At 70.3% G+C, this 57,671-nt stretch carries 48 protein-coding genes, 5 pseudogenes and 1 riboswitch (1 of these 54 running past the window's edge); of the genes and pseudogenes, 34 read left to right on the top strand and 19 right to left on the bottom strand.

Annotation, left to right across the window (positions count from 1 at the left end; translation table 11 throughout):
- Positions 1 to 472, bottom strand: partial view of an IclR family transcriptional regulator gene (locus ACF1CT_RS35635; RefSeq protein WP_391788172.1) — the 5' portion only. The gene continues 317 nt to the left of window position 1, outside the view; the window shows 472 of its 789 coding nt (coding positions 1-472); its start codon is at positions 470 to 472; its stop codon lies beyond the left edge, outside the window.
- Between the two features lie 334 nt (positions 473 to 806).
- Here ACF1CT_RS35635 and ACF1CT_RS35630 point away from each other — a divergent pair, with 334 nt between their 5' ends.
- From ACF1CT_RS35630 to ACF1CT_RS35595, 8 genes and pseudogenes are all read left to right on the top strand, one after another.
- Positions 807 to 1,967 carry an endonuclease/exonuclease/phosphatase family protein gene (locus tag ACF1CT_RS35630; protein ID WP_391788171.1) on the top strand — a complete coding sequence of 387 codons (1,161 nt, stop codon included), beginning with the start codon at positions 807 to 809 and terminating at the stop codon, positions 1,965 to 1,967.
- 81 nt (positions 1,968 to 2,048) lie between these two features.
- Positions 2,049 to 2,738 (top strand): two-component system response regulator CseB, encoded by a 690-nt coding sequence (cseB, locus tag ACF1CT_RS35625; RefSeq protein ID WP_391788170.1) that lies wholly within the window; start codon positions 2,049 to 2,051, stop codon positions 2,736 to 2,738.
- Positions 2,739 to 2,764: 26 nt separating this feature from the next.
- Positions 2,765 to 4,078 (top strand): sensor histidine kinase, encoded by a 1,314-nt coding sequence (locus ACF1CT_RS35620; RefSeq protein WP_391788169.1) that lies wholly within the window; start codon positions 2,765 to 2,767, stop codon positions 4,076 to 4,078.
- Positions 4,079 to 4,143: 65 nt separating this feature from the next.
- Positions 4,144 to 4,392, top strand: coding sequence for a hypothetical protein (locus ACF1CT_RS35615; RefSeq protein ID WP_391788168.1), 249 nt, complete (start codon positions 4,144 to 4,146; stop codon positions 4,390 to 4,392).
- A 339-nt stretch (positions 4,393 to 4,731) separates the two neighbouring features.
- A complete protein-coding gene (locus ACF1CT_RS35610) occupies positions 4,732 to 5,175 on the top strand; it encodes a cupin domain-containing protein (protein ID WP_391788167.1) in 444 nt (147 codons plus the stop codon).
- A gap of 283 nt (positions 5,176 to 5,458) precedes the next feature.
- Positions 5,459 to 10,237 carry a hypothetical protein gene (locus ACF1CT_RS35605; protein WP_391788166.1) on the top strand — a complete coding sequence of 1,593 codons (4,779 nt, stop codon included), beginning with the start codon at positions 5,459 to 5,461 and terminating at the stop codon, positions 10,235 to 10,237.
- Positions 10,215 to 10,874, top strand: a complete 660-nt coding sequence (locus ACF1CT_RS35600) for a hypothetical protein (protein ID WP_391788165.1) — start codon at positions 10,215 to 10,217, stop codon at positions 10,872 to 10,874. Before ACF1CT_RS35605 ends, ACF1CT_RS35600 begins: the two co-directional genes overlap by 23 nt.
- A gap of 90 nt (positions 10,875 to 10,964) precedes the next feature.
- A pseudogene (locus tag ACF1CT_RS35595) lies at positions 10,965 to 11,331 on the top strand (DUF4440 domain-containing protein).
- A gap of 95 nt (positions 11,332 to 11,426) precedes the next feature.
- On the opposite strand, the gene ACF1CT_RS35590 reads toward ACF1CT_RS35595, so the two are convergent.
- Positions 11,427 to 12,449: an LD-carboxypeptidase gene (locus tag ACF1CT_RS35590; RefSeq protein ID WP_391788164.1), complete on the bottom strand. Its 1,023-nt coding sequence runs from the start codon at positions 12,447 to 12,449 to the stop codon at positions 11,427 to 11,429.
- 226 nt (positions 12,450 to 12,675) lie between these two features.
- On the opposite strand from ACF1CT_RS35590, the gene ACF1CT_RS35585 reads away from it, so the two are divergent.
- From ACF1CT_RS35585 to ACF1CT_RS35565, 5 genes are all read left to right on the top strand, one after another.
- Positions 12,676 to 13,101 carry a hypothetical protein gene (locus ACF1CT_RS35585; protein ID WP_391788163.1) on the top strand — a complete coding sequence of 142 codons (426 nt, stop codon included), beginning with the start codon at positions 12,676 to 12,678 and terminating at the stop codon, positions 13,099 to 13,101.
- Positions 13,102 to 13,242: 141 nt separating this feature from the next.
- Positions 13,243 to 14,409, top strand: coding sequence for a PLP-dependent cysteine synthase family protein (locus ACF1CT_RS35580; RefSeq protein WP_391788162.1), 1,167 nt, complete (start codon positions 13,243 to 13,245; stop codon positions 14,407 to 14,409).
- A complete protein-coding gene (locus ACF1CT_RS35575) occupies positions 14,406 to 15,668 on the top strand; it encodes an MFS transporter (protein WP_391788161.1) in 1,263 nt (420 codons plus the stop codon). Before ACF1CT_RS35580 ends, ACF1CT_RS35575 begins: the two co-directional genes overlap by 4 nt.
- Positions 15,669 to 16,029: 361 nt before the next feature.
- Positions 16,030 to 16,476 (top strand): SRPBCC family protein, encoded by a 447-nt coding sequence (locus ACF1CT_RS35570; protein WP_391788160.1) that lies wholly within the window; start codon positions 16,030 to 16,032, stop codon positions 16,474 to 16,476.
- A 795-nt stretch (positions 16,477 to 17,271) separates the two neighbouring features.
- A complete protein-coding gene (locus tag ACF1CT_RS35565) occupies positions 17,272 to 17,613 on the top strand; it encodes a hypothetical protein (protein ID WP_391788159.1) in 342 nt (113 codons plus the stop codon).
- A gap of 87 nt (positions 17,614 to 17,700) precedes the next feature.
- Here ACF1CT_RS35565 and ACF1CT_RS35560 read toward each other — a convergent pair whose 3' ends face one another.
- The 3 genes from ACF1CT_RS35560 to ACF1CT_RS35550 form a co-directional block, all read right to left on the bottom strand.
- A complete protein-coding gene (locus ACF1CT_RS35560) occupies positions 17,701 to 19,002 on the bottom strand; it encodes a hypothetical protein (protein WP_391788158.1) in 1,302 nt (433 codons plus the stop codon).
- Entirely contained in the window at positions 18,999 to 21,056 is a 2,058-nt protein-coding gene (locus ACF1CT_RS35555; protein ID WP_391788157.1) for a transglycosylase domain-containing protein, read from the bottom strand. Before ACF1CT_RS35555 ends, ACF1CT_RS35560 begins: the two co-directional genes overlap by 4 nt.
- A 350-nt stretch (positions 21,057 to 21,406) precedes the next feature.
- A complete protein-coding gene (locus ACF1CT_RS35550; protein ID WP_391788156.1) occupies positions 21,407 to 22,138 on the bottom strand; it encodes a hypothetical protein in 732 nt (243 codons plus the stop codon).
- Positions 22,131 to 22,194: riboswitch (Fluoride riboswitch) on the top strand. (Overlaps the previous gene by 8 nt.)
- Before the next feature lie 67 nt (positions 22,195 to 22,261).
- On the opposite strand from ACF1CT_RS35550, the gene ACF1CT_RS35545 reads away from it, so the two are divergent.
- Positions 22,262 to 22,750: an NUDIX hydrolase gene (locus tag ACF1CT_RS35545; protein WP_391788155.1), complete on the top strand. Its 489-nt coding sequence runs from the start codon at positions 22,262 to 22,264 to the stop codon at positions 22,748 to 22,750.
- A gap of 72 nt (positions 22,751 to 22,822) precedes the next feature.
- Here ACF1CT_RS35545 and ACF1CT_RS35540 read toward each other — a convergent pair whose 3' ends face one another.
- Positions 22,823 to 23,431, bottom strand: coding sequence for a TetR/AcrR family transcriptional regulator (locus ACF1CT_RS35540; RefSeq protein WP_391788154.1), 609 nt, complete (start codon positions 23,429 to 23,431; stop codon positions 22,823 to 22,825).
- Between the two features lie 46 nt (positions 23,432 to 23,477).
- On the opposite strand from ACF1CT_RS35540, the gene ACF1CT_RS35535 reads away from it, so the two are divergent.
- Complete coding sequence (locus ACF1CT_RS35535; RefSeq protein ID WP_391788153.1) at positions 23,478 to 23,942, top strand: SRPBCC family protein; 465 nt, start codon at positions 23,478 to 23,480, stop codon at positions 23,940 to 23,942.
- A 477-nt stretch (positions 23,943 to 24,419) separates the two neighbouring features.
- Positions 24,420 to 25,982, top strand: a complete 1,563-nt coding sequence (locus ACF1CT_RS35530) for an FAD-dependent monooxygenase (RefSeq protein WP_391788152.1) — start codon at positions 24,420 to 24,422, stop codon at positions 25,980 to 25,982.
- A gap of 121 nt (positions 25,983 to 26,103) precedes the next feature.
- On the opposite strand, the gene ACF1CT_RS35525 is transcribed toward ACF1CT_RS35530, so the two are convergent.
- On the bottom strand, positions 26,104 to 27,033 hold the full coding sequence (locus ACF1CT_RS35525) for a class I SAM-dependent methyltransferase (protein WP_391788151.1): 930 nt from the start codon (positions 27,031 to 27,033) through the stop codon (positions 26,104 to 26,106).
- A 415-nt stretch (positions 27,034 to 27,448) separates the two neighbouring features.
- A complete protein-coding gene (locus ACF1CT_RS35520; protein WP_391788150.1) occupies positions 27,449 to 28,732 on the bottom strand; it encodes a chloride channel protein in 1,284 nt (427 codons plus the stop codon).
- 384 nt (positions 28,733 to 29,116) lie between these two features.
- Here ACF1CT_RS35520 and ACF1CT_RS35515 point away from each other — a divergent pair, with 384 nt between their 5' ends.
- Both ACF1CT_RS35515 and ACF1CT_RS35510 read left to right on the top strand, forming a co-directional pair.
- Positions 29,117 to 30,595: an alpha/beta fold hydrolase gene (locus ACF1CT_RS35515; RefSeq protein ID WP_391788149.1), complete on the top strand. Its 1,479-nt coding sequence runs from the start codon at positions 29,117 to 29,119 to the stop codon at positions 30,593 to 30,595.
- Between the two features lie 11 nt (positions 30,596 to 30,606).
- Positions 30,607 to 31,731: an RES family NAD+ phosphorylase gene (locus tag ACF1CT_RS35510; RefSeq protein WP_391788148.1), complete on the top strand. Its 1,125-nt coding sequence runs from the start codon at positions 30,607 to 30,609 to the stop codon at positions 31,729 to 31,731.
- Between the two features lie 230 nt (positions 31,732 to 31,961).
- Here ACF1CT_RS35510 and ACF1CT_RS35505 read toward each other — a convergent pair whose 3' ends face one another.
- Complete coding sequence (locus ACF1CT_RS35505; RefSeq protein ID WP_391788147.1) at positions 31,962 to 32,906, bottom strand: DMT family transporter; 945 nt, start codon at positions 32,904 to 32,906, stop codon at positions 31,962 to 31,964.
- Positions 32,907 to 32,944: 38 nt separating this feature from the next.
- Here ACF1CT_RS35505 and ACF1CT_RS35500 point away from each other — a divergent pair, with 38 nt between their 5' ends.
- Positions 32,945 to 33,466: a MarR family winged helix-turn-helix transcriptional regulator gene (locus ACF1CT_RS35500; RefSeq protein ID WP_391788146.1), complete on the top strand. Its 522-nt coding sequence runs from the start codon at positions 32,945 to 32,947 to the stop codon at positions 33,464 to 33,466.
- A gap of 154 nt (positions 33,467 to 33,620) precedes the next feature.
- Here the strand turns inward: ACF1CT_RS35500 and ACF1CT_RS35495 are convergent.
- Positions 33,621 to 33,900: pseudogene (locus ACF1CT_RS35495) on the bottom strand (carboxylesterase family protein); the annotation flags it as partial.
- Positions 33,897 to 34,835: an MBL fold metallo-hydrolase gene (locus ACF1CT_RS35490; protein ID WP_391788145.1), complete on the bottom strand. Its 939-nt coding sequence runs from the start codon at positions 34,833 to 34,835 to the stop codon at positions 33,897 to 33,899. The pseudogene ACF1CT_RS35495 and the gene ACF1CT_RS35490, both read right to left, overlap by 4 nt.
- A 449-nt stretch (positions 34,836 to 35,284) precedes the next feature.
- On the opposite strand from ACF1CT_RS35490, the gene ACF1CT_RS35485 reads away from it, so the two are divergent.
- A complete protein-coding gene (locus tag ACF1CT_RS35485; protein ID WP_391788144.1) occupies positions 35,285 to 35,410 on the top strand; it encodes a hypothetical protein in 126 nt (41 codons plus the stop codon).
- A 172-nt stretch (positions 35,411 to 35,582) separates the two neighbouring features.
- The gene (locus ACF1CT_RS35480; RefSeq protein WP_391788143.1) at positions 35,583 to 36,404 is read left to right on the top strand and encodes a hypothetical protein; all 822 of its coding nucleotides are present in this window, start codon (positions 35,583 to 35,585) and stop codon (positions 36,402 to 36,404) included.
- A gap of 456 nt (positions 36,405 to 36,860) precedes the next feature.
- On the opposite strand, the gene ACF1CT_RS35475 is transcribed toward ACF1CT_RS35480, so the two are convergent.
- Positions 36,861 to 39,869, bottom strand: coding sequence for a S8 family serine peptidase (locus ACF1CT_RS35475; RefSeq protein ID WP_391788142.1), 3,009 nt, complete (start codon positions 39,867 to 39,869; stop codon positions 36,861 to 36,863).
- Between the two features lie 298 nt (positions 39,870 to 40,167).
- On the opposite strand from ACF1CT_RS35475, the gene ACF1CT_RS35470 reads away from it, so the two are divergent.
- The 7 genes and pseudogenes from ACF1CT_RS35470 to ACF1CT_RS35440 all read left to right on the top strand — a co-directional run.
- Complete coding sequence (locus tag ACF1CT_RS35470; RefSeq protein WP_391788141.1) at positions 40,168 to 41,130, top strand: transcriptional regulator; 963 nt, start codon at positions 40,168 to 40,170, stop codon at positions 41,128 to 41,130.
- 455 nt (positions 41,131 to 41,585) lie between these two features.
- Positions 41,586 to 41,789 carry a hypothetical protein gene (locus ACF1CT_RS35465; protein WP_391788140.1) on the top strand — a complete coding sequence of 68 codons (204 nt, stop codon included), beginning with the start codon at positions 41,586 to 41,588 and terminating at the stop codon, positions 41,787 to 41,789.
- 47 nt (positions 41,790 to 41,836) lie between these two features.
- Positions 41,837 to 43,114, top strand: a complete 1,278-nt coding sequence (locus ACF1CT_RS35460) for a sensor histidine kinase (protein ID WP_391788139.1) — start codon at positions 41,837 to 41,839, stop codon at positions 43,112 to 43,114.
- Positions 43,111 to 43,785, top strand: a complete 675-nt coding sequence (locus ACF1CT_RS35455; protein WP_391788138.1) for a response regulator — start codon at positions 43,111 to 43,113, stop codon at positions 43,783 to 43,785. The genes ACF1CT_RS35460 and ACF1CT_RS35455 overlap by 4 nt, the downstream gene beginning before the upstream one ends.
- Before the next feature lie 241 nt (positions 43,786 to 44,026).
- Positions 44,027 to 45,226 (top strand): alpha/beta hydrolase, encoded by a 1,200-nt coding sequence (locus tag ACF1CT_RS35450; protein WP_391788137.1) that lies wholly within the window; start codon positions 44,027 to 44,029, stop codon positions 45,224 to 45,226.
- A 46-nt stretch (positions 45,227 to 45,272) separates the two neighbouring features.
- Entirely contained in the window at positions 45,273 to 45,557 is a 285-nt protein-coding gene (locus tag ACF1CT_RS35445; RefSeq protein ID WP_391788136.1) for a transposase, read from the top strand.
- Positions 45,517 to 45,684, top strand: a pseudogene (locus tag ACF1CT_RS35440) (hypothetical protein); the annotation flags it as partial. The gene ACF1CT_RS35445 and the pseudogene ACF1CT_RS35440, both read left to right, overlap by 41 nt.
- A 204-nt stretch (positions 45,685 to 45,888) precedes the next feature.
- Here the strand turns inward: ACF1CT_RS35440 and ACF1CT_RS35435 are convergent.
- Positions 45,889 to 46,563 (bottom strand): hypothetical protein, encoded by a 675-nt coding sequence (locus tag ACF1CT_RS35435; RefSeq protein ID WP_391788135.1) that lies wholly within the window; start codon positions 46,561 to 46,563, stop codon positions 45,889 to 45,891.
- Positions 46,564 to 46,941: 378 nt separating this feature from the next.
- Here ACF1CT_RS35435 and ACF1CT_RS35430 point away from each other — a divergent pair, with 378 nt between their 5' ends.
- From ACF1CT_RS35430 to ACF1CT_RS35420, 3 genes are all read left to right on the top strand, one after another.
- Complete coding sequence (locus ACF1CT_RS35430; protein ID WP_391788134.1) at positions 46,942 to 47,217, top strand: hypothetical protein; 276 nt, start codon at positions 46,942 to 46,944, stop codon at positions 47,215 to 47,217.
- A 211-nt stretch (positions 47,218 to 47,428) separates the two neighbouring features.
- Positions 47,429 to 48,289 (top strand): poly-gamma-glutamate hydrolase family protein, encoded by an 861-nt coding sequence (locus ACF1CT_RS35425; protein ID WP_391788133.1) that lies wholly within the window; start codon positions 47,429 to 47,431, stop codon positions 48,287 to 48,289.
- A 405-nt stretch (positions 48,290 to 48,694) separates the two neighbouring features.
- Positions 48,695 to 49,267: a GNAT family N-acetyltransferase gene (locus ACF1CT_RS35420; protein WP_391788132.1), complete on the top strand. Its 573-nt coding sequence runs from the start codon at positions 48,695 to 48,697 to the stop codon at positions 49,265 to 49,267.
- 935 nt (positions 49,268 to 50,202) lie between these two features.
- On the opposite strand, the gene ACF1CT_RS35415 is transcribed toward ACF1CT_RS35420, so the two are convergent.
- Entirely contained in the window at positions 50,203 to 52,287 is a 2,085-nt protein-coding gene (locus tag ACF1CT_RS35415; RefSeq protein WP_391788131.1) for a WD40 repeat domain-containing serine/threonine protein kinase, read from the bottom strand.
- Between the two features lie 827 nt (positions 52,288 to 53,114).
- Entirely contained in the window at positions 53,115 to 53,474 is a 360-nt protein-coding gene (locus ACF1CT_RS35410) for a hypothetical protein (RefSeq protein ID WP_391788130.1), read from the bottom strand.
- Between the two features lie 150 nt (positions 53,475 to 53,624).
- On the opposite strand from ACF1CT_RS35410, the gene ACF1CT_RS35405 reads away from it, so the two are divergent.
- Entirely contained in the window at positions 53,625 to 53,771 is a 147-nt protein-coding gene (locus tag ACF1CT_RS35405) for a hypothetical protein (RefSeq protein ID WP_391788129.1), read from the top strand.
- A gap of 208 nt (positions 53,772 to 53,979) precedes the next feature.
- On the opposite strand, the gene ACF1CT_RS35400 is transcribed toward ACF1CT_RS35405, so the two are convergent.
- Positions 53,980 to 55,131, bottom strand: a complete 1,152-nt coding sequence (locus tag ACF1CT_RS35400) for a serine/threonine-protein kinase (RefSeq protein WP_391788128.1) — start codon at positions 55,129 to 55,131, stop codon at positions 53,980 to 53,982.
- A gap of 34 nt (positions 55,132 to 55,165) precedes the next feature.
- The gene (locus ACF1CT_RS35395) at positions 55,166 to 55,630 is read right to left on the bottom strand and encodes a hypothetical protein (RefSeq protein WP_391788127.1); all 465 of its coding nucleotides are present in this window, start codon (positions 55,628 to 55,630) and stop codon (positions 55,166 to 55,168) included.
- 103 nt (positions 55,631 to 55,733) lie between these two features.
- Between ACF1CT_RS35395 and ACF1CT_RS35390 the strand changes: the two genes are divergently transcribed.
- Positions 55,734 to 56,336 (top strand): DNA-binding protein, encoded by a 603-nt coding sequence (locus ACF1CT_RS35390; RefSeq protein ID WP_391788177.1) that lies wholly within the window; start codon positions 55,734 to 55,736, stop codon positions 56,334 to 56,336.
- Here the strand turns inward: ACF1CT_RS35390 and ACF1CT_RS35385 are convergent.
- A pseudogene (locus ACF1CT_RS35385) lies at positions 56,333 to 56,929 on the bottom strand (transposase); the annotation flags it as partial. The gene ACF1CT_RS35390 and the pseudogene ACF1CT_RS35385 sit on opposite strands and share 4 nt — an antisense overlap.
- A gap of 100 nt (positions 56,930 to 57,029) precedes the next feature.
- Between ACF1CT_RS35385 and ACF1CT_RS35380 the strand changes: the two are divergent.
- A complete protein-coding gene (locus tag ACF1CT_RS35380) occupies positions 57,030 to 57,443 on the top strand; it encodes a hypothetical protein (protein ID WP_391788126.1) in 414 nt (137 codons plus the stop codon).
- A gap of 96 nt (positions 57,444 to 57,539) precedes the next feature.
- Here the strand turns inward: ACF1CT_RS35380 and ACF1CT_RS35375 are convergent.
- A pseudogene (locus tag ACF1CT_RS35375) lies at positions 57,540 to 57,671 on the bottom strand (IS5/IS1182 family transposase); the annotation flags it as partial.

Below are 57,671 nucleotides of genomic sequence, written 5' to 3'. Positions count from 1 at the left end.
CCTTGGGCGTGAGGCCGGTGAGCAGACACTTGCCGATGCCGGTGGCGTGCAGCGGGGCGGTGTGACCTGCCTGCGTGTGGGACTTGGGGGCACGGGTCCCCTCGAAATTGCACAGGAACATCAGCTCGGTGCCGCGACGGACGGCGACGTTGGCCCCGAGCCCGGTGCGGGTGGCGAGGTCCTGGAGGACCATGCGGGCGGCGCGGTGGACCGGGTGGCGATTGGCGGCTGTGGCGGCGAGCGGGAGGATGCCGAGGCTGAGGCGGTAGAGGCTGCTGACGGGGTCGCGTTCGACCATGTCGAGGCGTTCGAGGGTGGACAGGAGGCGGGAGGTGGTGGAGGAGCCCAGTCCGGTGAGTTCGGCGACATCGGAGACGCGTAGTTCGGCGCGGCCGGAGTCGAGTGCGCGCAGCACCGAGACCGCCCGTTCGACACTCTGGTTCGTCCCCACGTCGGTCGCCCGCGTAGCCATGGCCCTCCCCATTCTGCAAACCGTTTGCACAATCTGCATCAGCATATCGCGTCGGGCCGAGGAGCGTTCATGAAATTCCACTGCTCAGGACAGCTGTCCCAGAGGTTCGCACGGCCCCGATGCGATCCGCCGACGGACCGGCCGGAACGACCGTTCCACCCGCCCGCACACCGTCCTCGCCCCGCGCGGTCCGCGCAAGAGCGCGCCGGTACAGGACCGACACAATTCCGCGCGCCGCCCGACGCACGGCCACAACGGCCCGGATGCGCGCCCCGCCGAAGGTGAGGAGGAGTGCGCGGCCCATCGCGCACATGTCCTGGAGAGGTGGTCGCGGGTGGATGCACGGGCGATACGCGGTGCCGGACCGGACGGGGCGCGCCGCCGGAGCGGTCCCCGGTCCGGCACCGCGCACGGGACGGACCCCCGGGCCGCCCCCGACCGGAGCGGCGCGCCGACCGGGGCCGCACGCCCGGCCCCGCCCCCGGCGCCCGGCCGGCGGGAGACCGACGCGGGCACGACCGCGAACCCCACACGCAAGGCCGACACCACCGGGCACGGGGACGGCGCACGCGGCGGGACCGCGACGCGGCGCGGACGCAGGACCGCGGCGGTTGCCGCGGCGACCGCGACCGTCATGCTCGTCGCCGCCGTGTCGCCGTCCGGGCCCGGCAACCTCTTCGGCCTGCTCCAGACCTTCCTGCCCTGGCTCGGTCTCGGCGTGCCCGCCCTGCTGGCCCTGGCCGCCATCAGGCGTGCACCGCTCGCCGCCGTCGCCGTTCTGCTCCCCGCCGCCGCGTGGTGCCTCCTGTTCGGTGGTCTGCTCACCGACAAACACGCCGACGACGGCGACGTGACCGTGGTCAGCCACAACGTCCACGACGGCAACCCCGACCCGCGCGGGACCGCCCACGACCTCGCCGCGTCCGGCGCCGGTCTGCTGGCACTGCAGGAACTGACCTCGCGGACCACCCCCGCGTACGAGAAGGCACTGGCCGGCGACTACCCGTACCACGTGGTGCGCGGCACGGTCGGAGTGTGGAGCACCTATCCGCTGCGGGACCCGGAGCCCGTCGAGATCATGCCGTGGACCCGCGCGCTGCGGGTCACCGCCGACACCCCGAAAGGACCGCTCGCCGTGTACGTCGCCCACCTCGCGTCCGTACGCGTGAGCCTGGGGGGTGGCTTCGCCACACAGCGCCGCGACGAGGCCGCAGCCAAGCTCGCCGAGGCGGTACGGGCCGAACCACTGCCCCGCGTCGTCGTCGCCGGCGACCTCAACGGCACACCGGACGACACCTCGCTGCGCCCCCTCACCGGGCACCTGCGTTCCGCTCAGCGGACGGCGGGACAGGGGTTCGGCTTCACCTGGCCGGCCGCCTTCCCGGTGGCCCGGATCGACCAGATCCTCGTCAGGGGCGTCACGCCCACGGCGTCCTCGACCCTGCCGCGCACCAGCAGCGACCACCTCCCCGTCACCGCCTCGCTGCGTCTGTGAGCACGGGACGGACGGTGGCTACGATCGCCCCACGACAGCGGCCCGGCGAGACGGCCGGGCCGACAGGAAGGCAACCCCGCAGTGAGCGTGCACATCCTCCTCGTCGAGGACGACGAAACCATTCGCAGATCCGTCGGACTGGCCCTGGAGCGGTACGGCTACCGGACCTCGGCCGCCGCCGACGGACTGACCGGCCTGGAGATGTTCCGCGAAGGAACGTACGACCTGCTCCTGCTGGACGTCATGCTCCCGCACCTCGACGGGATCGGCCTGTGCCACCGGGTCCGCGAGACCAGCCAGACCCCCATCCTGATGATGTCGGCACGGGGCGACGCACTCGACGTGATCGGCGGCCTCGAAGCGGGAGCCGACGACTACGTCGTCAAGCCCGTCGACACCGCCGAACTGGTGGCCCGGATCCGCACCCTGCTGCGCCGCGCCAACCTCCCCGCCCGCGGCGACAGCGGCACCCCCGGTCCGGACACCGGCCTGCTCACCTTCCGGAACCTGACCGTCGACACACGCGGCCTGGAAGTCCGCAGGGACGACGAACCCGTCGGGCTCACCCCCACGGAACTCCGGCTGCTCCTGGAGTTCGTGGCCGCCCCCGGCATCGCCCTGCAACGCCAGACCCTGCTGCGCAAGGTCTGGGACTACGGATGGGACGGCGACAGCCGGGTCGTCGACCTCGCGGTGCAGCGGCTGCGCAAGAAGATCGGAGCCGATCACATCGACACCGTGCGCGGCTTCGGCTACCGGTTCCGTCGCTGACGACCAGGACCAGGACCAGGACCACCATGACCCCCACTCTCACCGCCGACGGCCCGGCCCGCCATGCCCTGCGCCGCCTCGCCGATCCGCGATCCCTTCGCTGGAGGATCACCGCCGCGGTCGCCGTCGCCGCCTGTGCGATGGCCCTGGGCATCGGCGTCCTGGTGCACCGCTCCACCGAGGCCCGCTCCCTGAGCCTCGGCCGCGCCTCCGCCGAGCGCGACCTCGGCAGGGCGGAGACCGAGTTCCGCGACGACACGGCGCCCGGGCACACCCCGCGGCAGCCGTCCGGCTACGTGACCGGCGACGCGGTGCCGGACGAGCTCCTGAACCGGCTCGGCTCCGGGCCGGGCCCCGCCACGTGGTACGACACCACCAAACCGGCACACGGCGCCGCCATGTGGGCGGCGACCCGGATCGACGGCACCGTGGTCGCCGTCCGCACGTCCATGCTCACCGACCAGCTGAGCCGTCAGGCCCTCGACCGGCACATGCGCTACGCTGCCGGCGCCACGCTCGCCGTCGTCGTGCCCCTCACCCTGCTCGCCGCCGGACTTCCGCTGCGGCGCCTGCGCCGCGTCACGGACACCGCCCGCCGCATCCGCCACGGCGATCTGGACGCGCGCACCGGCGACCACGCCCACGACGAGATCGGCGAGATCTCCTCGGCCGTCGACCACATGGCGGACGCGCTCCGGGACCGACTGCACAGCGAGCAGCGCTTCACCGGCGACGTCGCCCACGAACTGCGCACCCCCATCGCCGGGTTGGTCACCTCCGCCGACCTGCTGCCGGAGAGCGAACCCACCGACCTCGTCCGCGACCGCGTGCGGGTCCTGCGCGGCCTCGTCGACGACCTCCTGGAGATCTCCCGCCTCGACACGGGCACGGAACGCGCCGACATCCAACCGGTGCCGCTGGACGAACTCGCCGAGGAGTCCGTACGGCGCACAGGGCTGGACGCACGGCTCACCGTGACCGGTCGGCGGCCGGTCGCCGAGACGGACCCCCGCAGACTCGACCGCGTCATCACCAACCTGATCGTCAACGCCCACCGCCACGGGAGAGCCCCCGTCGAGATCTCGATCGAGGGCACGACGATCGTCGTCCGTGACCACGGACCCGGGTTCCCCCAGGACCTGCTCGACCGGGGACCGCGGCGCTTTCGCACCGGATCGGCCGAACGCGGCCACGGCCACGGACTGGGACTGACCATCGCCATGGGCCAGGCACAGGTGATCGGCGCACGGCTCACCCTCACGAACGCCACCCCGCACGGTGCCGTCGCGACACTCGACCTGGAGCGTGCCGCGCCGTGCCCCGGCCCCGATCACCCCTGACGACAGCCCGGCCGCAGGGGCTGATCCACCGGGGACCACGGCACGGCCCCGGTAGGCCGCCGGCCATGAATCCGGCCACGACCACCGACACGGCCATCGAGCCCACCGTCCTCGACGCCGCCGAGCTGACCTCGGCCCCCGAACGGGGAGCCCGGTCCGCCGGGTCGGCTCACCGGTTTCTGGCGGACCCGGTCGGTGGGGGTGCCGCGTTGGGGTGGGTCGACGAGTACGGGCGTCTGCCCGACTTCGTCGCCGTCGGTGAACGCCGCTACGACAGGGTTTTCTGCACGCTGGACTTCCGCCGACAGGGCTGACTCACCCGATCGGGTGTATCCGGAAGCCGTGAGACGGCCGCCGTGCCGGGAGCGACGGCGAGCGCCCGGGGGGAACGGGCGGATCGCATGCCGCGGCCCCGGCAGGGTCGTGAGGGGGAGAGCCGGTCCCCGACGCGGTTGCTCCGCGCCCCGGGAACAGCTGAACTGGTACATGGCGCGTGCGGCCTCGGTTCACGTTCTGACGCCGCGACGGCGTCCACGGCTCGATGCGAACACGTGTCCTTTGCCGTTACGGCAACAGCAGTTGTCGCTTCGGACGCAGCGGTCACAGCCTGGTGTCCGACCGAAGGTCGTCGACAACAACCAGGAGGCCACACGATGACCACCCACGAAGGTGTTGGATCCGCGCTGAGCACCGGTGACAGCAGGCCGGCGGGCAACCGGGTGCACCACGTACGAGTCGGCGAGCTGGACGGGTACGCCGCTCTCAGCGGCGGCACCGTCGGCTCGAAGAAGCTCTGGATGGGGCTTGTCGAGAACCCGCCGTTGAGCGCGACGGACAACCATCACCACGGCGATTCGGAATCGGGGATCTACGTGGTCAGCGGACACCCCGTGTTCGTCTACCACGACGGCGAGCAGGAAGTGCGGATCTCCGCCGGTCCCGGCGACTTCCTGCTCGTCCCCCCGTTCGTCCCGCACCGTGAGGAGAATCCGGACCCGGACGAGCCCGTGGTCGTCGTGATCGCGCGGACCACGCAGGAGCCGATCAAGGTTCCGGTGTCCGGTCTGTACCGGTTCGAGGAGCCGGACGCGCCGTAGGGAGCGGGCGTGGGCCGCGCCCGGATGTGAGGCATCCGCTTGATCGTTCCCCTCGCACGTAGTTCGGCAGTGGCTTTTGGGGCACCTTCCTTGCCCCCGTTCCTGCACCCCCGTTCCCTGCGTGTCCGGGGCTCCGCGGGCACCCTGAGGCGGTGGCGGGGCTCCATGCCCGTCGGGTGTCGGCTGTCCGGGGAGTGGTGGGCCGGGAGGTTGGATGAAGGCGGTTCCGGAGAACGGTCCCGGTGCTGCCCGCCGGACCGGGACCGCTCACTCGGGTACGCCGGTGTCGCGTACGACGGCCCCCGCTCCGGTTCCGCAGCGCCCGCAGGGGGACCGTCCGGCCGCCTCCCCCACCACCGCGAGTGCCGCGAGCGCCGTGTCCACGGGGGTCGGCGGGGCCGCCGCATCGGCCGCGACCTTGCGGGGTCTGCAACGTCTCCAGGGCGCGGCCGGGAACGCGGCGGTGTCCCGTCTGGTCGCCCAGCGCTACACCGCTCCCGTCAGACCCTCTCCCGACCGGGCCCCCGGGTTCCGCAGGGTGAAGGCCGATGTCGCGGCGAAGAAGACCCGCGTGGCCGTCCACGCCCCCGCCTCCACCGAGTCGAAGTCCGCCCAGGACGCCGCCGTCGCGCCCCCCGACGACAAGGAGGCCCAGGGCAAGGCCGCCAACGCCGAGAAGATGAACGCGGCCAGGCCCGGCGAGTTCGACAGACAGGCCTTCATCGACGCGGTGGACAAGGCCATCGACGCCCAGGCCCCCAAGAACCTCAACGATGCCGACACGTTCTCCAAGTCGGGCAAGGCCGACAGGATCAAGGGCGAGGTCGACGGCCAGGTCACCGACGGCAGGGAGAAGTCCGCCAAGGACATCGACACCGCCACCAAGGCCCCACCGGACACCTCCGCGGCCAAGGACAGACGCGTCACCCCGATGGTCCCCGACCAGCCACCGCCCAACCCCGGCGCCCCCCTGGCCGCCGACGCCGTCCCCGACAGGCAGCCCGCCCAGGTCACCGACTTCTCCCAGGGCCCCGCCGCCAACAACCAGGCCCTCGCCGACGCCGACGTCACCGAGGAACAACTCGCCAAGGGCAACGAACCCGCCTTCGACCAGGCCCTGTCCGCGAAGAAGACCGCCGAGGCGGACTCCGCGAAGGCCCCCGGCAGGGGCAGGACCGCCGAGAACGCGCAACTGGACACCGCGAAAGCCGGCGCCGCCGCAGCCGGCACCCAGGCCCTGAACACCCTGACCGCCACCCGTGCCGCGGCCGGGAAGCACGTCGACAGCGGCAAGGGCGAGACGAAGACACGCGACGAGAAGAAGCGCGCCGAGGTCACCGCGAAGCTCCAGAAGGTCTACGACGCCACGAAGAAGGACGTCGAGAACACCCTGACCGGCCTGGACGGAAAGGTCGACGCCGCGTTCACCACCGGGGAGAAAGCCGCCCGGGACGCGTTCACCGCCGACCACCGACGCCGCATGAAGGCCTACAAGGACAAACGCTACTCAGGCCTGACGGGAAAGGCCCGCTGGGTCAAGGACAAGTTCGCCGGCCTGCCCGACGAGGCCAACAACCTCTACCAGCAGGCCCGCACGCTCTACGTCTCCCGCATGCGGACGGTCATCTCCACCGTCGCCGACATCATCGGCACCGAACTCGGCCGCGCGAAGGCCCGCATCGCCAAGGGACGCACCGAGCTGAAGGCCGAGACCGACAGACTCCCCGCCGACCTCCGCCGGTTCGGCCAGGACGCCGCCAAGGACTTCGCGGGCAGATTCGACGACCTCGAATCCACCGTCGACGAGAAGTCCGACCAGCTCGTCCAGGACCTCGCGACGAAATACACCGCCGCCCTCAACAAGATCGACGAGGAGATCAAGAAACTTCAGGAAGCCAACAAGGGCCTGATCGACAAGGCGAAGGACGCGGTCGTCGGCGTCATCAAGACGATCAACGAACTCAAGAACCTCCTCCTGGGCATCCTCGCCAAGGCCGCCTCCGCGATCATGAAGATCATCAAGGACCCCACCGGGTTCCTCGGAAACCTCGTGCGTGCCGTCGGCGCCGGACTCAGTCTCTTCATCACCAACGTCGCCGACCACCTCAGGACCGGCGTCGTCTCCTGGCTCCTGGGCACCGCCGTCAAAGCCGGACTCGAACTCCCGCAGAAGTTCGACCTCAAGGGCATCATCCAGCTCATCGGCGCCCTCCTCGGCCTGAGCTGGGCCAACATCCGTACCCGCATCACCCGCAAGGGCGTCCCCGACCAGGCCCTCACCGCCGTCGAACAGTCCGTCCCCGTCGCGAAGAAACTCGCCGCCGAGGGCCCCGCGGGCGCCGTCAAGGAAATCGGGGCCGAAACCGGCGACCTCAAATCAACCATCCTGCAAAAACTCACCGGCTACCTGATCCCCACCGTCATCATCGCCGGAATCACCTGGATCATCTCCCTCCTCAACCCCGCCTCCGCCTTCGTCCGCGCGGTCAAGGGAATCATCGACATCGTCATGTTCATCGTGAACCAGGGCGCCCAGATCATCGAATTCGTCAACGCCGTCCTCGACGCCGTCATCGCCATCGCCAACGGCGGCACCGCCGGCGTCCCCCAACTCATCGAAACCGCCCTCGCCGCCAGCGTCCCCCTCCTCATCGGCTTCCTCGCCTCCCTCCTCGGCATCAGCGGACTCGCCAACAAAGTCAAATCCGTCTTCCACGCCGTATCCCGCCCCGTCAACCGCGCCATCGACAAAATCGTGAACCTCATCGCCAGAAAGGCAAAATCTCTCCTGAGGAAACTCAAGGAAAAAGGAAAGGGGAAGGGCAAGAGGGACGGAAAGGGAAAAGGAAATCACTCCGGGGACGGTCGTACGAGCGGTTCGCGCGATACCACGGACGTGCGGAGCGCGGCGCGCAAGGCGGCTCAGCAGGGGTGGCGAGTCGTCAGCGGACGCGCCGAGACCCAGGTCGTTCCTCGTGCGGAGGCGGAGGGCGCGCTCGGTGCACTGAAGCCCGCCCCTCCCGGCGTACGGGTCACGTTGTCGATCGCCGAATCGGGAACGAGCTGGCGGGTCATGGCTCGCGCGTCGGCCGGGGGCAGATCGGCGACCGCGCGGCGGGGGAGCGGCTGGATCGCCAAGGGGGACGGCGGAGAGAGCTGGTTCGGCGCCCAGAACCACAGTTCCTTCAACAAGTCCCTCATCGACGAGGTGTTCGGTGAACTGAGGGGCAGTGGCAACGGCGCCGAGGGCGAAGGGGACCTGAGGGCCGGCTATCAGCACAAGGTCCGGCTCGGGGCGTCGCTCGAACGGCAGCAGCAGGAGAGGTTGAACGGCAAGGTGCACGGGTTGAGGTTCAGGGTGTCGACCGAGTCCTACTCCGGTGTGGAGAAGGACAGGAAAATGCGCACGGTCGTCAGTGTCACCCCCAACAAGCAGCAGAAGCGTGAGGAGGTGGAGGTCTCCGGCGATCCCTTTCCCTACAAGATCGGGGACGCGACGGCCGACACTCCGATCGTCAGGGTCGGTCAGGTCCGCGACCACCTGCGCAAGGTCCGGCTTCCCATGCGGGGAGAGGACCGGTTCAACGGCTACGTGATCAATATGGCCGCGCGCCCGCAGGAGGTCGGGAGCGACATGGCCGCCCGCTATCTCGGCCAGGCATGGGACGGATCGGCCCGACAGCACGTCGCGGCGGCCTCCACCGCCGTCGTCATCGGTGTCAACGAGTTCGTCCGGCTGGACCCGCGAGCGGCCGACGGTGATTACCGCGACGACATCCGGCAGGCCGTGCAGAGCATCGCCCACCCCTCCCAGCTGAGAATGGCCGCCTTCGGATTCGCCTGGACACCCCACTGGAAGCGGGCGACGGGAGGCAAGCGTGTCTCCATCGTCGATGTCCGCAAGGCGTATCACCGGCTGTCTCCCGAGGAGAAGGAGATCGCCCGCCGGCAGGAGAGCAATTGGCGTGACGGGAACAAGATCCCCTACGGCCTGTTCCGTGAGCAGGTCATGGGGTCGCCGTACACCGAAAAGGCGGTGTCCATCCTCTCGGAGATCCACGATCGCGTGCACATCGCCGGTCAGGACGCGGACGGCGGGATCACCGCGAGGAACGGTATGGGCGTGCTCGCGGCATACGACACGATTCTTCGCGCGATGACACAGGAACCCATGCTCACCATCGGCGGCTACACCTTCGAAGGGTTCGACTGGGGCGAATTGGCGGGTTCGAGGACCCAGCAACTCACCTCACTCGCCAATACCCTGGACAGAGCGGCTCGTTCGGCGATCGCCGAACTGTTTCCGCAGATGCTCTACCCGCCGGAGCCCAACACCCTCATCAAGGCGTTCGACAGTTCGTTGAAGGACGGCGTCTTCCAGAACGCGAAACTCCTCGCGGGCCTCGCACGCCGACAGGGCTCGCTGTACGGCGTCGGCAAGGGCGAGGGCCGCAAGGCCCGCGACAACATCGGCAAGTACCGCGAGGGGGCCGGGCCGCTGCCGGTGGCCTACGAGCCCGATGCCGCCATCGTCACGAGCCCCGTCCCGGACAGCCCCGACCGAGGGCTGACCGTCCGTCCCGAGGACGTACGCGCGCACGCACGCGGGGAGGTCTTCGAGGACACGACCGACGACGACCGGCGGCGCCATCCGATGTACGCGCTCATCGTCCAGTCCCAGACCATGACCAGTTCGCTCAATCTGGCTCGTGAGTTCAGGATCGCCAACCCGGGTATGAAGTCGAGGGACCAGCAACTGCTGGCGGAGAAGATCTTCGCCACGATCGAGAACGTGGTGATGCTCCTCGCCGACGATCCGGAGCTCGACGGCGAGGCACCGCCGGTCGCCGGGCAAATGCGGCTCCTGAAAGCCGGAGTGGCGGACTTCGCCGAGCTCCGCCCGGGTGTCGAGAACGAGATCGCCAGGGCCCGGGAGGTGGCGGAGAAGATCGTCGGGGCCATGACGGCCGACGACCTCAAGAAGACGTGGCGTGAACTGCACATCCTGCTTCGCGACATCATGAAGGAGTCCAGGTCGGATGAGAGAGAACGGAGCGAGTAGTGAATCGCTGGACAATCTGAGGCGGCAGGCCTCGCGCGCGGACTACTCGTCCATGGCGGCCCTGGCGCTCGGCTGCTATCGAAGAGGTCTTCGCCCCCCACAAGTGATGTCCGAGTGCTATGGCGTGAAATTTCCGCAAGAATTCTTCGTGCTCGCGGAATCGGATCGTGATGACACCGATCTGTTCCTGGAGTTCATGAACCAGCCGTGGGAGCTCGCGACACCACCGGAACGCGGTGGGCCGTCGGAGATCCCCCGCCGCACGGACGAGTCGGAACGGCAGCTCTTCGACGCCGATGCCGACCTCGTACCGCTCGTGCGCCTCCTCGGCCTGAGGGAGCGGCGTGGAGGAAGCACGATCTGCTACCGGCTGGGCGAACTCTCCGAGGGGCGGGCCGCCGTGTTCGAGATCAAGCGAGGGGTGCGGCCCGGGGGGCCGGTGACCCGGTGCGGGGATTCGCTGCTCGACGTTCTCCTGGAGCATCACACCGAAGCGTACGAAACGCTGGAGAAACAGAGGAACAGCGAGTCGAACTTCGGCTTCGGGACGGTCGACGACGACGAGGTCGCCGAAGTCCGCGAGGTGGTCGAGCAGGTAGTGGAGTTGCGCCGGCGGGCCGACGCGCGAGGAGCGTGACGTGACCGTCGCGGGCGGGCGCCGGCCGGCCCCGTACGGCGCCCGCTCAATCGCCGCGACGGGATGGAGGGCCGCCGGTACGATCCGTGCATGGCGAACGAGGACGAACGGGACGTCGAAGCGGCGATCGAGGCGGAACTGCGGCTCCTCGACCCTGATGTCCGTGCCTCTCCGGACCTGGTCTCACAGCTTCTCGACCCCGAGTTCACCGAGATCGGCGCGTCCGGCAGGCGCTGGGACGCCACCTCGATTCTCACCGTGACGAGTGCCGGTTCAGTGGACCCGGAGTCTCCGGTCGAGGTCAGCGACATGTCAGGGGGTCGTACTTGCCCCGGGCATCGTCCACCTGACGTACTTCGCCGACAACAAGGGGCGCCGGGCCCGACGGAGTTCCCTGTGGCGCAGGTCGGAAACGGGCTGGCGCATGTACTTTCACCAGGGCACCCCGGTGGGCTGAGCGGGCACGGTGACGCTGTTGGCGCCCGCGGGCGGGACCCGGCCGCCGCCGGTGGACCGTTCGGCGCGACGAACGTGCCCGCGCGTCGGCGTCGCTCAGCCGCCCGGTCCCGCCATCATGAGCGGCCGTACCGCAGGTTCGAGCAGCGACAACGTCCGCCGCCGCGCATCCAGGCCGACGCGGATGCCGACCGGCATCGGCAGATTCGGGCCGGCATGTCCGAACTCGACGTTGCCCAGGACAGGGATGTCACGGTCGCCGAGGACGTCGAGGACGATCTCGGGGAGGTTCGGGGACGCGCCCGACGTCCCGAGCCCGCCGATTCCGCACGGAACGCCCACGACCATGCCGGAGATCCGGTCGAGGATGCCGCAGTGCCGCAGCACCTGCAGATCGCTCCACACCCACGACGCCCGGCCGCCCATCTCCTCCCAGAACAGCACCGCGCCGTCGAACGATTCGAGCGGCAGCGCGAAACGTGTCGCCTGCGCCCGCACGATGCGATTGAGTACCCCGCCGATCAACCGCCCTTCGGTACGACCGGCACGCCAGCACTCCCACGACGGGCCGGCGGGCAGCGCGCCGATCGCCTCCGTACCGGTCAGCAGCGTCGAGTAGAGCTTCTCGAGTTCCGCTCTGCGCGCCGCGGGCGCGGCCTGCCACGCCCCGCCGAGTCCGGGCGTGGCCAGGTCGGCATGGAACCCGACCAGACCCGTACGCCCGTACAGCACCAGATGCAGCAGTGAGATGTCGCTGTAGCCGAGGACCGGCTTGGGGTCGGCAGTGATCGCGTCGACGTCGATCAGGTCGAGGTAGCCGAGCACCGTCTGGCCGCCGTCATGGGCGATGATCGCGCGCACCTCAGGATCACGGAGAAGGCCATTGAACTCCGCGGCGATCTCCGCCGGCGGGGCCGCGCTCCACCAGTGGTGCCGCCCCGCTTCGAGCAACGGCGCCCGACGCACACGGAACCCCAACCGCCGGAGCACGGCCACCGACCGTTCGAGTGCGGGCACGCGATCGACATCGAGCGGGCCGGACAGCGAGGCGATGACGACGAGGTCCCCGGGTGCCAGGGCACGAGGGCGAAGCGGTTGGGGCGGTGCGGCACGGATCACCGACGCAGTATCCCGGCGCCGGCGACAGCACGCGACACGTTTACCGGCCGAGCGACCATCAGGACTCGGCCGGGACCGGGACCTGGGGACCCGATCGGCTGAGCGATCACCGGACGCGGCTTCCGCCGACGGAGGCCGGACCCGGTGTTCCGCCCCCGTCCGACACCGGGTCTCCCGCCACCCACCGGTGAGCACTTCACGTAATTGATCGAATACGCTGTGTGCCGTGCTGATGCGGGCGGGTCTTCGCGTACCCCGGCCTGTGCCGTGGTGGCTGATGCCGGCCATGGTGCTGGCCGGCCTGCTGCACCTGATCGGCTGCGCCCACGGCGCACAACCCGCCGGGCTGCCACGAGCCGATTCACTGCCGGTCGTCGCGGCAGTTCCCTTCTCGCACCCGCGTCCTGCCGCGGCGGGCATTTCGGCACCGTGCGATCACGACATCGGCGTCGAATGCGCGGCGGACGAACCCGCGACCGCCGGTCCTCGGGCGGCGCTGCTCCCGCCCCCCGCGCTCGGTGGCGATCTCCTCGTGCCCGACGCCGTCCGGCCGCCGTCCGTCGGGAGCCGGGCTCCGTGCCGGGTCAACAGCGGTGAAGGGTGTGCGGAGCACGGCCGGACACGCGCCGTGCTGGGGGTGTGGCGGACCTGAGCGGACCGTGCCGCCGGTCGCGCCCGTGAGGACGGGCGACGGCGACGGCGCCTCCCCGACGGTTTTGTCCCCCCGAACATCCCGACGTGCCCCGTCCTGCCCCGAGCGGGCACGGTGGCGGTCGGACAGGAGACCCGTGCGATGAACTCCACTCTCATGCTCTCTTCCCCGCTCTTCTCCGCCCCCGCGTCGGCACAGCCGCAGAGCGGCGCCGCCCGCCGGGCCCACACCCCGGCCTCCCTGGTCGGTGACACGCCGGTGCTGTGGGTCAGTGATCCCTTCACGGAGACCGGACGCGGTTTCTGGGCCAAGCTCGAAGGCCACAATCCCGGCGGAATCAAGGACCGCACCGCCCTGTTCATGGTGGAGCGCGCCAGGGAACGCGGCGATCTGCCGACCGGCGCGCGGATCGTGGAATCCACCTCCGGCACACTCGGCCTGGGCCTGGCCCTGGCCGGGATCGTCTACGGACACCCGGTCACCGTGGTCACCGACCCCGGGATGGAACCCCTGGTCTCGGGGCTGCTCACCGCCTACGGCGCCGATGTGCAGACCGTCACGGAGCCGCATCCGGTCGGGGGCTGGCAGCAGGCCCGCCGCGACCGCGTCGGCGAACTCCTGTCGGCACACCCGGACACGTGGTGCCCGGACCAGTACCACAACCCCGACAACGTGACCGCCTACGGGGGCCTCGCCCGCGAACTCGTCGCCCAGCTGGGGCGGATCGACGCCCTGGTGGTCAGTGTGGGCACCGGGGGTCATTCCGCAGGGGTGGCCTCGGTCCTGCGCGGCTGCTTCCCCGCGCTGAAGGTGGTCGCCGTCGACACCTGCGGGTCCACCATCTTCGGGCAGGAGGCCGCGCCACGGCTCATGCGGGGACTGGGCAGCAGCATCCACCCGCGCAACGTCGACTACACCCTGTTCGACGAGGTGCACTGGGTCGCGGCAGGCGAGGCGGTGTGGGCGGCGCGGGCGCTGGCCCGCTCCCGGTACGCCACCGGCGGATGGAGCGTGGGAGCGGTGGCCCTCGTCGCCCGGCACCTCGCCGCGACCCTCCCGGCCGAGGCCCGGATCGCGGCCGTGTTCCCCGACGGCCCGCACCGATACGCCGGCACCGTCTTCGACGACGCGTGGTGCCGGGAACACCGGCTCCTGGGCGGAGAGCCCGCCGCCGCGCCCGACGAGATCGCCCATCCCGGGGAGCGGGCCGTCACCCGGTGGACGAGGTGCGCAACCGTCCTGAACCCCGTCCCCGCCGAAGCGGGACCGTCCGCGGGTGGCGCACACCTGGTGGGAGCGGCCCGGTGAAGACCCTGTGGACCTCGACGCGGAGCTTTCCTCCCGCGGTACGGCTGCTGATGGCCAATCAGTTCGCCATCAACCTCGCCTTCTACATGCTGATGCCCTACCTCGCCGCCCACCTCGCCGGTGAGCTCGGCCTGGCCGCGTGGGCGGTGGGCCTGGTCCTGGGCGTGCGCAACTTCTCCCAGCAGGGCATGTTCCTCATCGGCGGCACGATCGCCGACCGCTACGGCTACAAGGCGCCGATCATGGCCGGATGCCTGCTGCGGACCGCGGGATTCGCCCTGCTGGGCGTCGTGGACAGCCTGCCCGTCCTGGTCATCGCCTCGGCGGCCACCGGGTTCGCCGGTGCCCTGTTCAACCCGGCCGTGCGGGCGTATCTGGCCGCCGGGGCCGGAGAGCGGCGGGTGGAGGCGTTCGCGGCGTTCAACGTCTACTACCAGGCCGGAATGCTGTCCGGACCACTGGTCGGACTTGCACTGCTGGCCGCCGACTTCCGCCTGGTGTGCCTGGTGGCGGCGGGCATCTTCGCCGTCCTGACCGTCCTGCAGGGCCGGGCCCTGCCCGCCCGCCGGGCCGCCGAGCGGGCGGGGGGCCGGAGCGGAGTGCTGGCACAGTGGCGCACGGTCGTGGCCAACCGGCCGTTCCTGCTCTTCTCCCTCGCGATGATCGGCTCGTACGTGCTGACCTTCCAGATCTATCTCGCGCTCCCGCTGGCCGCCGGGCAGGCGTTCGGACCGGCGGGCACGAAGGCCACCAGCCTGCTGTTCGTCCTCTCCGCGGCGGTGGCCGTGGCCGGGCAGTTGCGGCTGACCGGCTGGGCGCGGGCACGCTTCAGCGGCGACCAGGCACTCATGCGCGGGCTGGCCCTGATGGGCCTGGCGTTCGTGCCGCTCGCCCTGGTCGCGGCGAGCGGCCGGACCGTTCCGGCCGGTCTGACGCTGGTCGCGCTGGCGATCGCGGTGATCACCCTGGCTGCCGGTGGCGCGGTCGTCTACCCCTTCGAGATGGACACCGTCGTCTCCCTGTCCGGCAACCGCCTCGTCGCCACCCACTACGGCCTCTACAACACGGTCTCCGGGCTCGGCATCACCCTGGGCAACCTGGCCACCGGCGCCCTGTGGGACTACGCCGCGCGACACCACGCGCTGTGGCTGGTGTGGGCCGCCCTGACGCTGACCGGGGCCGCCTGCGCCGGGGCGGTGTGCGCGCTGGCCCGTACCGGCCGGCTGCACGAGTCGCCACGGCGGCCCGCGATGGCCTGAGCGTTCCCGCTCCGGCACCTGTGCGGGAATCCAGGCCGCGACGACGGCCGCGACGACGGGGTCGGCCGCAGGCGAGTCCGGGGCGCTCCCCTCCGCAGCCGCCGCTTCCACCCGCCGCTTCCACCCGCCGCGGCCAGTCGTCGGCCGCGTGTCGTCGCCGACGTGCATGCGTACCACTTTCGGGTCTCCCGTGGCGGGAGAGCCGATCAGCCGGGCCTCCGGCCCCGGATGGGCCTGTGGAATTGTGCGGGTGGTGCGGTCGGTACGAGGCTGGAGACCCCACCGGACGGTCCTGTCCCGGAGAAGCCACGACCGGGAGCGTCTCTCCTGTCCCTCGTCCTCCAGAAGGAGCGTGATCGGCGTGGCCCGGAACTGCCGTCTGATCCTGAGCTCGCCGTCCGAGGTCTGGGGTCTGCTGTCCGACAGCCACCGCTACGGGGAATGGGTGACAGGTACCCAGCGGGTCCTCGCCGCGGACCCGCACTGGCCGGAGGTGGGCGCCCGCCTGAAAGTCCGGGTCGGTGCCGGTCCCCTGACCCTCGACGACATCTGCGTCGTCCGCATCTGCGAGCCACGACGCCGCCTCGAACTGGAAGCGAAGGCACATCCTTTCGGCGCTGCCCGCATCGCCATGAACTTGATCCCCTGGGGCGAGAACACCCTCTTCGTCCTGGACTGGCACCCGCTCCGGGGGCCCGGCACCCGGATGCATGGACTCCCCGTCGACTACATCGTCGCGGTCCGCAACGGAATGATGCTGACGAAGCTGGCCCGGATCGCGACGCGGGAGCACGGCGGAAACGCTTGAGGCCCCTCGCGGAACAGGGCGGGATCCCCCGTCAGGACGTCCAGCGGGAGCCTGCCGTGGGCGGGCAGATCCTGGGGTGGCATCGGCGTCGTTTTCCCGGCGGGTGGGCAGCGGTCGGCCGTGACGCGCTCGTGCGCGCCTTTCCCGCCTTCGTACCCTCGAAGAGCTGTGCGCGACCCGCCCCGTGCGCGGGATCTGCGCCATGCCCACCTTGCACAACCCTCTGGGCTGGGTCATGCCTGCAACCGATCGAACCCGCCTGATCGAGATCGCTCGACAGCACGGCCCGCTCATCATCGAAGACGCCTCCTACGCCTACCTTGTCGAGAACCCGCCACCACCTCTGGCCGCGACCGCGCCTGACATCACCGTCTACGTCTCGGGACTCGACCGGCCGATTCCTGCCGGCACCGGCGTCCTTCCACGAAAGGTCGTCGGCGCTGGAGCCCTGCGGAAACCTCGTGGCCGATCTTCCGCGGGGCCCGGTGCATCCCGAATCGGGAATGGTCCATCGCCGCAGCCCTCCCCACCCCGGAGCGGCGACGCCGAAAAGCTCACCGGCACGAAGCCCGGGAAACCACCGGTACGAAGCCCGGGAAACCACCGGCGACCTGTTTGAATGGCGGCCTCGGCACCCCTCGGGGACGGTGGTGGGTCGAGGACACAACCCCAACCGTGTGACCGGGAAGTCACGTCTCTTCGCTGGAGCGCGAACGGTTCTCGCTGGAGCGAGCACGGGCGGACGGGCCATGCCCGCATGACGTTCACAAGGAGATCAAGAGGATGAACGCGTCGATGAGGACCGCAGTCGTGGGAACGATCGGCATCGCCGTCCTGGCCCTGACGGCATCCGCGGCGAGCGCCGTCGGCGAGAACACGAGCGAGGCAGCCGGAGTCATCTGCGGCACCGACGGCACCTCGGGGCTCACGGTGGGGACGGCCCGCACCAGGGACTGCGCCGCAGCACTTCAGGTCGCGAGCGCCTACACACGGACCTGGAACAGCGGCGGCGGGGACGCCACCGTCCGCGCCGCAGGATCCGTCTGGAGCTGTGGGGAACGGCAGGGTCCGCTGAATCCGTATCAGGAGTGTGTCGAGACGGGCGGCGCCGGTCGGCGGGTCACCCTGACGTCCTGATCGAGGCGCCCGTCGTCGTGAGTGTCCGTCGTCGTGAGCGTCCGTGGCACCGGGCGGAGCCCCGCCGTCCGGTGCCACGGCCCTCTTCTACTGCTTCCAGTTCGCGGGCTGGCCGGGGTCGAGTGTCCGCCATTGGGCGAGGACCTCGGGGTCCTGCGCGTCGAGCCAGTCGGTCAGCTCGCGGAAGGACACGCAGCGGACCTCCTTGCGGGGGCAGACCTCGCGCATCGTGTCCTCGACGGCGTCCATGTAGATCCCGCCGTTCCAGTCCTCGAAGTGGTTCCCGATGAACATCGGCGCACGGCTCCCGTGGAACACGCGCTCGAAGCCCGCGATGTACGCGTCCCGTGTCTCCTTGCGCCATGCCTCGCGCTTCGAGGGATCGCCCTCGGTGTCGCCGTCCGACTGGTTGTAGAGGAAGTTGAAGTCCATGGACAGCACCTGGAAGTCCTTGCCGGGGAACGGCAGCATCTGCAGTGGCAGGTCCCAGATTCCGTTCTTCTTCGACGGCCAGATCTGGAAGTCCCCCGGGGAACTCGCGTCGTAACGCCAGCCGAAGTCCGTGAGCCCGGGCAGCAGGGTCTTCTGGCCCTCCAGACAGGGGGCACGCCCGCCGACGACCTCACGGGTGGGATCGAACGGCAGCGGATCGAGGTCCTTGAAGCCCGTGTTCGTCTTCCAGTTCTGGACGAAGGAGTAGAACTGGTCTATCTCGCTGGTCCATTCGCCCTTGCTCCAGTCCCCGCCGCCCTTCTTGTCGCAGAAGTGGCCGTTGAAATGGGACCCGATCTCGTTGCCCTCCCGCCAGGCGTCTCCGAGCTGCTCCAGCGTCGTGCGTATGTGCTCGCGCGTCGGGTACGAGATCGCGGCGTCCCCGGCCTTGTGCTGGGGCGGCCGGTAGAGGTTCCTCTTCTCCTTCGGGAGCAGATAGATACCGGTGAGGAAGAACGTCATGTGCGCGTTGCTCTCCTTCGCCACACGGCGGAAGCGCGAGAACATGTGGTCGTCGCCCTCAAGCGCACCGTCCCATGAGAACACCACGAACTGGGGCGGTCGTTCGCCGGGCTTCAGGCGCTTCGCCTTCAGCCGGCCCGGCTGCGGTCCGGTGTAGGACGTGGAGCCGTCCCCCAGGATCTTGACCTTGCCGTCCCACTCCTCGTCCGACGCGTCCTTCGAGGCGAGGCTGTCCCGGCTGGTCGGCTTCGGCGCGGCGACGGTATGCGTGTCCCGCTCCGGCGTCCGGCTGTCAGCGGCGTCGTCGGACAGCGACGGGACGACGACCGCCGCGGAACCCGCCGCCACGAGACATACCGCGAGTCCCAGGGCGACACGGGGGGTGAGACGGATCTTCTTGCGGCGGGACACGGGCTTCGCTCCGGCTCTTGTCATTTCGTCATGGCCTTCGTGTACGTGTTCCAGATCTCGGCCGGGAAGTCCCGTTTGACCGCGGAGGCGCCGCCGAGCCCCTTGAGCGGCAGCGGTGCGAGGCTCCGGTTCAGGTCCATTCGGTAGACGACGACGGCGGTGGCGGCCGCCGGGTTGTACCCGACGTACCAGCGCGCGGTGTCGTCCTCGGTGGTTCCGGTCTTGGCGGTCACCGGGGTGGACGGGGCCTCACCGCCTTTGCCGGGCCGGGTGAGCGCGGCCGTCACCTCGTCGGCAACGGTGGCACGGACGGCGCGCTTCGCCTGCGGCAGGTCGAGCCGGACCGGCGCGCCGTTGCGCGTGGCCCTGCTGACCGAGTACGGGTCCGTGTGCATGCCGTGCGCCGCGAACGTCCCGTACGCGTCGGCCATGCGGATGGCGCTGGGCATCGAGTTGCCCATCGCGAACGCCGGAACGGGCGGACCGAAGCTCGACGGGAGCAGCCCCGATGCCTCCGCGGTGCTCCGGACCTGCTTCAGGCCCGTGTCCATGCCGAGCTGGAGGAAGGGGGAGTTCACGGACTTGGCCATGGCGTCGTGCAGGCTGATGGGGCCGTAGGAGCGGTCGCCGTCGTTGTTGCCCTTGACCATTTTCCCGTTGCGGTCCCAGTAGGGGCCTTCGGGAGTCGTGACCGGGATGCCGTCGTCGCCGTCGTACAGGGCCGACGGGGTGATGGCGGACCGCGGGCCGTCGCGCTCGCGCGTGATTCCGTGCTGCAGACCGGCGGCGTAGACGAACGGTGTGAACGCCGAGCCGGCCGGAACGGTGCTCGTGTTGGATTCGTTGAAGGCCTGACGCTCGAAGTCCGGACCGCCGTACACGGCGAGGATGCGGCCGTCCGGGGCGACGGACGCGGCCCCGAACCGGACATGCCGGTCGGCCGCGCGTCCCTCGGGATCGAGCGTGCCTCGCGCCTCGTTCACGGACCGGGTCAGCGCGGTCATCCGCGGTTTCTCGAACGTCGTGTAGATCTGATAGCCGCCGAGGTCGAAGCGCGCGTCGGAGATGTGACCGGCCCGCTTGGTGTACGACTCGGCGAGCTGGACGAGGTAACCGTTCTGCCCACCCGTGCTGTTGGGCCTGTGCGGCGGCTTCGGTTCGGGAAAGGTGGTGTACTTGGCGCGCTCCGCCCGGCTCAACCTGCCGATCTCCACCATGCGGTCCAGGGTCCACCGCCACCGTTCCACGGCCCGTTCGCGATTACGGGGGTTGATGGCGGGATCGTAGAGCGAGGCCCCTTTGAGCAGTGACGCGATGAACGCACCCTCGCTGGCGTTGAGTTGGGTGACCTCCTTGCCGTAGTACGCCTGCGCGGCACGCTGGAGACCGTAGGTGCCGCGGCCGAACCAGCTGGTGTTCAGATACTCCTCAAGGATCTTGTCCTTGCTCACCTGCCGGTCCAGCTTGACCGCCAGCAGCATCTCGGTGAACTTCCGGGAGAAGGACTGGTCCTGTGACAGGTAGACGTTCTTGACGTACTGCTGGGTGATGGTGGACCCGCCCTGGGTGTCACCGTCACTGGCAGTACGCCACAACGCACGGGTGATCCCCTGCACCGATATGCCGTGGTCGGAGTAGAAATCGGCGTTCTCCGCCGCGAGTACGGCCCATCGCACGTGGTCGGGGATCTTCGACAGGGGCATTTCCTGGCGGCGCACCCAGCCGGTCCGGGCCATGGGCGTCCCGTCGGCCCAGTAGTAGACGGTGTCCTGCTGGGTGGCGAACGAGTTGAGGTCCTTGGGGATGTCCGTGCGCGCGTAGGCGATCCCCACCACCGTCACCAGTGTCGCGACGAACGTCAGGCACGAGCCCAGGACCAGCCGCCACGACGGCACCCAACGCCGCCAGCCGCTCCGGCCCGCGCGCGGGTAGTCCGGTCTGCGCGGCAGGCGGCCGCGCGAACGCCTCGCCTGCCTGCGACGTCCTGTCCCTCGGGCCGACACCCCCCGCCCGGCCCGCTTCGTCCTGCCGAATGAGCTGAGTGAGCCGAATAAACCGAATAAGTTGTGTTGCGTCATTCCGTCCAGCCATGAAGTCCGGGCCGGTCGCGAGCGCCGACAGTGCCCGTGCAGTGGTCATTGCCCGTCCGCCGCCACGCGTCGGCACGGCCTGCCCGCCCCGGGGCCTTGCGAACGTCCCCGCGTCGGGCGGACAGCGGGGTCACTCGTCCCGGCCGGTGTGTGCCATGCGCGTCCTCAGCTTCAGGTCGGCCCGTTCGGCCGCAGATCGGACCGAAGAGCCCGGAGGGCAGTCGTGCGCTTCACCCTCATGGGCTCCACCGCAGTAGAGGCCAAAGCATGACTGAGAGTTCCGTGGTGAAGTCACGTAAAGATAACAGGCCCTCGGCGGCCGCCTCGTGAGACCGTTGTCATCGGCGCGCACGTCCTGTCCCCGCGATGTGCGGGCAGTCCCGTTCCGCCCGGCTCGGAACACCAGGCGTGCGCGACCGGGGCCGGTCATGTGCAGGCAGGTTCTCGAGTCTCCGGTCTCGTGCGGGTACGGCGACGGCTGTGGCAGGCGGGGATGCCGTCGCGTCCGCGGCTGCCGCGCGCCAATCAGCGCGGGACGATGCAGAAGGGATGCCCGGCCGGGTCGGTGAGGACCCGCGCCTTGTTCTCAGCGCGGAGTTGCCGACCTTGCGGGTGACGGCCCGGGTGGTGACGGCGGGGTCGGTGACGAGGATGTCGTCGCCCATCAACTGGGCGCGGTCGCCGAGTCGTTCGGTGAGGCGGATCCAGCCCTCCCAGTCGTCCTCGGCGAGACCGTCCTCGATGCTCCATACCGGGAAGCGGTTGATCATTTCCGCGTAGCGGTCGATGAGCCGGTCGGAGGCGAGTTCCTCGCCCGCCACCAGGTAGCGCCCGTTCTCCCGGGATTCGCTCGCGGCCGGGTCGAGGGCGATGGCGACGCCGTCCCGGCCGGGGGTGCAGCCGGCGTCCTCTATCGCCGCCACCGGAAGGGCAAGCACGTCCTCGGGGCGGTCGATGTCCGGGGCGAAGCCGCCCTCGTCGCCGGGCCCGGCCCGGTGACCATCCGATGGCGCTTCGCCGGAAGTCGGCAGCTTGCCGATGGCCCGGGACCACGGGACGATGGAATGCACAGGCGATGAGGCTCGCCGAAACCGCGGATCGTGCCGCTGATGGCCTCTGTTCCGGATGTGTGCCGTTGACGGCACACAGGACGACAGGGGTGCGCCATGCCGCGAAGTGATCATGTACAGCCCATGGAGACCCGTTGCTCCGTCGCCGTCTTCCGTGGCGAGAGCGTGCTGCTGGTCCGCAGCGTCGAGAACGGTTCCCCCGTGTGGAAGCTGCCCGGCGGTCACACCCGGGCGGATGAGGGCCTGATCGCCTGCGCGCGCCGAGAGCTGCGCGAGGAGACCGGCCTGGTCCTGAACGCGCTGCACTGCGCGTTCGTCATGGACGCCCACGATCCGAGGACCGGGCGCCACGTCGTCGAGATCGTCCTGATGCCCGACGAGGAGATCAACGGCAGGCCGCAGGCGTGCGAGCAGGGCCGCGAACCGTACTTCGTACGGATGGACGACCTGCCGAGGCTGGATCTGAGGCCGTCGGTCGAGACGCTGCTGCGCGATCTGCGCAGTCTGCACCGGGACGAGATACCGGAGGCCGCCTTCGGCTCTCCGCCCCGGACCGAGGAGGTCACGCTGCTCCGGTCCGCCGAGGCACCCGCGGTCGTGGAGCGGAGGTGACGCGGATGTACGTCCGCACGATGCGCGCATGGCGTCGTTCCCCCGCACAGGAGCACGAGCGGCACGCGATCCTCACTCCGAGCGGTAGTACAGCCGGAGGAACTCCTCCATCGCCGCGTCGACGCCGGCGCGGTCATCGGTGGCGAGCAGGTCGAGCAGCAGACCGCGGACGGTGGCGAGCCCCAGCCTGGCGCGGTTCCGGGCCACGGCGGGGTCCGCACCCGCGGCGACCTCGGCGGCCACGAGCGGATCCAGCCAGTCGTCCACGAGTCCTTCGAGGATGGGGGCGGCCTCGGGGCGGCCCCGCAGCGCGTGCCCGCAGATTTCGAAGAAGAGCCGTTCCTGACCGGCCAGCCGAGGGTCCGTCAGCCCGCGCCAGAGCAGCCTCGCGGTGTCGGAGGGCGAGAGGGCGGGTTCCAGGCGGAGCCGGGACAGCAGATCACGCTGGCGTCGCTCCGACGCCCGGACGATCTCGACGAGCAACTGCTCCTTGGAACCGAAGTAGTGGATCAGCATGCGGTGACTGACACCGATCGCGGCGCCGAGACCGCGCAGGCTCAGATCCGCGAAGCCGTGTGCCGCGACGTAGTCGACGGCGGCGTTCACCAGTTGAGAGCGCCTGTCCCCGTCCGCGCCGGGGCCGGTCTCGCTCCCGGGACGCGCGCTGTCCGTATGCACCACGTCATGAGTGTACCAATCGGTACACGCCCTGTGTACCGTGTGGTACATGAAGCCTGTCACCGTGTCGATCGACGTACCGCAGACGCCCGAGCAGGTCTACGACTTCCTCGACGTCATGGCTCACCACGAGCGATTCACCAACCACTACCTCACCGGATGGCGCTACAGCGGCCCCGGCGGCGGCGTCGGATCGCGGGCCACGGTCACCGCCGCGCTGGCCGGCGCGAAGACCGACGTCGCCATCGAGGTCGTCGACGCCGACCCGCCGCGACGCATCGTCGAACGGAACGTCAGCGCGGCCGGCCGACGACTGGCTCACGGCACCTACACCGTCGAACCGCTGCGGACCGGCGGAAGTCATGTGTCGTTCACGTACGCCTGGGCGCGCGCCCCGCTCGCCGATCGCCTGCTGGCTCCCGTCGTCCGGGCCACGATGCGGCGCGCCAACCGTACGGGCATGCGACGCCTGGCCACCGAGCTGGTCCGCCACGTGTCCACCGCCGGGTCCTGACCCCGGTACGTGTCGCCTCCTTCGCCCGGCACGTGACCCGGGCCCGGGGCGTTGCCGCCGTCGGCCCCTGGACCGAGACCCATGCGTCCCTCCCGACACGTACCGGCTCAACACCGAGCCCGCAGCCGCCGTCGGCCTTTCCGGCCCGACGCCGGGTCGGTGGGGCCGACGGCGGCTGCGGGGAAGGCGAAGCCGCCGCCTCGTGAAGTACGGCGGCCAGGGCTTCGAGCCAGGCGCCGAGGCTGTTGGGGGCGGGCGGAGCGACCTCCATGCCCAGCGCGGCGACGGCCACGGTCAGGGCCGACTCGTCCATCGGGAGTGCGAGCAACTCGTGCAGCTCGACCGTCAGCCGGGCACGCGCGCGGACGGCCCGTTTCCATCCATCCCCACCGGGCCGGCCCCTTGACGTCGTGGCGCCTGTTGTGGCTGGTCAGGGCGGTGAAAGGGCCTCTTCTGACCTCGGTCATAGTGGGCGCCATGGACTATGACGTAGTGGTGGCCGGAGGCGGCCCGGTCGGACTGATGCTGGCCTGTGAGCTCCGGCTCGGAGGCGCGCGGGTGGCCGTCCTGGAGCGTCTCACCGAAGTGGACCCGACGATCAAAGGCGGGGCGATCACCACGCCCAGCGCCGAGGCGCTCTACCGCCGGGGCATGCTGCCCGAGCTGGCCGAGGTGCAACGGCAGGCGATGGACCGCTTCCAGACGTTCATGCGCGAGCGGAACGGCGGGGACGGAGACGGGGCCGCGGGCCAAGGGCTCGGGATCGTCGGGCACTTCGCCGGGATCATGCTGCGAGCCGACCTGGTCGACCGCACGCAGCCGGGCTTGGGTGACGCCGGACCCGCCGCCGAGATCGCTTTCGTGGCGCAGCAGGACATCGAGCGGCTGCTCGGCGGGCGGGCGGACGAGCTCGGCGTCGACGTGCGCCGGGGGGTGGAGCTGACCGGTTTCGACGCGGACGACGGGGCCGTCACCGTGCGGACGGGCGACGGGACGATACGAGCCGGCTGGCTCGTGGGCTGCGACGGCGGCCGCAGTGCGGTCCGCAAGCTCGCGGGGTTCGAATTTCCCGGTACGGAACCGGAGGTCACCTGTCATCAGGCGGTCGTGGAGATGACCGGTGCCGAGGACCTGGAGGTCGGCTGGACCGCCACGGACACCGGGGTGTACGCCTACGGGCCGATGCCGGGCCGCGTCGTCACCGTGGAGTTCGACGGCCCGCCGACCGACCGGGACGCGCCGGTCACCGCCGAGGATCTTCAGGCGCGGCTGCGCCGTGTATCCGGCGTGGACGTCACGATCACCGGAGTGCGGACCGCGACCCGCTTCACCGACCACGCCCGCCAGGTGACCGCGTACCGCAGGGGCCGGGTGCTGCTGGCGGGCGACGCGGCGCACGTGCACTCCGCGTTCGGGAGCCAGGGGCTGAGCCTGGGCATCGGGGACGCGATGAACCTCGGCTGGAAGCTCGCCGCGGTGATCGGCGGCCGGGCACCGGAAGGGCTGCTGGACACGTACACCTCCGAGCGGCACCCGGTCGGTGCGTGGGTCCTGGACTGGACCCGGTCCCAGGTCGCGGCCATGCGCCCGGACCCGCATTCCCGGGCCCTGCGCGAGATCGTCGGCGACCTGGCGGGGACGGTCGTGGGCACCACGTACCTCACCGCGCGGCTCAACGGTGCCGGGGTGCGGTACGAGCTGCCGGGCGAGCACCCGCTGACCGGCGGCAGCACCCCGGACCTCGAACTCACCGGCGGCGGTCGCCTCGCGGACCACCTCCACGGCGGCCGGGCGCTCCTGCTCGACCTCACCGACGACCCGGCACTCCGGGCCCTCGCCGCAGGATATGCCGACCGCGTCGACACCCTGACGGCCGACTGCCCGTCCCGCCCGCAACTGGCGGCGGTCCTCGTCCGTCCGGACGGTTTCACGGCCTGGGCGGCCGACGCGGGGGCGCAGGCGCCGATGTCGACGGCCGGGCTGGCGGAGGCGCTGGAGATGTGGTTCGGAGTGCCGGAGGGTGCGGCGACGCCGGGCTGATCCGCCGCTCTGCCGACCGGTTCGAACCACGAGCCGATCCCGCCCACGCCGCCGCACCCACCCGGTGTGGCGGCGGCGTGGGCGGGGCCGACGTGGGCGGGGCCGACGTGCCGCAGGAGCGTCAGCCCGCGTGCCGCCACCAGAAGGAGCCCGGGTGGAAGTGCCTGGTCACGCCGAGCCTGCGCCAGAACGGGGCAAGGATCTTCCGCAGTTCCGGATCGGCGTGGACGAACGCGTTCGGCAACTGGACGTCGAAGCGTTCCGGCGCGGCGGTGAGCAGTGCGGCCAGGAGGTACTGCTCCGAGTAGAGGCGCCAGCGCCAGGACTCCGGATAGTCCGCCGGAAGCATGATGTCGTGGACCTGGATGAGCACTCCCGGCCTGAGGCGGGGCAGCAGCTCGAAGAAGAACACCATGACGTCGGAGCCCATCTGGAGCCGGTGAGAGCCGTCGATGAAGAGGATGTCGCCCGGCTCCAGTTCGGCGAACACGCCGAGGTCGGCGTCCTGGAGCGGGACACGGATCACCTCGTCGCAGAGGTGGTCGATATGGGCCCGGGGCTCCGGGTCGATGGACGTGATGCGAGTGCTCAGGCCGAGGTCCCGGATGGCCCGGCGTGCGAACTTGGTGGAGTTGCCGGAGCCGACTTCGAGATACCGGGCCGGCTTCTCGGAGGCGAGGAAGCCATAGAGCGAGAGTGCGTCCAGCGGGGGCAGCCAGGTGTTGCCCCAGTAGGCGGTGGACGCCTTCTCCACTCCTTTCAAGGGTATTCGGGCCAGTTGGTCGGCGTGCTCCAGGAAGCCGGTGAGGTGTTCGGCGTAGCACTCCCGGTTCTTCTCCAGGAGCTCGCGCACGGGGGCGAGTTCGGCGCGCGGCCGGGGTGTCACCACATGGTCCAAGAACACCGGCTTGGCCAGGCCGAAAGCCCACATGACCAGGCCGAACGCGGTGGGCTTGCTCTCCAGCCGGTCGAGTCCACGGCGTAATAAGGGGAGTCGTTCCAGGAGGGTGGGAGTGGGTTCGGGCACGGGGTTCGGGGTCTGCGTGTGCAAGGAGGGGGAACCTTTCGATCGGTCGGACGGCCGAGAAGGATGAGCCACGGGTCCCGCAAGCGCTGTTCGGACGGAGTCGGTGGAACGATGGACTCGGTGTTGATGGCGGAGCCGGTGTTGCTGGTGGAACCGGTGTTGATGGCGGAGCCGGTTGTCGCCGGTGATACTCCGGACGCGGGTGATCCTTTCCCGGATCGGCCCCCGGTATCCACGAAGGCCGCCCGTATGCCCGTTCTCGGATCCTCGGGATCCGGTCCTCGGGGCCCATCCCGCTCGTGCGTACGGGATCCAGAGGCCGAGGCCACCTCGCTCCGGCTCCCGGCATCGCCCGGCCCGCCCGGCGCAGCGCGTCGGCCACGCGTGACCGGCGGCGCGTTCCGGCCCCGCCCGGTGAGGGGCGCCGCGTGCCGGAGCGTCATTGAGCGGGGAGACGTACCGAGTAGATGGAAGGGGTGTCGAGTCTGCCGGAGACGAGCATGGCGCCGGTCACGGCGAAGAGCAGCGGGACCATCAGGGCATCGACGGTGCGGGTGAGTTCCAGCATCAGGACGACGGCGGCGATGGGGGCCTGCATGGCGGCGGCGAGGACCGCGGCCGCGCCGATGACCGCGAAGCCGGCGGCAGGGGCCGGCCACGCCTGTGCCCAGCCCTGCCCCGCCAGGGAGCCGAACAGGGCACCCGTGGCGATCGTGGGGGTGAACAGGCCGCCGCTGGCCCCGCTGCCCAGACTTCCGGCCGTGGAGACCGGTTTGAGGAGGAGCAGAGCCACCAGAAGAGGGGCGGCGACCTGCACGGTGAAGGTGAGCTGGACGATGTCCTTGCCGTTGCCCAGCAGTTCGGGATAGGGCACGGCCAGCGCACCGACCGCGGTGAACACCAGCAGCGGTGCGACCAGCATTCCCCACCCCGTGGGCCGCCTGTCGTGCGCGATCCGGACCAGGCGCACCCAGCCGACCGCGATCAGCCCGGCGAGCGGCCCGATCAGCACGGCGAACACGGCCAGCGAGAGGGAGAGCCCCACCTCCGGCAACTTGTAGGTGGGCCCCGTGGGCAGAAGCGTCCAGGAGACCGCGGTGGCGATACAGCAGGTGGCCAGGGCCGGCAGGGCCAGACGCAGCGACAGGACGCCGAGCATCACCTCCAGTGTCAGCAGCGCCCCACCCAGGGGGACGTTGTACACGCACGCCATTCCGGCGCCGGCGCCGCAGGCGGCGAGCAGTCGACGGTGCGCGGTGTCCAGACGGGCCCAGTCCGACAGCCGGGAGGCCAGTGCCGCACCGGCCAGCCGCGGCGCGCCCTCACGCCCCAGCGAAGCCCCCATGCCGACGATCACCACGGACAGGACCGCGGTGCCCAGGCTTCGCCGCAGCGGCAGACGTCCCTCGTCGCGCCACAACGCCGTACTCACCTCCGAACCGCCGGGACCCGTCCACCACCGCAGCAGCCACCAGCCGATCCCGGCCACCGCCCCCGCGGCGGCCAGGGCCATCACGCGGCGGGACGCGCCGGCCTGCTCGACGGCGGCCAGGAAGCTTCCCGACCGGTAGGAGTACGTGAGGTGGGCCGCCGTACGCAGCACCACCATCAGAGCGGTGCCCGCCATCCCCGCCAGCACACCCGTGGCCACCACCAGACCCCAGAACCGCGCGGACAGCGCGGGGACATCCGATGGCGCGACAAGGTTCGGCTGTCCTTGCACCCCAGCCCCACCGAACGTGTCTCCCCGCCGATCGCCCCGTCCGCCGTCCATCACTCGCCCTTCCCGGGAGACCGGCCGCTGTCGGCCCCTTCGCGGGGCATCGTCTCCTGTCCCGGCCGACCGAAGGGGCGCCCGGCACGCGTGTCGCGCCATCGGCGCAAGCAGGCCGCCCGTACCCCGGCACGGTACGGAAGCGGCCCGACCGGGCCGAGCTCGCCGGGGATTGCGGGACAGCCCTTACCTCGCCACTCGCACGACGGCCGACGGCCGACGAACAAGCCCGACTCCCGGTCCTCGCTCCGCGGAACCCCCACCGTGCCATCGCGGATCTCCGTATGATGCCGGGCGGATGTCCCGGAGCCGGGCACGACCGTAGGGGGAGAATTGCGTCAGGCCGCGATCGTCTTTGTGCATGGGCTGTTCTCGTCACCCGCCACATGGACGCCGCTGCGGCAGGAGTTGTCCGCGGTCCCCGCCGTGGCGGACCAGTTCGACTTCTTGTTCTTCGAGTACGCGACGCGTCCGGTGACCTGGAATCCCCTGCGCCGCATGCCGGATCTGGATACCGTGGCCGACAGCCTTCGCGGCTTCATCGAAGATTTCACCACAGAACACGAACGAATTATCCTGGTCACGCACAGTCAGGGTGGTCTGGTTGCCCAGCGGTTCCTTTCCCGCATGCTGCAGGCGGGCCGGGGAAGAGATCTCGCCAGGATTCGACGGCTGGTAATGTTCGCGTGCCCCAACAACGGGTCCGATCTGTTCCTGCTGGCTCGAAAGGGGTTCATCCCCATGACCCGGAACACCCAGGAACGCGAGCTCAAGCCGCTGCAGACTTCGGTCCTGGAAACCCAGCGCAAAGTCCTTGACGGAATCGTCGCAGCTCCGGACGTCTCGCGGGACCGGTGCCCGATACCGATCGTCGCCTACGCGGGTGAGAGCGACAACGTGGTCGTTCCCTCCTCCGCAGCCGGTTTCTTCCCCGAGACGGGAGTGCTCCCGGGCGACCACTTCTCCGTCATCCGGCCGAACGGGCCGGACAGCCGACTCGTCCACGCTGTGCGGAAGGAGTTGGCGCGGGCCCTGAGCCAGCCGTTCCCCCTTGAATCACAGCCGGGGGCCGACATTCCCCACCACCGTCGACCGGCACCTGCCGCCGCCGATGTCCTGACGGAGTCGGAAGTCGTCGGCCCCATTTCCATTCCCGCCGACGGAACCACACGTCGCACAACTGAATTCTTTCTCCATGGTGGACCGGTGGAGCAGCTCAGGAACATCGACATCGTGGTCTCCTCGGAGAACACGTATCTTCAACTCTCCCAGTTCTTCAAACCGTCCACCTCCGGCAGCCTTCGTTGGGCTGCTGCCGAGAAGAGCGCAAGCGGCCAGATCCTGGAGGACGTGACCGGCGAGCACCTCTCCGCCTGGCTGCGCGGCCACGGAAGCTACGGTTTACCCATCCCGGAGGGGACGGTGGCACCGACACCCTCCGGAGCGCTTCGGAAACGAAACATCCAGAGGATCTATCACGCGGCCATTGCCACCCCGGTTTCCGGTACGAACAACTACCGGATTGCCCATCATGCGATTCCTCGGGCCGTGCACAACACGTTCGAGTTGGCCAGGCTGGAAAGAGAGGAGCTGGGAATTTCCTTGTCCTCCATCTGCTTCCCGCTCTTCGGGGCGGGCCGCGGCAGGATGAGTGCGGTGGAGAGCTTCGAACTGATCTGGGAGTCGCTGATGAGCGAGCTGGCCGACGATCCGACTTGGGTCATTCACTTCACGACCCGCCGCAGGACGATCTTCGATCTCCTGCACGGCCGGCTCCGGGCGAAGAAGCAGGCGTACGACCAGACCACCTAGGGAGACCCGCGGTGCCCTCGTCCGATGAGGTTCTCCCCTCGCGTTCGGTGTGCCTGAACCATGTCGTCGACGGTCATCTGCGCCGTCATCTCGGGCCGTCGCTCATCCCGGGAAGCTGTTCCTTCTGCGACCGGACGGACCCCGTCGTGACGATGATCGCGGACTTCGACCGCCTCGCCAGGAGCGTCATGGCAGGTGTCCACGAGAAGTACGAGCGGACGGAGGAGCCCGAGCGAGGCGTTCCCACCGATGCTGCTGTCGAGGACGTCTGCCGTGGGGCTCTGGATCCTGAAGTGTCACGCGCGGTGCAAGCGTGGGCGCAGCCCGCCTCCTGGCGGATACGGACGCTCCTGAAGCGCGGGGGGCGGGGCGCGGGCGTCCCCGAGCCGTGGTCCGCCTTCCGGGACCGAGTCACGCATCAGCGACGCTTCACCCTGCTGGCAGGCATCGATCTGCGCGAGCAGTCCCAACTGGCCGTGCTCGATGGGGTGTCGGTCGCGCTGGAGCACGTGGGGCTGGTTCGTACGCTGCCGGCCGGCCACCGGGTGTGGCGCGGTCGGATGCGTACGGACACCACCCCGCCGAACTATGTCGCCGCCACCATCGGGTCCACTCCCCACGAGCGGGCCGCGGCCAACCGGATGAGCCCGGCGGGCGTGTCGATGTTCTACGGTTCCGCGGACGTGGAGACCGCAGTCGCGGAAATCTCGGCACACGATCCACGCCCGTTCGCAGCGGTGGCGGCCTTCGAGCTGGTCCGTCCGATATCGGTGATCGACCTGTCCGTCATCCCGGCTTCCCCGAGTGTCTTCGCCCCGAACGGCAGGGCCCTTCCCCATCAGGTCGAGTTCATCCGGGCCTTTGCCGCGGACTTGAGTCAACCCGTGGTGCTGGACGGGCGAGAACACACCGCCTACGTCCCCACTCAGGTTCTCACCGAGTATTTCCGCTGGCTGTCCCCCCTGCGCGTGGAGGGCATCGTCTTCCGTTCCGCACAGAACGGAGGCCTCAACTACGCGCTGTTCACCGGGCCGGAGGGGTGCGTCGATGCCGGTGCGGACCAGGGCCGGCCGGACGCGGTGCTTCGTCTCCGGCCCCGTACCGAGCTTGTTGTCGCGCGGGCCTCGGGCAGGTGAACCACGTCCGGGCCGAGCGGGACCGGCGGGCCCGCGGGCAGGTCGAGGAGAGCGGCCCCGTCGCGCTCGCGATGCGCGGTGTCGACCGGTCGATGGAGTCCACGCCCGATGCCATCGCCGACCACATCGACGCCCGGCACCCGGCGGGGCCGGATCCGTCCACGTCCTTGGGAGAAGGACAAGCACGCCCGCCGGTACGCCTGGTCGAGCACGGGAACTCGCCTCGTCGGCTACCCGGTCCGGCGCCGCACACGGGTGGTTCGGACGGCAGCCGTACCGCGATGCGCGTCTGCTCCGGCCGAGCGGGAACGGACGCGGGCGACGGCCCTGACGGCGATGGGCTGCCCGAGCACGATCCCGAACAGGACCAGGGCCAGCCCGCATATCTGCTGCGGAGTGAGGGTCTCTTCGGCGATGACGGTCCCGAGCAGCACGCCGGTGACCGGGTTCAGCAGTCCTACCAGGCCGACAGCGGATGCCGGCAGATGACGCAGTCCGGCGAACCAGGCAACGAAGGCGACCGCGGTCGCGACGACGGTGACGTAGGCGAATCCGAGCACCGCGCCCGCATCGAGGGTGGGCGGTGCTCCTTCGCGGACGACGGCCGGCGGCAGCACGACCAGGCCCCCGCCGATGAGCTGCCACGATGTCGAGGCGAGGACGTCGACCTCGGTGCTCCACCGCTTCGCGAGCACGTAGCCGAGGGAGGACGTCACCATCGCCGTGGCCGAGGTGAGGACGCCGAGCACGTTCAGGGTCACGGTGCCGGTGAGAAGCATCAGGCATACGCCCGCGATACCGACGCCGCCGCCCAGCAGTGCGAGGCCGCGGGGGCGTTCCGCGATCACGGCCCAGGCGAGCAGCATCAGGACCAGTGGTGAGGCCGCCATGATGGTGGAGGCGGTACTCGTCGGCAGCAACTGGGCCGCGAGGTAGACCAGGGCGAAGAAGGACCCCATGTTGAGGGTGCCGAGAACGAGCGACTTCCACCACCACGCCCCGCGGGGGATCCGCCGACACAGTGCCAGCAGCAGCACTCCCGCGGGCAGAGCCCTGATCGCCGCGCCGTAGAGCGGGTGGCCGGTGGGCAGGTATTCGTGGGTGACGAAGTAGTTCGTCCCCCAGGCGACCGGGGCGATCGCCGTCACGAGTGTCCATCGCACAGTAGCTTCCACGGAAGGAATATAGCTTCCATGGAAGCTATGATGAAGCCGTGAACGACGACGACTACAAGGATCACGTCGCCCGCATCCAGGCCGAGTGGGCTCGTGAGCGTCCGGATGTGGATGTGAGCCCCCAGGGCGTGATCGGCCGGCTCCATCGCCTCGCCGGTCTTCTGACCGAGCAGTTGTGCCTGGTCTACCGGCGCTACGGACTGAACGAGGGAGAGTTCGACGTCCTGGCGGCGCTCCGGCGGGCCGGTGACCCCTTCGAGCGCGCCCCGGGCGAGCTTGCCACGTTCACCATGGTCACCACGGGCGCGATGACCAAACGCATCGACCGGCTCGAACGCAACGGTCTGGTCACGCGCCGTCGGTCGGCCGAGGACGGCCGGGGACGCGTGGTCGCGCTCACCCCGGCAGGACAGGAGCTGTTCGACCGGGCCTTCGCCGACCACATGAGAAACGAACGCCGCATACTCGACGAGCTCGACCCCGACGAGGCCGCACGTCTCGAAACACTCCTCACCGCCTGGCTGGCACGTGTCGAGCCGCCTCCCGGCGCACCGCGGTGACCCCGACCGGCCCCCGGGCACCGCGGACGCCTGGTCCGACCTGCTCCGACCCGACCGTGCGACCACACACGTCGGTCGGCCCCCGCCGGGCCTCCGAGAGGGCCGTTCGTTCACCGTGAGGGCGGGGGGCGGGCCCGCCGCTCTGGTGGGCCCGCCCGTCGCGGGCGAAGGCGGAGCCGTCGTACAGCGCGGATCGTGTCGACCCCGCGACGAACCCACCGCCGTGCACGAACACCACGACGGGCCGGTCGCCGTCCGCGTCGGCGGGCGTCCAGACGTTGACCGTGAGACGGTCCTCGCCACGACTCCAGCCCGAACCGAAAACAGGGGGATGTGCGTAGGGGATGTCCAGGAAGGCGAAGGCACCCATCCCGGAGCAGGCCCCGGACAACTCCCCGCGTCGTGGTCACGACGGGGTGGGTACGACGGTTCACAGGGGCTCCCCCTCAGGGCCCTGGACCCGCTCGGTGTACGGGGTGAACGGCGCCCAGCCCCTGACCGTGAAGCCGTTGCCCTCGCGCGCCACCTGGGCGGCGCCGTGACCGCCCAGGTGGGCGGGAACGACGAGGGCGTTGTTGTCCGCCGCCCAGCCCAGCACCTTGCGGCGGGTGGCGCGCGCCTGCGCGGGGTCCTCGCAGAAGCAACTGTTGGAGTCCGGCTCGAAGATCTGCACCGGGCTGTGCAGCAGATCGCCGACGAACACCGCGCGGTCCGTCCCGGAGGCGAGGGTCAGTACCGAGGAACCCGGAGTGTGGCCGGGAGCGGCGTCCAGCCGCAGACCCGCGTCGATCCGGTGGCTGTCCTCCCACAGCAGTGTCCGGCCGGCCCGGTGCACCGGGGCCACGCTGTCCTCGAACACGTTCTGGTTGCCGCGGCCGAGCACGGACGTGTGGCCGTTCTCCGGGTTCCAGAAATCGAAGTCGCGCTTCGGCATCAGATAGGTGGCGTTGGGAAAGGTCGGAACCCAGGTACGTCCGTCCAGACACGTGTTCCAGCCGACATGATCGACGTGAAGGTGTGTGTTGATCACGATGTCCACGTCCTCGGGGCGGACCCCGGCCCGGGCGAGGTTGTCGAGGAAATTGGTGTTCAACCGGCTCCACACGGGGGAGTAGGGGCGCTCCTTGTGATTGCCCACGCCGGTGTCGACGAGGATGGTTCTGCCCTCGCTGCGCAGCAGCCAGGTCTGGATCGCCGAGTTGACGACCCGGGTCCCGTCGGCGAGGAAGTCCGGGACCAGCATGGTGCGGTGCCTTTCCCAGGTCTCGGCCGGGCTGTCCGGGAAGAAGGCCTCGGGGGTCATGTCCACGGGCCCGAAGTACTCGCGGACGCGGGTGAGCGTGATGTCGCCCAGGGTGATGGTGTTCACGGTCGTTCTCCCATGCGGTCTCTCGGAGGTCTGCGGTGGGTCTCCGGTGACGCCGTCGGTGGTGGAGGGGGTCGGAACCCCGTCACCGTCGGCGCGGGCGAGGTCGTCGCCGATGCGGAAGCACCCGGAGAACGGGCCGCACCGCCGGGGATCCCGGTCACGGGAGGCCCTCACGAGACGTACCCGGTGAGGGGCCCGTGCCACCGCGGAGGAACTGCTTGGTCCATGCCACCCGCATCGCGGCGGCCGGGCCAGACCGGGCCGCGCCTATCCCCGTCCGGGTCAGGCTGCCGGCCGCCGGGGCCCGCATTCTGCTTCTCATGGGCGGACGGCGGGAACTCGGGAGTTTTCTGCGGACTCGACGGGCTCGGCTGAGTCCCGGGGACGTCGGGCTGCCGGACCACGGAGACCGGCCGCGCAAGGCACGGGCCGTCGTTCAGAACCTCCGCATGACGACGGGCCGGTACGTCGTGCTCGCCGTCACCGAACCCGGCTCCCCGTCACGAGCCGCGCTGCACCTGCTCGCCCGGGCGACCGCCCCGTCGGTCTGTCCGGCTCTCCGCGGCGACCGGTGAACGCTCCGGCTCGTGCGGCCGGAGAAGTCCGCCACCGCCGGAACCCGATCCGGTGCCCCCGGGATCCGTCCGGCACCTGTGCGGCAGGATCCGTTCCTGTCACCCTGGAAGCCGGGGGACAGCGCCTCCATGGCGGCCCTGACGGGCCGGACGGGGCCGAGGGGGACAACTGATGACTGACTTCCTGACGGACCTGCCGACCTTCTGGGCCTTCGCGCTCGTCTGGGTCGGCGCCTTCACGGCACTCATGGCGTACTCGCTGGTCCGCCTGCGCTGCGTGCTCCGGCGTGACCGGCGGGCCATCGGACGCTTCTTCGAAACCGGTGCCGCCAAGCCCGTTCTCGCCATGTACCACCTTGAGGGGGTGCGGGCGGCGACACGGGCAGGGATCCTGCTGCTGTCCCCCACGCACCGCCCCTCCCGTGGATCCTCCCGTGGCCGACGCCGGAAGGCGCGGGACGCACGACCGGAATCGCACCCCCTGCTGGCCGCACTCCAGGCTGCCGTCCACGACGCCGGAGGGAGCGGCTCCGTGGAGGAGGTGATGGCATCACCCCGATTCCCTGCCTTCAGCGCCAAGCTGCGGCAGACGGCGCGGCGCAGCCTCCCCGCGCGTCGGACGCGCGACGTGCCCGGCCGGACGGAAGCCTGGGCGGCGATGTCCGGTCTGTTCGCCGTCCTCGTCTACGGCATCGGCTTCTACATCCGTCAGCCGGACGCGAACGGGGTCTGGTTCGTGATCGCCCTTGCCGTGCATGCGCCGGCGGCGGTCTGGCTCGTGATCGCGGAAGACCGGACGGGGCAGGACCAGTGGCCCGAGTTCGAGGCGCTGTGCGAGCGCTGCGTCGCCCGGGCGCGGGTCCGAGTCCACGAACCGAGGCGGGCCGCCGCCGCGGACCCCGCCCGCACCTCCGGCTGGGCCAGCGACGGCGGCGTCGGCGCGTCCAGCTCGTGCGGCGGTGGCTGCGGTGGCGGCTGCGGCGGCGGGGTATGAGCCGGTCGCGGCGCACCCACGGCGCCGGGCGGGTCGACCGGCGCTTGCGGGACCGCAAACAGCGACGACCGGTGCCCGGCCGGCTCACCGGCCGGCCTGTCCCGGGGCGTCGACCAACGGGTACGGCCCATCGCGGCCTGCACGGTCGTGATGACCGTCAGGCCTGCGCACCGTCAGGACGATCTGCCGGGGCGCTCACCCTCACCGACTGCCACGGCACCGAAGAGCCCGCCCGAACGAATTCGTACATCCGCGTGTCCGGGCGGGCTGGTGACAGGGCGGACCGGGCCGCACGACGAAGCTCCTGGCAGACGGGGTCTCGACCGAGGTCACCCATGTCTGCCAGGAGCTTCGTGTACCGCGCGACCAGGTCCGGCCGATCTGCCGGGCCGAAGCCCGCGGTTCACGACCGGACAGGTGTCAGCACGACATCCGGTGTCAGTGCGGCATCCGGTGTCAGTTGAGGGTCAGGAAGGTGCCCGCACCGTTCGGGTATTCGATCCAGACGGTGGACCGGGCTGCCGCCGGGACACCGGACCAGGTGGCGGTCAGGTCGGTCGGCGTGCCGGGGGTGACACGGGCGCGGTCGGGTGTGACGGTGACCTTGCCGGTGACCGGGCTGTCCCCGGAGATGTGGTTCACCTGGTAGGTGTACGGGGTGACGGTGTCGGCGGTGCTGCCGAGTGCGACCACGGCTACGAAGATCGTCCCGGCGTTCGGCTGCCCCAGGGAGATGGTCGAGGTGTTGTTGCTGTCGGGATCGGCAAACGCGGCCGACTGCAGAACGCCGTCGACCATCACTCCCCAGACGACGCCGACGATGGTGTCTGCCGCCGGATCGAAGTGCACTGAGATCTGAGCGGCCTTGGTGCCGGCCGGGATGTTCGTCTCGTAGTAGGTCTCGGCGGCGGTTCCGGTCAGGGCCGCCCTGGTGAGGGGCGAGGAGACGGGTCCGCGTGCGGTGGCCGTGAGGGTGCTGGTGGCCGGAGTGACGGAGAAGGCGGTCTCGCCGCTGGTGCCGGTGCCCTTGATCTCGGCAGGGGCGTGGACGCTCTGCGGGGTGACGGCGATCGGGCTGCGGACCGTGGTGCGGCCGGAGGTCCACGTGAGGGAACCGGTGTCGAGGACTCCCGAACGTGCGGTGGTCACATCGAACTTGATGGTGAAGGTGCGCTTCTGCCCGGCGCGACTGAAGTGCAGGACGGAAGGCGAGACGGTGGCCTTGACGCCGGGCAGATCGACCTTGGCCCGGTAGGTGCCGGCCGAGGTGGCGGTGACGGTACGGGTGACCGTCTGGGTACCGAAGAGCTCACCGATCGCGATGGAGGGGTAGTTGAGGTCGCTGGGATCGATGGCCTCGGTTCCGGTCCGGGTGTCGATGCCGACGCCTTCGAGGTACCCCAGCCAGTCCTGCTCGCCGGAGTCGTAGACGAGCCCCGGCCGCAGCATCGCGCGGGCCTCGACCTCGCCGGCGCCCTGGGCGAAGAGGTCGCCGTTGTTCTTGCCGTCAGCGGTCTTGGTGGGGGAAGCGGTGGTCATCATGGCCGACTTGATGCTCATCGGGGACCAGGTGGGGTGCTCGGAGAGGTAGAGGGCGGCGAGGCCTGCGATGTGCGGGGTCGCCATGGAGGTGCCGGAGAGGTAGTCGAAGTCGCGGCCCTGGTTACCGGGCGGGGCGACGGCGGCGAGGATGGTGGCGCCGGGCGCGGTGATGTCGGGCTTGAGGAGATCGCCCTTGCCGGCGAGGGAGGGGCCGCGGGAGGAGAAGGCGGCGACCTGCGGGTAGATGGCGCCCTTGCCGCCGCTGGTGAGGGTGGCGGTGGCGCCGTCCGTGGCGGCGTAGTCGCGTACGGCGGTGGCCTCCGGGCCGGTCAGGTGCACGGTCGGTATGGAGTGCAGGTCGCCGTCACTGCTCTCGTTCCGCGTGTTGACCAGGACCATGGCGATGCCGCCGGCCCTCTTGACCTCGGCGGACTTGTCCGCGCGCGCGGTGACGCCCCGGTCGCAGACGACCGTCTTCCCAGCAGTGCGTGCGGGGTCCAGCGTTCCCGCGGTACAGAGGTCGGCGTCGGTGGCATCGGCCTCGGCGGTCTTGACGGCGGCGGCACGGACGAGCGGTGCGGAGCCGACCGTTTCGTGCACGCTGGTGCTGATACCGGTGTAGCTCTTCCCGTTGCCGAGCGTGACCGTGCCGGTGTGCGAGGCGACGGTTCCGGCGGCTACGGTGGTGGTCCAGGGAGCCGTGTTGTCGAGGCTGGCGGACTCGGGGCCGGCGTTGCCCCCGGCCGTGGCGACGAAGACACCCGCCGCGGCGGCGTTGCGGAGCGCCGTCTGGGACGGGTCGTCGTACTCGCTTTCGAGCATGCCGCCGAGGGAGTAGTTGATGACGTCCACGCCGTCGGCGACGGCCTGGTCGATGGCGGCGACGAGGTCGCTGGTCAGGCCGCCGTCCTGCTTGCCGTCCTTGCTCTCCCACAGGGCCTTGTAGACGGCGACGGTGGCGGCGGGGGCGACGCCGGAGACGGTGCCGAGGTCATGGCCGTCGACGGTGGCCCGGACGCCCGCGTTACCGGCGGCGGTCGATGCGGTGTGGGTGCCGTGGCCCTGACTGTCCCGCGGGGATATGTAGCCGGCCCGGTTGGATTCGGGGACCTGCTGGAGCCAGCCGTCGGCGAAGTAGCGGGCGCTGACGATCTTCTGGTTGCAGTCGGCGGCGACGAAGCTCTCGCCGGTCTGGCAGGTGCCGGTGAAGGTGGTCCCGTCGGCCTTGTTCATGACGGTGGTGGTGCCGTCGAGGTAGGGCCGGTGGACGTCGTCCTTGGACGGCTTCTTGCCGTGCTTGCCGCCGGGCTTCCCGCTCGTGAGGGCCGGGGCCTTGAACGAGGCGCTCTCGGGCCAGATACCGGTGTCGATGTCGCCGATGACGATGCCGCGGCCTGCCTCGGCCGTACCGCCGAGGGCGGCCCACAGACCCTTGCGGCCGGAGAGGCCGAGGAAGTCGGAGGAGTTCCTGTCGTCGGTGGCCTGGTGAAGCCGGTCGGGGGCGATGCTGGTGACGCCCTTGGTGCGGGCCAGCTGGACGAGCTGGGCGGCGTTGAGCCGGGCGCTGAAGGTGTTGGTGGTGACGGCGTAGTGCTGGCGGACGGTCGCGCCGACCTTCTTGGCGACATGGCGCTGCTCGGCGACCAGGTGCGTGCGGTAGCGCTTGGCGTTCGAAGTGGTGACGTCGAGCTTCCGGCCCTCGGCGGGGCGGGTGGCGGGGAGGTCGTCGACGCTGCCGTCGTATGTGACGAGGGGTTGGTCGGCCAGCGTGATCAGGTAGTTGCCGGCGGCCAGGGGCTCGGCGGGGTTCGTCGCGACGGCGGGGGCGGCGAGCGGCAGGCCGAGTGCGGCGAGGGTGGTGGTGAGCAGGGCACCGATGGTGCCGCGACGGATTCGGGACGCTCTTCGTGGCTGAGGTGTCACAGGATTCCTCACGGATGTTCGGGCAGGCCGGACAGGCGAGCGGGGTACTCGCCCTGGGTGTGAGTCAGCGACTTGAGTGGCGAGCCGCCATGCACACAAGGTGATCGATAGGCGATTCGAGAGAAGTGAACGCTGTGCGATCACTTGGTGTCCAGATAACCTGATGGCGTGTTTGGCGCGGTGACCAAAAGCGCCACCTGCGGGGGGACGATCGGCCGGTGACCTGCACTGTTCGCACCTGCCCCGGGCGACCTGACACGTGTGGGAGCGGAGGCTGGTTGTGCTGGAGGCAGTGGGCATGAGCGCGTTCGACGAGGGCGTGTACCGGGCGGTACTGACGGGACCTCAGAGCGCGGTACGTGATCTCGCGGAGAGCGTGGGCGCCGGCGCGGCCCGTACGGGGCAGGCGTTGAAACGCCTCGCCGCTCTGGGACTGGTGCGACGGGTGGGGCGGGGCCGGTGGGAGGCGGTGAGTCCGCGCTCGGCCCTGTCCGCGTTGCTGCACCGCCGCCGGTCGGAGGCGGAGACGCTGTTCGCGGGGGTGGAGACGGAGTTCGCCGATCTGCAGCGCCTGCACCGGGCCGGGCAGTTGCGGTCGGATCCCGGCGCCTTGGTGGAGGTGCTGACCGGCCATGAGGTGATGGCGCGAAAGGTCGAGGAGCTGAGCCGGGCAGTCACCACGCACTTGTGGACGCTGGACAAGCCGCCATATCTGGAGCCGGTGGGGGAGCCGCACCACAACGAGCGGGAAACGGCGACGACTACGGAGTGGCTGGAACGTGGTGTGGACATCAGGGGCGTGTACTGCCTGGAGTCGATCGAACCGCCGGGGCGGCTGGAGTCCATTCTGAACCTGGCCGCCCTCGGGGAGAAGTCCCGGTTGCTGCCGCACCTTCCGTTCAAGGCCCGGATCGTGGACCGGCGGGTAGCGGTGGTGCCGTTGACCGGGGGGAGCAAGGACTCCATCGTGGTGGTTCATCCGTCTGGACTGCTGGACGGGTTGATGGAGTTGTTCGAGGCGTACTGGGAGCGGGCCGAGCCGTTGCTCTCCGACGGTCTGGGGGCGGTGGAGGGACCCAGCGAAGAGGAGCTGATGCTGGTCCGCCTGCTGCACGCCGGATTCAAGGACCAGGCCATCGCCCGGCAGCTGGGGGTCAGCGTGCGCACGGCGACGCGTCGGGTGGCGGCGTTGATGCGGAGGCTGGACGCGGGGACTCGGTTTCAGGCCGGAGTGAAGGCGCGGGAGCGCGGCTGGGTGTGACGGCCAGTGTGATGCGCCGTGACGTGCGAGGTCGGTCAAGTGCCTGTTCCCGGGGGCGTGCCCGGCGGGTTGATCTCGGCGACGCGGTCGGCGAGGGGCTTGAGGATCTCCTCGGCGGCCTTGGCCCACCCACAGGGCTCCTGCACCACGCCGCTCGAAGGAGCCCGTTCCGGAGGTGAGCGACGTCCCTCAAACGATCGGGCAGACGTGCCTCAACGCCTATTTTCGACGCCGTCATACCTGAGAGCCAGACGGGAAGACGGCTCCGCAGTGTGAGGCCGACCAGCAGGTTCGCTCCGTAACCTCGTATCCGGATGAACGTCTGGAGGGTGAGCAGCGTGAGCGTCCGACGGCTCCGGCACCGTCGTGTACGGCAGTCCGGGCGCCGCCGCGGATACGTTGGCCCGGTGGGGCGCCACGGCACGGGCCCGGGCGGCCGGGGAGAGCGGGACTGGATGACGCATGTGCCCCACGCCGGCCTCGGCGTCCTTGGCACGACGAACGGGTTCGGTGCCGATCCCACCTCCCGTGGCTTCGGGGTCCGGGTGCTCGCCACCGGCGACGCGGGCCACAGCGACTGCCTCGCACCGCACTCGGTGTCCCTGAAGAGTCCGGCCCGTATCGCTTGTGGGGCCGCCCAGGAGGCGACTGATGCCTGACCTGCTGACGCGCGCCGCCCCCGGCAAGTACGGCAGGGAGCCGACCCATGGACAAACTGGACGATACTGATCGCATGGACAGGGCCGAGAAGGGGACCGTGCGCGGGGCGCTGAGCATCGTACGGAAGGATCTGTTCACCCCGGCCCCGCAGCCGATGCCGCCCATGGGCGGGCCGAGGCTGCTGCGGTGGCTGCCGCATCTCGCGGTCGCCGCGGTGGCGGTGTTCGCGGCGAACTGGGGCACCGAGGACATCTCGATGAGGCCCGTCGGGATGGTCCACGCGGCGTTGCTCGTGCTGGGGCTGCGCCGGCCGGTGCCGGCCTGGTGGCTGTCGATGGCGATGCTGCCGGTGTTCTCGCTCCATTCGCCCTTCGGGCCGTACGTGGGATGGGCATGGGCCGTGCACGCCGGGCTCCTGTTCCTGATCGCGCTGCGCAACCGGCCGCGGGTGATAGGCGAGACCGTGCTGCTGAGCACCGCGCTGCTGCTCGGGCTGCAGTTGTCGGGCGACGGGATCGGACCCTGGCGCTTCATCGTGATCGTGCTGGTGATGTTCGCTCTTGTCGAGGCCATCGCGATCGGGGTACGCAGGACCGGGGAGGTCCGTACCCGGCTGGCGGAGCAGGAGTCGGCCCTTGCACAGGAGAGGGCGCACCGCACCGTTCTGGAGGAACGCGCCCGCATCGCTCGCGAGTTGCATGATGTGGTCGCCCACCATATGTCCGTTATTTCCATTCAGGCCGATGCCGCCCCGTACCGGGTCGCGGACCCGCCCGAGGAACTGGTCACGGCGCTGGCCGACATCCGCGCGGGAGCCCTCGAAGGACTGACCGAGCTGCGCAGCCTTCTCGGAGTGCTGCGCTCCGGGGACCATCCCGGCGGCAACACTCCCGAGGCCCCGCAGCCCACTCTGGAGCGGCTCGACGACCTGCTTGCCGGTGTGCGTACGGCCGGGCTCGACGTGACCGTGCTGATCTCCGGCACCCGCCGCCCGCTGCCCGAAGTCGTGGAACTGTCGGCTTACCGGATTGTGCAGGAGGCGCTCAGCAACACACTGCGCCACGCCCCCGGTGCCACCGCCCGCGTCGAACTCACTTACGCTCATGCAGCTCTTCACCTGCGGGTTCTCAACGGCCCCGGACGACAGGTCGCCCAGTCCTCACCAGGAGCCGGACACGGTGTCCTGGGCATGCGCGAACGCGCCGCGATGCTCGGCGGAGAGTTCTCCGCAGGTACAACACCCGACGGGGGCTATGCAGTCACCGCTCTTCTGCCGGTGCCTGCCGCCCCGGCTGCCCGGACAGACAAGGAACGAACCGCATGACGATCCGAGTGATGATCGCCGACGACCAGACGATGGTCCGCGAAGCCTTCTCGGTACTTCTCAACGCTCAGCCCGGCATCGAAGTGATCACGACCGCCGTGGATGGCCTGGAAGCCGTCTCCAAAGCCGAAGAGCTCCGCCCCGACGTGATCGTCATGGACATCCGGATGCCCGGACTGAACGGCATCGAAGCCACCCGCGAGATCACCCGGCAGACCGACCTGCCCACCAAGATCCTGGTCCTGACCACCTTCAACCTCGACGAGTACGTGTACGAAGCGCTGCGTGCCGGCGCCAGTGGCTTCCTTCTCAAGGACGCCTCCGGAGTGCAACTGGCCGAAGCCGTACGTATCGTGGCCGCCGGTGAAGCCCTGCTGTCCCCCGGGATCACGAAGCGGCTCATCACCGAGTTCTCCCGGCTGAGCACCTCGGCGAAACCGCCCACCCAGGTACGGATCGACGAACTCACCAACCGCGAGACCGAGGTGCTGACCCTCGTCGCCCAAGGACTGTCCAACGCGGAGATCGCCGGCGAGCTCGTCGTCGCGGAACAGACCATCAAGACCCACATGGGCAAAATCCTGCAGAAGCTCCAGCTGCGGGACCGCACCCAGGCAGCCGTCTTCGCCTACGAGACGGGCCTGGTCGCCCCCGGCCGCACCAACCTGTGACCCGTGAAGCACGGTGACCCGCGGCCCTTCACGCCGCGGCGTTCCCATCCTGCGGACCCCCTACCCGGGAGCCAGGCCAAGGAATGGCTCCACAGCCCGAGGCTGAAGCGGGTGCCCGGTTCCTACCTTTCTTGTACGAGCCGGACCTCGCCGCCCCGCACGCGGTTCCGAGGACTCCGTGGCTCGCGACAAGTCCCGTAGGCGGCAACACCGCCCCACGCACCACCGCAGGAGTGCAGCCATGACCACGCACAGAAGCCCCGCCACATCGACCGGTCGGCCGGTCCGGATCCTGCGGGGCACCTCCGCCGTCCTGGCCTCGTTCCTCGCGTTCCTGGTCCTCGCCATCGTCCTGGGCGCGTACTTCCCGGCCATCCCCAAGGCAGGGGTGATCGGACCGGTCCTCGGCGGCCAGTACCCGTTCCACGTAGCCCTGATCGCTCTCGTGGCAGCCGTCCTCGCCGCGCTGGCCTGGCGTGCCGGCCTGGTGCGCTGGGGACGCACGGTCACCGTCATCACGACGCTGTGCACCTTGGGCGCACTGGCCATCGGCGGAATCCAGTACCGGGCCGCGCACGACGCCGGCGTCGACATCTCCCTGAGCCAGGTGTTCACCGGACTCGCCTATCCGGCGACGAAGCCGGACGCGACGAAGACGTACGCGAGCCCCGAAGGCAAACCGCTGCAGGTGGACGCGTACCTCCCCAAGAAGACGCCGGGCAAGAAGACCCCGGCCGTCGTGCTCGCCCACGCCGGAGGCTTCCACACCTTCGACAAGAGCGACCTGCGCGGCACCGGCCGCTGGCTCGCCGACCACGGCGTCGCCGTCTTCGCCGCCGACTACCGCCTGGCCGGCCCCGGCCACCCCACCTGGAACAAGGCCCCCCAGGACCTCGTCTCCGCGCTGAGCTGGGTGCAGGAGAACGCCGACGAGTACGGCGTCGACAGCTCGCGGATCTCGCTCGGCGGCATGTCGGCGGGCGGCACCCTGGCCATGAACACCGCCTACCGCCTCCACAACGGCACCATCACCGCCACGGACGGTGCCACCCCCGAGCCCCCGGCCTCCGTGATCGGCTTCTACCCCGGCACCGACGTCACACAGATGTGGAAGAAGGACGTGGCCGGAACCCGCGAGGCGGCGCAGCTGTTCACCGGGGGCACGCCGCAGCAGTACCCGGACCGCTACCGCGAGGTGTCCCCGACCTCCGACATCCGTCCCGGCCTGCCCCGCACCCTGCTCGTGGTCGGCGACCGAGACCGCAGCGTCCGCCCCGGAACCATCACCGAATTCGGCGACGCGCTCAAGAAGCAGGGCGTCGACACCGAGGTCAAGGAACTGCCCTTCGCCGAGCACGCCTTCGACGACGCGTACGGCAGCCTCACCTCACAGACCAGCCGTCAGATCCTGCTCGACTTCCTCAGCCCCGGCCGACACTGAGCCCCACTTTCCCGGCCCCGCCGGAATCGGGACAGCCAAACGTTCGGTGCACCTCCCGATCACGGAAGACGCATCGACGACCAGCGACAACGTGACCGAGGCCGAGTCCGTCGAGCCGTCTGAGGCGACGCTGCCGACGAAGTCCGTGGACGACCGACTGATCGACGAGCCGGTGGGCCGGGCTCGGGCCGCGGGTCTTCAGCTGACCGGCGGGGAAGGGCTGCTCCAGCAGCTGACCAAGCGGCTCCCGGAGTCCGCTCTCAAGGGCGGGATCACCGGCCATCTCGGCTATGACAAGCACGATCCGGCCGGGAAGAACGGTGGCAACTGACGCAACGGCTCCCGTGCCAGGACTGTGCTGGCCGATGTCGGCCCGGTGGAGACGGCCGTCCCGCCGGACGATCTCCGCGGTCATCGACAAGGTCCTCGACGGCGGGGCCGAGTGGCAGAACCGGCCCCTGGGCGCCGTCTGTCCGGTGGTCTTCATCGATGCGATCCGTGTGGAGATCCGGGACGGGGCGGACCCGTGTGGTCCACCCTGCTGCGGAACTCCTTCCGCTGTGCAGCCGTCAGGGCTGGGACAAGACCGCCGAGGTGCTCAAGCCCGTATGCACGCCGTCGGCCGAGGTCGCGCCACGGGCCCGGGGCAGAACGCCGGGCAGTCAGCCCCAGGTCTTGCCGCTGACCTGGTCCGGTCCGAAGTAGCGGGAGGTGACGGAGGCGAGCGCCGGTACCGGGCCGCCGTCCAGGCCGAGGTGGCCCAGCGCGTGCTTGAAGGTGTGGACCACGCAGGTCCGCACCGCGAGCACCGGCCCGTCGTCCATTTCCCCGCAGTCGTGGGCGGACAGCGGCCGGTTCTGCGGGCGCGCCAGCGCGAAGCAGGCCAGTGTCGAGCGTCCGTCCTCGTACTGGAAGTAGTCGGTGATCGCCCGGTTGCCGAAGTCCATGTGGGCGAAGACGACCGAGATGTCCTCGTCGCCGTACGGGGCGGCCCGCAGCGCCGGAAGTATGTCGAGCGCCTTCTCGCCGGAGGCGAGCAGCCGGGCCTCCTCGTGCGAGGGGCCCCACGGCGGAGGATCGTCGTCCGGGTCCTCTGAGTCCCACGGATGCTCCTCGGTCCGCAGCACCGTGCCGACAGGAGGTTCGTCCCAGCGGGCCTGCCCGCTGACGCTGCCCCAGTTGAGACTCGCGTTGACGCAGAGCCGCCCCGCGAGGAGCGCCCACGGGGTCCGGACGACGCGCTCGCGCGCCAGCTCGACCGCGAGCCGGCCGAACGCCTCCGGCCGCAGGAGAGTCGGCTCCGCAGGTGCGATGAAGGCGTCGGTCCAGATTCCCATACCCCTTCTTCTAGCAATGGGGAACGGGTTGGTGCGACCGTGTTTCCGAGAATCCGGACGAGCCGCGCACCGGGTGCCGGGCTCGGCGCGGGGCGGCGAGGGCGAAGCGGGAGCGGTTGCCGGACGCGGCGCCCGCCTCTGGCCGTCGTCGCATTCCGCTGCGGTGCCGCGTGGGTACGGTCTGTCCGGGCGCGGGCCGGCCACGACCACGACGGACACGCCGCCCGCCCCGCCGGTCCCGCCCGCCCCGCCGGTCCCGCCCGCCCCGCCGGTCGCGCCCGTTCCGCCGGTCCCGCCCGTTCCGGGGCAGGCCCCCGTCCCCCTCGGGGCTTCCGGGGCCGACCGGGCCCTTGAAAGGCCGCGGTCCTCGTGCCCGGTGTGCTCGGTGAAGTCGACGCCGAGATGATCGCCCGGCTGGAGAGCGGCGTCGCCGAACTGATCCGCCTCGCCACCGAACGCCGACAACACGCTCACCGCCTGCTCGACACGCACCTGACCACCGTCACCGATGTCATCAGCGGGAGCCGCTGCACCGGCCGGACCGACGCGCCTCGGTGCGTGACGATGGTGCGCGACCTCGAACCGGAGCTGTCGCGACATGCGCACGCGCCCGGCGTCGGCGAACTCCTCGGACGGCTTCGAGCCGTCGGCTGAAGTTCCGGCGCCGACTGTCGACCCTACTTGCGAAGCTCGAACGGATGGGCCGCCAGAACGTCCGCCAATCAGCAGCAACTACTCTGGCCCGAGCCGCATAAACGTGTTCAAAGTCCGGAATCAAGGCCCATCCCGGGTCAAGGCTCCCGTGCCGGGAACCCGGCGTCGCACGCATCTGCGGATCTGCCCGCCCAGCACTCAAGGAACAACAATGTCCCAGGCCCACGCCAGTCGCAGAACCGTCCTCACCTCCCTCGTGGCCGCGGCTGCGGGTGGCCCGCTCCTGACCGGTCTCGCCGCGACTGAGGCCGCCGCTGCCGGCGGCGACCTCCACACTTCGAACTCGGCCCTGTACACGAAGGCGATCGAGGGCCAGGACTTCGCCCGCCGGTTCAAGCGGCACGAGGCCTTCGACAACGACAAGAACACCACCCCTCTTCCCCGTCTGACCAGTGTGCTGGCCATCCACGGCGGCGGAATCGAGATGGGCACTTCCGAACTCTGCCTGGGCATAGCGGGATACCGGCCCGACACCCTCGCCCCCGTCACGGCGGGCGCCCCGGTGTACGACTACTGGATGCTCGAAGGCCTCCGCTCTTCCAACAACGGTGAACTGCACGTCACCGCGTCGCACTGCGACGACCCGGTCGCCCGGTCCATGGCCGCCGGGAGCGCCAATGTCCTCAGTCTGCATGGCTGCACCGCGGCTCAGGCAGGCGCGCCCGCAGGTCAGCCGAAGGCAGTCGTGATCGGTGGTCTCAACCCCCGTTTCCGCAAGTTGCTGTCCACGAAGCTGCGTGGCGCGGGCTTCCAGGTGCTCGACACCGACCCGGAGGACCTCAACGGCGATCTGCCGGAGAACATCTGCAACCGCACCCTGACGGGCGAAGGCGGCGGCCAGTTGGAGATCACCACCGAACTCCGGCAGAGCCTCTTCGGCAACTTCTCCGGTGCGAACAACCGCGCGGCCACCACCAACACGGACTTCTGGAAGTTCACCAACGCCTGCCGTGACGCAATTGCGGCGATGGAGGCCGAACAACTGGCGCGCAAGAGTCTCTTCGTCCACTGAGACCACAGCACCCCCGACCGTGCCGGTCCACCGGCCCGGATGATCGGGTGCGTGCCAGGGGACGCCGAGTCGGCGGCGGTGAGTTCCTCCGCCTTCCGAACCAGGGCCGCCTGCGTGATGTCCGGCTCGGACGAGGGTGGGGGACCGGCGAGCGAGCCGTCGGCGGTGCCGGCCGGCCCGGTGAGGTGAACGGCGTACCTCCACCGCCCGGGGTCCGGTACGGGACGAGGCCGGTCGGCGTCCCGAGGATGCGCCCGTACGGCCGTCGTTTGCTCGCCACGCCGGCGCGGTGCTGCGGACCCACCGCCCATGCGGTGTGCCCGGCGTCACCGGGGACGCACACGCCCCCGACCGTCCGGATAAACGGGTGGTCGGGGACGAGCGTGACGCGGCAGGATGCTCCGCATGGCATTGCCCACCCCCGAGCTGTATACCGCCCGCCTGCGACTGCGGCCGTTCACCGACGCCGACGCGGCGCCGCTCCACGCGCTGCACAGCAGCGCCCATGTGCTGCGCTACTGGGACTCCCCGCCGTGGACCGAACCGGCCCGAGCCCAGCGTTTCATCGCGACCTGCCGGACGATCGAGGAGGAGGGCACGGGAGCGCGGGTGGCCGTCGACCGCGTCTCCGACGGCGCGTTCATCGGCTGGTGCGGCCTGACCCAATGGAATCCGGACTTCCGCAGCGCTTCCCTGGGCTATGTCTTCGACACCGCCGCGTGGGGCCACGGCTATGCCACGGAGACCGCGCACGCCGTCCTGCGGTGGGCGTTCGACGCTCTGGACCTGAACCGCGTCCAGGCCGAGACCGACACCCGCAACGTGGCGTCCGCCCGGGTCCTGGAGAAGCTCGGCTTCGTCCGCGAGGGCACCCTCCGCGAGGACTGCGTCGTCAACGACGATGTCTCCGACTCCTGGGTCTTCGGCCTCCTCCGCCGCGAGTGGCATCCGACGGCCACGCCGACAGCCGGCCGCTGAGGGCTGTCCCGCAGCCCCCGGCGGGTGCGCGACGACGGCTACGGCGCCTCGCCGCGTCGTCGGAACGTCCGCATGCGTCCAGCGTGCCGACGCCTCTCCGCCTTGCGACGCACCACATCTGACGCCGTGCGTCGATCCACCACGGATGTCGGGGCGGCCCCCGGGATTCCGGGGGCCGCCTGTTGCATCCGGTGGTACCCGCTGCAGCCGCCCAGAAGAAGACGTGCCCGCACGAGGGGGACGGCAGGCGCGAGCGTTCGGCGAGGACGATCAGTGCACGGCGCAGCTCCGTGCCCAGTCGGACGAGCCGGAGGCTGTACTGCCCACCTCTGTAGGCGTACAGCCGGAAGACCTTGACGGCCAGTTCGTCGCGGCCGTCGGCGAAGGAGTCCGGGAGCCCGGCGAGCAGCTCGAAGTCGCGTTTGCCCGTCGCCGCGTCAGCCACCGCGCTCAGAGGCAGGACGTCAAGTTCTGCGGCGGATAGGGAAGCGTCGATCGCGACGGCATGGGCGGCCAAGGCCGCAAATACCTCGATCAGCCGCTCGCCTTCCACGATATCGATGCCCCAGGCCCTCAGGTGCTCGTGGCGGCGGGCCCGGCGCCACGCCTCCTGGTCCACCACCGGCAGCAGGACACGGCCCAGGTGCGCGCAGCGACGCCACATCAGGTCGTGATCGGAGGCCACGGTCGATCCTTCCCAGGTGAGTGGAACACATGCGGCCGAGGACCAGCCCGACCGCCGCAGGCCCTCCACCTTCCCACTGCGCGCGACGCGCATACGGACCGGAAACCAAGATCCCCGACAGCGTCAGGCACTTCACCATGGTCACGAAGCCCGGGCCTGCCGCGCTATGCACCCCAACCGGTCACCACCCGACCAGCCGCACGACCTCGGAACTCGCGACTGTCCTGACTTCCCGTCAGGGCGGGAAGGCTCAAGGAGCGGCCCCCGACGGGACCTCCCACAGCCGTACACCGTTGTTCGCCTCGGCGTCGTCCGGGGCGCCGTACCCGTCCGGGCTGCCGGAATCCTCATCGGGTTCGTCGACGCCCCCGATGGTGCTGCCCGCGAGGAACCGTCCGTCCGGGCTGAAGGCCAGCTCCCGGATCTCGTCGTCGCCGTAGCCGGTGTCGTCGTCGGACAGGATGGCGCTCGGCCTGCGGTCGGCCAGGTTCCACAGCAGCACCCCGCCGTCGGCGGTGACGGCGAGGCTCCGGCCGTCGGGGCTGAACGCCAGGTCCCGGGCCTCGACGAGACGGTTGGCGAGGGTGGCCTTGAGGCGGCCGGTGGCCACGTCCCACAGCCGCACGTCGCCGCCCGGTCCGCCGGTGGCGAGGGTCTTGCCGTCGGGGCTGAAGGCGACGGCGTAGGTGACGTCCTCAAGGGCGAGGTTGCGGCGAGGGTCGCCCTGGCCGTAGGGCTCCGGATCGATCCGGGTCAGGTCCCACAGCTTGGCCGGCTCGTTGTTCGGGTAGCTGCGCTTCTCGGACGCGTCACCGACGGTGGCGAGGGTCTTGCCGTCGGGGCTGAACGCCATGTCCATCACGCGCACCTCCTGCGTGAAGTGGGCGCGCATGTCCTCACTGCGGCTGTTGACGTCCCACAGGTCGGCCCCGGTGGTGTTGCCGAGGGTGATCCGCTTGCCGTCGGGGCTGAGGGCGATGGAAGAGGCGTGATCCTCGATGCGGCGGATCTCCCGTCGCCCCGCCACGTCCCAGACGCCGATCAGGCGGTTGTAGGTCCTCGTGGCGAGGGTCTTCCCGTCGGCGCTGAACATCACGTTGAGGACTCTCATCGGCTCCCCCGCATAGTCCTTCTCGATGAGCGTGGTGCGCACCTTGCGCGTGGCGACGTCCCACAGCCTGACCTTGCCGGCCTCGCCGCCGGTGGCGAGCGTCCTGCTGTCCCGGCTGAACGCGATGCCGCTGGTCCCCTTGGCGAAGATCGCGGTCGCCGCGACCACGGGGTACGGCTGCTTGTTCTTCGGGGGTTTCTTCGACGAGGGAAGCAGCACCGCGACCAGGGCGACGGCCAGGGCGATGGCACCGGCAACGCCGAGCAGCGCGACGTACGGCGGTGTGGACGGGGTCGCGGGGTCGGCGTCCGGTGCGGGGGTGCGCGCCGGCGCGGTGGCTGTGGGCGCGTCCGGGCCGGTCACCGGAGGTGCGGACACCACGGTGGGCGTGCGCCCGCCACCGGTGCCCCCTGTCTCCGCCCCGCCGCAGAGCCGGACGACCTCGGCGGGCGTCGGCCGCCGTGCCGGGTCCTTCTCCAGGCAGCGGGCCACGACGCGGCGCACGGACTCGGGGCAGCCGTCGAGGTCGGGCGCCGCTTCGAGGATCCGGTACGCCACCCCGTGGTCGCCGCCGCCGCCGAAGGCGAGCCGTCCGGTGGCGGCGAAGTGGGCGACGAGGCCGAGCGCGAAGACGTCACCGGCCTCGGTGACCTGCTGCCCCCGGATGTACTCGGGTGCCATGTAGGCCGGCGTCCCGGCGCGCATGCCCGTGGCGGTGACGGCGGTGACGTCCGCGGCGCGGGCGATGCCGAAGTCGATGACCTTGGGTCCGTCGGCGGTGAGGACGATGTTGGAGGGTTTCAGGTCGCGGTGGATCACTCCGGCGGCGTGGATGGTCTCCAGCGCCTCGGCGACCCTTGCCGTCAGCGCGAGGACCTCGTCGGCGGGCAGCGGCCCCCGTTCACCGACGGCCTGCTGGAGGGAGGGCCCGGGGGCGTAGGCCGTGGCGAGCCAGGGTTCTCCGGCGTCCAGGTCCGCCGCGACGACGGGCACGGTGTAGAGGCCCTGGACGCGCCGGGCCGCCGCGACCTCCAGCGCGAACCGTTTGCGGAATTCCGGGTCCGCGGCGTACGCACGGTGGACGACCTTGACGGCCACGGCACTTCCGGCGGGCGTGCGTCCCAGGTACACGCGGCCCATCCCGCCCTCACCCAGCAGCCCTTCCAGCCGGTACGGACCGATCTCCGCCGGTATGCCACCGGCCGGGTCCGACCTCCCCGTCATCCTGCGAGCGCTTCGGTGGACGCGGTGCAGCGGATCATGACTCTCCAAGCCTCTGCTCGACGACGGCCCGCGACTGTCGAGGCGTGCGAGCCCGGCCCGGATCATTTCACAACACAACTCATGGGCCCCGAGCTTGATTACGGGATCTCGGCGACGGGACCACGAAGCGGGACTCTCAGGTGTCGCACCCGGCGATCCGGAGCCCGGCCCCGGATCGGTCCCGGAAACCCCGTGAATCTCCCCGGAGTTCACCGCCCGGATGCCCGGATGCCCGGATGCCCGGATGCCCGGATGCCCGGATGCCCGGATGCCCGGATGCCCGGATGCCCGGACGGGGTGCGGTGACGGCCGAACCGAACCGGGGTGGGCTCCGGGCCTGTACCCGGGGGCGCGAAGACGCCAGACGCTTTCCCGGACCGCATGCACACACTGATGGACCCGGCGACGCCGGAAGACGGCCGTCAACGGCTCGTCGACAGTGGGCCGCATGCCGAATCCCCCCGAGGTAACGACGGAGGATCGCTGGTGCGCAGGATCGCTGCGGAAGCTCGCTTCCTCGCCGTGACCAACTGGGTCGCGCTCGGCGACTTCAACCGCGAACCGGGCAACCTGCCCCCTCTCAATCCCCCCCGGGCTCTCAAATCCTCAACCCCGACCAGGCCACCCATCGCGACGGCGGCGAGTACGGCCACGCGGTCACCAACGTACGGAACCCCCGGCGCTGGCCGCGGTCCGAAGTGCTGAACAACACCAACCGCAGGAACTGCTGGCGATCGTGGTGTGGTCCTGCGACTGCCCCACTACGCCGTGGCAGTCGCAGGACCGCCTCATATCCCGGTGGTTTGCTGCTCGGGCCGACGGCCCCTGTTGGACACCACGGCGCAGACCGCGAAGGTCACACCGAGCAGACCGAAGATGATCGCCAAGTTGCCCTTCGCCTGGATGGCGGCCTGCCGTGCTGCAGTCTCCCTTTCCCAGAGCGCCGCACCCTGTTGATTGGCCGCCTGGTACTCGAAGAGGCACTTCATGTACGGCTGAGTGGGTGCCGCGTCGCGATCTGCTTCGCAGCGGGAGTCCTCGAAAAGAATCGACGTGCCGCCGTGTTCGCCCAATGGTTCATCTGCCACCTTGGAGGCCGCGTCCAACGCGACCGCCGACAAGATCACCGCAGTGATCATGCTGATCATGGCCACAACGATGCACAAGGCGGCTCCGGCACTGCGCTCTTGGGATGTCATGCCCTGGAGAGTAACGACACCACGCGTAAACCACCGCCCCACCAAGCGCACTTACTGACCAGTACGCCAGATGCCCCCGACTCCTCCCTCCTGGCCCGGGTGCTCTTCGACACGCTGCGGGCACACACCCGCCCCTACGGCGAACCGCTGCACGGCCTCGACGGACTCGACACCCGCATTCTGCGGTTGCTGCTCGCCGGTTTCCCCGACACCGCCGTAGCCGGTCAGCCGGACCTGTCGACCTGACCGTGCAGCGGCGCATCCAGGCCCTCGTGCAACGGTTCGGAGCCTCCACTCGGATCCAGCCCGGATGGTACGCCCGGCACCACGGTTGGGCCTGAGCCGATCCGGCCCGGCCGCGGGGCGGTCTGCGGCGGCATGCGGGGGAGGGCTCGGCTCCCGTTCTCGTCCCCGGCCAGCCCCGGCCGTCGCCGCTCCCGCGCAATGCCCGGGGTCAGTCCTCGGGCGTGCTCGGCTGCCATTCGTAGCGGCGTGTGCCGGAAACGTGCAGGCACATCAGGATGTAGCCGTCGGGACTGAAGGCGACGTCGTACTCCCGGCCCGCGGGGCAGGAGCTGAAGACGCTGGGTCCTTCGGGGTCGGCGAGGCCGCGTTGGGCGTCGGCGGGGACGGTGCGGGCGGGGGGTGCGGACGAGCGGTTCCTCTCGGGGACGGCCGGGCTGCCAGTACCACCGCTGTTCAGTACCAACGCCGTTACGAGACCCGCGAGGAGCACGGCGCCGGCGGCGAGGGCCGCCCACGTGCGCCGGCGACGGGAGGACCGGCCGGTGGCGGTACGGGGCGCGTCACCGGCCCGGTCGAGGACCGCGTCGCCGAGCTGGTCGGGGACGAGAAAGGGCTCGTCCTGCCACTGAACGGGCCAGTGTTCGGTTCCCAGGGCCGCGCGGGCGGCGGTGACCGCCTCGCGGGCCGCCGCGGCGGTGGGCCGGTGCTCGGGCCGCTCCGCGGTCATGGCGGTGAGCAGCTCCGGTGAGGCGCCCAGTGCGCGCAGCACGAGCCCGGCGGCGTAGACGTCCTGGGCGGGGGAGCTGACTGCTCCGACACGCATTTCGGGGGCGAGGTAGTCGGGCGTGCCCGCGACGAAGGCGGGTGCGGTCAGCTGGAGGTGGGGCAGCACCCGGGCGACACCGAAGTCACTGAGGTAGGCGTGGGGGCGGGCGGCGCCGGTCGCGGCGAGGAGGATGTTCGAGGGTTTGACGTCGCGGTGCACGAGGCCGGCGGCGTGCACCGCGACGAGCGCGTCCAGGATCTGTTCCGCGAGGACCAGGCCGACGGCGGGTGGCAGTTCCCCGTAGTCGTCGAGAAGCCCGGCGAGCGTGCCCCCGCGGACCAGGGGCAGCACCAGCCAGGCCTCGCCGTCCCGGACGAACCAGTCGACGGGGGCGAGGACATGGGGGTGACCGATGCGCACCGACTGCTCGCACACGAGCCGCAGCAGCGACTCGACGTCGGCACCGCCGATGACCTTCACCGCCACGTCCTCGCCCTGACGCGTGTCCGTGGCCCGCCAGACCGTGCCCTGGGCGCCGCGTGCGACCGGCGCGAGCAGCCGGTACCGGTCGGCGAGCATTCCCCCAGCTTCCATGCGCCGTAGCGTACCGGCGCACGGGAGCTCGTTCTCAGGCGCCCGCGAGCGTGAGGATCACGGTGTCGGCGGTGGTGGTGATCTGCACGGCGGTCATGCCCGAGGTCGCGGTGAACGTGCCACCGATGTCGACCACGGTGTACTTGGCGCCTTCGAGGGCGGACCGGTAGGCATCGAGCGTGGCCTCGGGGTCGTCCGTGCGGTACGTGAGGACGTACGCGCCCGCGGCCCCGGTCACGGAGGTGAGCTCCCCCTTCGGCAGCGGCAGGCCGCCCGGCAGGTCGTCCGGGGCCTTCACACCGGCGACGACGGGGGAGTCCGAAGAGTCGTCCGCGTCGCCGGAGTCGGCGGCGTCCTGAGCCGCGGGGGTGCTGGGGGCGGTGGCGGCGGGCTTGTCGGAGCCCTCTGTGCGGTCGCTGTCTCCGCCGCCGCAGGCGGTGAGGCCGAAGGCGGCGAGGGCGACGACGGCGGCGAGCGAAGTGGTGCGCGTCCAGGACACGATGACATCCCGTTCAGTCGAAAGTGGGTCGGGCTTCCGGAGGGGAGATTGACACATGAAAACCCTCTTTGACAAGTGTAAAATCCGCTCCTAGCGTGGTCCCATGGATGAGACCACCACGCTGCGCAACCAGGAACTCCAGCGCCAGTGGTACGGCGCACCGCTCAGCGAACTCTGCCGGGACCTGTGCACCCTGTTCTCGGTGACCCAATCCGGCCTCGCGGAGATCCTCGGGATCTCACCGGCCATGCTCAGCCTCGTCATGAGCGCCCAGCGCGCCCGGATCGCCAACCCCGACGCAGCCGCCCGCCTCTCGGCGGCGCTCCGCCTGGCCCACGACGTCCGCGCCGGGACCGTATCGGCCACGGATGTGCGCGAGATCCTGGCAACCATCCGCGCCAGCCGAACCCCCGGCCAGGACTCATTGGGCACCTCCGCCCTGCCGCCCGCTCCCGCTCACCCGGCCCCGTCACCGGCCCACGGTCCGGCCACGGACCCGGACACACACTTCGTCCTGCGGCTGCGCGAACTGCTCAACTCCCGAGCCGGCGCCGCGGAGATCCTGGCCGCCGCGGAGATCCTGGAGCCCGACCACCCCGGCCTCGCCGGCATCCTCCGCACCTGCGGCACGGGACGAACCGACGAGGCCGTGGAATTCGTCCGCCGACTCGGCGTCGGCCGCGGCACCGGCGACGGACACGGCTGAGGGTTGTCCCGCGATCCGTGGATCGGCACGCGGCGTCGGGGCGGTCCAGCGCCCGGGTAGCCGCCGTCGGCGATCGTCATGGTCTTGCCGACGGCGGCCTTCGCGCCGGACTCCTCCCACGCCTTGCGGTCGTTGCGGTTGCCGGGCAGAGGCCGGCCGACCAGGACGACGAGCCGGGTGTCGGCGTCGATGACGACCTGGTGGTTGGTGGAGTACCTGTAGTTCTTCGACTGCTCGGCGATGGTGTGGTCTTGAGTGGGCACCAGGGTGCCGTCCACGATGAGCACGGTGTCCATACGGAATCGCTTGCGGGGCCGCAGCGCGAGCGATGGTCCGAGGTCGACGATGATGCGGTCGGCCGCCGACTTGGACACCCCGGACAACGGGGCAATGTGCCGCATGGTCAGGTTCGTGCACCAATACGCCGCGACCAGCAGCACCCGGTCCTCCAGCGGAAGACCCCACGGGCGGCCCTTGCGGACGGCGTCCGTACCCTGGCGCCGCAGCACGGTCATCAGCTTTCCGGACAGCCGCGGGCTCAGCCCGCTGAACGGCGCTTTCCAGGACGGCGACGCCGTGATCACACCGGCCACGGCGAGATCGTCTCATGTCGATCACGCTGCGGGGCCGCCGGCCTCTGATTGGGACACAACTCGGTCACCTGGACGGATTCGGCATGAGAGCCTCACGCCCGTGGCTACTGAAACCGAGGTGGGAGAGCTGTTGCACCAGCGTGGCTGGCGGACGGCGTTCACGGTTGCTGAAAGGGTCAACGCGTGGGCTGCCCTGGTGAGCGTCATCGAGCGCGGCTACGGCGACAACATCTACGAGTACACCAACGACCTCTGCTGCCGAAACTGGCTGCACGAGGCGTGGCTCCTGCTGGACGAGCACGTCGTCCAGCTCTGGACCCCGCGGATCAAAGCTCTGGACGACCAGTACAAGGCCGTGACCATCGACGACGACGGCCAAGCACTCGATCAGTTCCACAGACTGCCCGGCCCTGACCTGTGGTGGTGGCGGCGCCACCCCCGCATCCTCACCGGAGACCTAGGGCGTTCGCTTCTCTCGGCCGGTGCCATCGGCGCCGCCCCGGACACGGCATGACCACCCTCGGTCTCGTGGGATTACGGGACAGCGCCTAAAGGGTGTTGCACAAGGCCGCGTTCGGGCAGGTCAGGGTCGGTGAGGGCGGTTCTCTGGTCATGATGTGAGGGCGAGGTTGTGCATCTGGGCGACTGCTTGGACGGCGTGGTGGAGGCCGTTGCCGTGCTGTCGGCAGTCGCGGAGGATCTTGTAGTTCTTCATCCGTCCGATCACGTGCTCCACGCGGGC

Source organism: Streptomyces sp. NPDC014734, from assembly GCF_043083325.1.
Lineage (GTDB): Bacteria > Actinomycetota > Actinomycetes > Streptomycetales > Streptomycetaceae > Streptomyces.
Note: the sequence above shows the minus strand (reverse complement) of the source record. Positions and strands in the feature narration are given on the sequence as shown.

Coding starts and splice junctions, on each gene's coding strand:
- ACF1CT_RS35400 (WP_391788128.1), bottom strand. CDS start 55,131: ATGGAAGCTGGGGGAATGCTCGCCGACCGGTACCGGCTGCTCGCGCCG.
- ACF1CT_RS35610 (WP_391788167.1), top strand. CDS start 4,732: ATGACCACCCACGAAGGTGTTGGATCCGCGCTGAGCACCGGTGACAGC.
- ACF1CT_RS35465 (WP_391788140.1), top strand. CDS start 41,586: ATGACGCATGTGCCCCACGCCGGCCTCGGCGTCCTTGGCACGACGAAC.
- ACF1CT_RS35615 (WP_391788168.1), top strand. CDS start 4,144: ATGAATCCGGCCACGACCACCGACACGGCCATCGAGCCCACCGTCCTC.
- ACF1CT_RS35565 (WP_391788159.1), top strand. CDS start 17,272: ATGAGGACCGCAGTCGTGGGAACGATCGGCATCGCCGTCCTGGCCCTG.
- ACF1CT_RS35390 (WP_391788177.1), top strand. CDS start 55,734: ATGGATGAGACCACCACGCTGCGCAACCAGGAACTCCAGCGCCAGTGG.
- ACF1CT_RS35480 (WP_391788143.1), top strand. CDS start 35,583: ATGACTGACTTCCTGACGGACCTGCCGACCTTCTGGGCCTTCGCGCTC.
- ACF1CT_RS35545 (WP_391788155.1), top strand. CDS start 22,262: ATGGAGACCCGTTGCTCCGTCGCCGTCTTCCGTGGCGAGAGCGTGCTG.
- ACF1CT_RS35580 (WP_391788162.1), top strand. CDS start 13,243: ATGAACTCCACTCTCATGCTCTCTTCCCCGCTCTTCTCCGCCCCCGCG.
- ACF1CT_RS35600 (WP_391788165.1), top strand. CDS start 10,215: ATGAGAGAGAACGGAGCGAGTAGTGAATCGCTGGACAATCTGAGGCGG.
- ACF1CT_RS35455 (WP_391788138.1), top strand. CDS start 43,111: ATGACGATCCGAGTGATGATCGCCGACGACCAGACGATGGTCCGCGAA.
- ACF1CT_RS35435 (WP_391788135.1), bottom strand. CDS start 46,563: ATGGGAATCTGGACCGACGCCTTCATCGCACCTGCGGAGCCGACTCTC.
- ACF1CT_RS35460 (WP_391788139.1), top strand. CDS start 41,837: ATGGACAAACTGGACGATACTGATCGCATGGACAGGGCCGAGAAGGGG.
- ACF1CT_RS35530 (WP_391788152.1), top strand. CDS start 24,420: ATGGACTATGACGTAGTGGTGGCCGGAGGCGGCCCGGTCGGACTGATG.
- ACF1CT_RS35410 (WP_391788130.1), bottom strand. CDS start 53,474: ATGATCAGCATGATCACTGCGGTGATCTTGTCGGCGGTCGCGTTGGAC.
- ACF1CT_RS35470 (WP_391788141.1), top strand. CDS start 40,168: ATGAGCGCGTTCGACGAGGGCGTGTACCGGGCGGTACTGACGGGACCT.
- ACF1CT_RS35555 (WP_391788157.1), bottom strand. CDS start 21,056: ATGACGCAACACAACTTATTCGGTTTATTCGGCTCACTCAGCTCATTC.
- ACF1CT_RS35560 (WP_391788158.1), bottom strand. CDS start 19,002: ATGACAAGAGCCGGAGCGAAGCCCGTGTCCCGCCGCAAGAAGATCCGT.
- ACF1CT_RS35620 (WP_391788169.1), top strand. CDS start 2,765: ATGACCCCCACTCTCACCGCCGACGGCCCGGCCCGCCATGCCCTGCGC.
- ACF1CT_RS35425 (WP_391788133.1), top strand. CDS start 47,429: ATGTCCCAGGCCCACGCCAGTCGCAGAACCGTCCTCACCTCCCTCGTG.
- ACF1CT_RS35485 (WP_391788144.1), top strand. CDS start 35,285: ATGACGACGGGCCGGTACGTCGTGCTCGCCGTCACCGAACCCGGCTCC.
- ACF1CT_RS35420 (WP_391788132.1), top strand. CDS start 48,695: ATGGCATTGCCCACCCCCGAGCTGTATACCGCCCGCCTGCGACTGCGG.
- ACF1CT_RS35415 (WP_391788131.1), bottom strand. CDS start 52,287: ATGACGGGGAGGTCGGACCCGGCCGGTGGCATACCGGCGGAGATCGGT.
- ACF1CT_RS35450 (WP_391788137.1), top strand. CDS start 44,027: ATGACCACGCACAGAAGCCCCGCCACATCGACCGGTCGGCCGGTCCGG.
- ACF1CT_RS35535 (WP_391788153.1), top strand. CDS start 23,478: ATGAAGCCTGTCACCGTGTCGATCGACGTACCGCAGACGCCCGAGCAG.